The sequence below is a fragment of the Pseudozobellia thermophila genome, from assembly GCF_900141855.1.
GTDB lineage: Bacteria > Bacteroidota > Bacteroidia > Flavobacteriales > Flavobacteriaceae > Pseudozobellia > Pseudozobellia thermophila.
This window is the reverse complement of the sequence record NZ_FQYU01000010.1, coordinates 69,204-122,019: the sequence shown is the minus strand read 5'-3', so window position 1 is coordinate 122,019 and position 52,816 is coordinate 69,204. Positions and strand designations below refer to the sequence as shown.

50 protein-coding genes and 1 pseudogene are annotated in these 52,816 nt (G+C 47.6%); 31 read left to right on the top strand and 20 right to left on the bottom strand.

What is annotated here, in order from left to right; all coding sequences use genetic code 11:
- From BUB37_RS21705 to BUB37_RS18340, 8 genes and pseudogenes are all read left to right on the top strand, one after another.
- A pseudogene (locus tag BUB37_RS21705) lies at positions 1 to 1,806 on the top strand (hypothetical protein); the annotation flags it as partial.
- 21 nt (positions 1,807 to 1,827) lie between these two features.
- The gene (locus BUB37_RS18370) at positions 1,828 to 3,855 is read left to right on the top strand and encodes a T9SS type B sorting domain-containing protein (protein WP_072995289.1); all 2,028 of its coding nucleotides are present in this window, start codon (positions 1,828 to 1,830) and stop codon (positions 3,853 to 3,855) included.
- 29 nt (positions 3,856 to 3,884) lie between these two features.
- Positions 3,885 to 4,811, top strand: a complete 927-nt coding sequence (locus BUB37_RS18365; protein ID WP_450088425.1) for a PorP/SprF family type IX secretion system membrane protein — start codon at positions 3,885 to 3,887, stop codon at positions 4,809 to 4,811.
- A gap of 483 nt (positions 4,812 to 5,294) precedes the next feature.
- On the top strand, positions 5,295 to 5,819 hold the full coding sequence (gene idi, locus BUB37_RS18360; protein WP_072995287.1) for an isopentenyl-diphosphate Delta-isomerase: 525 nt from the start codon (positions 5,295 to 5,297) through the stop codon (positions 5,817 to 5,819).
- A gap of 4 nt (positions 5,820 to 5,823) precedes the next feature.
- Positions 5,824 to 6,231: a 6-pyruvoyl trahydropterin synthase family protein gene (locus tag BUB37_RS18355; RefSeq protein WP_072995286.1), complete on the top strand. Its 408-nt coding sequence runs from the start codon at positions 5,824 to 5,826 to the stop codon at positions 6,229 to 6,231.
- Positions 6,232 to 6,233: 2 nt separating this feature from the next.
- Entirely contained in the window at positions 6,234 to 6,689 is a 456-nt protein-coding gene (locus BUB37_RS18350; RefSeq protein ID WP_072995285.1) for a peroxiredoxin, read from the top strand.
- A gap of 6 nt (positions 6,690 to 6,695) precedes the next feature.
- The gene (locus BUB37_RS18345; protein WP_072995284.1) at positions 6,696 to 7,664 is read left to right on the top strand and encodes a type I phosphomannose isomerase catalytic subunit; all 969 of its coding nucleotides are present in this window, start codon (positions 6,696 to 6,698) and stop codon (positions 7,662 to 7,664) included.
- Between the two features lie 65 nt (positions 7,665 to 7,729).
- Entirely contained in the window at positions 7,730 to 7,999 is a 270-nt protein-coding gene (locus BUB37_RS18340) for a hypothetical protein (RefSeq protein WP_072995283.1), read from the top strand.
- Between the two features lie 49 nt (positions 8,000 to 8,048).
- On the opposite strand, the gene BUB37_RS18335 is transcribed toward BUB37_RS18340, so the two are convergent.
- The 4 genes from BUB37_RS18335 to BUB37_RS18320 all read right to left on the bottom strand — a co-directional run bounded on the left by BUB37_RS18335 (position 8,049) and on the right by BUB37_RS18320 (position 13,214).
- Positions 8,049 to 8,753 (bottom strand): DUF4369 domain-containing protein, encoded by a 705-nt coding sequence (locus BUB37_RS18335; RefSeq protein ID WP_072995299.1) that lies wholly within the window; start codon positions 8,751 to 8,753, stop codon positions 8,049 to 8,051.
- A 66-nt stretch (positions 8,754 to 8,819) separates the two neighbouring features.
- Positions 8,820 to 10,082, bottom strand: a complete 1,263-nt coding sequence (locus tag BUB37_RS18330) for a DUF819 family protein (protein ID WP_072995282.1) — start codon at positions 10,080 to 10,082, stop codon at positions 8,820 to 8,822.
- Positions 10,083 to 10,110: 28 nt separating this feature from the next.
- Positions 10,111 to 10,914 carry a Cof-type HAD-IIB family hydrolase gene (locus tag BUB37_RS18325; protein WP_072995281.1) on the bottom strand — a complete coding sequence of 268 codons (804 nt, stop codon included), beginning with the start codon at positions 10,912 to 10,914 and terminating at the stop codon, positions 10,111 to 10,113.
- A 65-nt stretch (positions 10,915 to 10,979) separates the two neighbouring features.
- A complete protein-coding gene (locus BUB37_RS18320; protein WP_170863190.1) occupies positions 10,980 to 13,214 on the bottom strand; it encodes a penicillin-binding protein 1A in 2,235 nt (744 codons plus the stop codon).
- Positions 13,215 to 13,334: 120 nt separating this feature from the next.
- Between BUB37_RS18320 and BUB37_RS18315 the strand changes: the two genes are divergently transcribed.
- Positions 13,335 to 14,108, top strand: coding sequence for a S1/P1 nuclease (locus tag BUB37_RS18315; protein WP_072995279.1), 774 nt, complete (start codon positions 13,335 to 13,337; stop codon positions 14,106 to 14,108).
- A 254-nt stretch (positions 14,109 to 14,362) separates the two neighbouring features.
- Here BUB37_RS18315 and BUB37_RS18310 read toward each other — a convergent pair whose 3' ends face one another.
- Together BUB37_RS18310 and BUB37_RS18305 are read right to left on the bottom strand one after the other, a co-directional pair.
- A complete protein-coding gene (locus BUB37_RS18310) occupies positions 14,363 to 14,962 on the bottom strand; it encodes an alpha-ketoglutarate-dependent dioxygenase AlkB family protein (RefSeq protein ID WP_072995278.1) in 600 nt (199 codons plus the stop codon).
- Entirely contained in the window at positions 14,962 to 15,849 is an 888-nt protein-coding gene (locus BUB37_RS18305) for an AraC family transcriptional regulator (RefSeq protein ID WP_072995277.1), read from the bottom strand. The genes BUB37_RS18310 and BUB37_RS18305 overlap by 1 nt, the downstream gene beginning before the upstream one ends.
- Before the next feature lie 214 nt (positions 15,850 to 16,063).
- Here BUB37_RS18305 and BUB37_RS18300 point away from each other — a divergent pair, with 214 nt between their 5' ends.
- On the top strand, positions 16,064 to 16,648 hold the full coding sequence (locus tag BUB37_RS18300) for a hypothetical protein (RefSeq protein WP_072995276.1): 585 nt from the start codon (positions 16,064 to 16,066) through the stop codon (positions 16,646 to 16,648).
- Positions 16,649 to 16,755: 107 nt separating this feature from the next.
- Here the strand turns inward: BUB37_RS18300 and BUB37_RS18295 are convergent, their stop codons facing one another.
- The 4 genes from BUB37_RS18295 to BUB37_RS18280 form a co-directional block, all read right to left on the bottom strand.
- Positions 16,756 to 17,118 carry a DoxX family protein gene (locus BUB37_RS18295; RefSeq protein WP_072995275.1) on the bottom strand — a complete coding sequence of 121 codons (363 nt, stop codon included), beginning with the start codon at positions 17,116 to 17,118 and terminating at the stop codon, positions 16,756 to 16,758.
- Positions 17,119 to 17,151: 33 nt separating this feature from the next.
- Entirely contained in the window at positions 17,152 to 17,790 is a 639-nt protein-coding gene (locus BUB37_RS18290; protein WP_072995274.1) for an MOSC domain-containing protein, read from the bottom strand.
- A gap of 64 nt (positions 17,791 to 17,854) precedes the next feature.
- The gene (locus BUB37_RS18285) at positions 17,855 to 18,274 is read right to left on the bottom strand and encodes a hypothetical protein (protein ID WP_139278139.1); all 420 of its coding nucleotides are present in this window, start codon (positions 18,272 to 18,274) and stop codon (positions 17,855 to 17,857) included.
- A gap of 241 nt (positions 18,275 to 18,515) precedes the next feature.
- A complete protein-coding gene (locus BUB37_RS18280; RefSeq protein ID WP_072995272.1) occupies positions 18,516 to 19,622 on the bottom strand; it encodes a helix-turn-helix domain-containing protein in 1,107 nt (368 codons plus the stop codon).
- 299 nt (positions 19,623 to 19,921) lie between these two features.
- On the opposite strand from BUB37_RS18280, the gene BUB37_RS18275 reads away from it, so the two are divergent.
- Both BUB37_RS18275 and BUB37_RS18270 read left to right on the top strand, forming a co-directional pair.
- Complete coding sequence (locus tag BUB37_RS18275) at positions 19,922 to 21,520, top strand: solute:sodium symporter family transporter (protein ID WP_072995271.1); 1,599 nt, start codon at positions 19,922 to 19,924, stop codon at positions 21,518 to 21,520.
- 75 nt (positions 21,521 to 21,595) lie between these two features.
- Entirely contained in the window at positions 21,596 to 22,405 is an 810-nt protein-coding gene (locus BUB37_RS18270) for an inositol oxygenase family protein (protein ID WP_072995270.1), read from the top strand.
- Positions 22,406 to 22,479: 74 nt separating this feature from the next.
- Here the strand turns inward: BUB37_RS18270 and htpG are convergent, their stop codons facing one another.
- The gene (gene htpG / locus BUB37_RS18265; protein WP_072995269.1) at positions 22,480 to 24,369 is read right to left on the bottom strand and encodes a molecular chaperone HtpG; all 1,890 of its coding nucleotides are present in this window, start codon (positions 24,367 to 24,369) and stop codon (positions 22,480 to 22,482) included.
- A gap of 590 nt (positions 24,370 to 24,959) precedes the next feature.
- Between htpG and BUB37_RS18260 the strand changes: the two genes are divergently transcribed.
- Positions 24,960 to 25,967, top strand: a complete 1,008-nt coding sequence (locus BUB37_RS18260) for a 3-oxoacyl-ACP synthase III family protein (RefSeq protein WP_072995268.1) — start codon at positions 24,960 to 24,962, stop codon at positions 25,965 to 25,967.
- A gap of 209 nt (positions 25,968 to 26,176) precedes the next feature.
- Positions 26,177 to 26,536 carry a CoA-binding protein gene (locus tag BUB37_RS18255; RefSeq protein ID WP_072995267.1) on the top strand — a complete coding sequence of 120 codons (360 nt, stop codon included), beginning with the start codon at positions 26,177 to 26,179 and terminating at the stop codon, positions 26,534 to 26,536.
- A 75-nt stretch (positions 26,537 to 26,611) separates the two neighbouring features.
- Here the strand turns inward: BUB37_RS18255 and BUB37_RS18250 are convergent, their stop codons facing one another.
- The gene (locus tag BUB37_RS18250) at positions 26,612 to 28,087 is read right to left on the bottom strand and encodes a sodium:solute symporter (RefSeq protein ID WP_072995266.1); all 1,476 of its coding nucleotides are present in this window, start codon (positions 28,085 to 28,087) and stop codon (positions 26,612 to 26,614) included.
- A gap of 244 nt (positions 28,088 to 28,331) precedes the next feature.
- On the opposite strand from BUB37_RS18250, the gene BUB37_RS18245 reads away from it, so the two are divergent.
- From BUB37_RS18245 to ftsY, 12 genes are all read left to right on the top strand, one after another.
- On the top strand, positions 28,332 to 31,478 hold the full coding sequence (locus BUB37_RS18245) for a SusC/RagA family TonB-linked outer membrane protein (RefSeq protein ID WP_072995265.1): 3,147 nt from the start codon (positions 28,332 to 28,334) through the stop codon (positions 31,476 to 31,478).
- A 26-nt stretch (positions 31,479 to 31,504) separates the two neighbouring features.
- Positions 31,505 to 33,040 carry a RagB/SusD family nutrient uptake outer membrane protein gene (locus BUB37_RS18240; RefSeq protein ID WP_072995298.1) on the top strand — a complete coding sequence of 512 codons (1,536 nt, stop codon included), beginning with the start codon at positions 31,505 to 31,507 and terminating at the stop codon, positions 33,038 to 33,040.
- A gap of 165 nt (positions 33,041 to 33,205) precedes the next feature.
- Positions 33,206 to 33,826, top strand: coding sequence for a recombination mediator RecR (gene recR, locus BUB37_RS18235; RefSeq protein WP_072995264.1), 621 nt, complete (start codon positions 33,206 to 33,208; stop codon positions 33,824 to 33,826).
- 82 nt (positions 33,827 to 33,908) lie between these two features.
- On the top strand, positions 33,909 to 35,279 hold the full coding sequence (locus BUB37_RS18230; protein ID WP_072995263.1) for a dihydrolipoamide acetyltransferase family protein: 1,371 nt from the start codon (positions 33,909 to 33,911) through the stop codon (positions 35,277 to 35,279).
- Between the two features lie 196 nt (positions 35,280 to 35,475).
- Positions 35,476 to 36,252, top strand: coding sequence for a 3'-5' exonuclease (locus BUB37_RS18225; protein ID WP_072995262.1), 777 nt, complete (start codon positions 35,476 to 35,478; stop codon positions 36,250 to 36,252).
- Positions 36,253 to 36,318: 66 nt separating this feature from the next.
- Positions 36,319 to 36,930 (top strand): fumarylacetoacetate hydrolase family protein, encoded by a 612-nt coding sequence (locus BUB37_RS18220; RefSeq protein ID WP_072995261.1) that lies wholly within the window; start codon positions 36,319 to 36,321, stop codon positions 36,928 to 36,930.
- Complete coding sequence (locus BUB37_RS18215; protein WP_072995260.1) at positions 36,930 to 37,268, top strand: Hpt domain-containing protein; 339 nt, start codon at positions 36,930 to 36,932, stop codon at positions 37,266 to 37,268. Before BUB37_RS18220 ends, BUB37_RS18215 begins: the two co-directional genes overlap by 1 nt.
- A gap of 30 nt (positions 37,269 to 37,298) precedes the next feature.
- Complete coding sequence (locus BUB37_RS18210) at positions 37,299 to 38,558, top strand: competence/damage-inducible protein A (RefSeq protein ID WP_072995259.1); 1,260 nt, start codon at positions 37,299 to 37,301, stop codon at positions 38,556 to 38,558.
- 67 nt (positions 38,559 to 38,625) lie between these two features.
- The gene (gene rpmB, locus BUB37_RS18205) at positions 38,626 to 38,862 is read left to right on the top strand and encodes a 50S ribosomal protein L28 (RefSeq protein WP_072995258.1); all 237 of its coding nucleotides are present in this window, start codon (positions 38,626 to 38,628) and stop codon (positions 38,860 to 38,862) included.
- 15 nt (positions 38,863 to 38,877) lie between these two features.
- Entirely contained in the window at positions 38,878 to 39,060 is a 183-nt protein-coding gene (gene rpmG, locus BUB37_RS18200) for a 50S ribosomal protein L33 (RefSeq protein ID WP_072995257.1), read from the top strand.
- 40 nt (positions 39,061 to 39,100) lie between these two features.
- Entirely contained in the window at positions 39,101 to 39,253 is a 153-nt protein-coding gene (locus tag BUB37_RS18195) for a DUF4295 domain-containing protein (RefSeq protein ID WP_072995256.1), read from the top strand.
- A 139-nt stretch (positions 39,254 to 39,392) separates the two neighbouring features.
- Positions 39,393 to 40,346 (top strand): signal recognition particle-docking protein FtsY, encoded by a 954-nt coding sequence (gene ftsY / locus BUB37_RS18190; RefSeq protein WP_072995255.1) that lies wholly within the window; start codon positions 39,393 to 39,395, stop codon positions 40,344 to 40,346.
- A gap of 98 nt (positions 40,347 to 40,444) precedes the next feature.
- Here ftsY and BUB37_RS18185 read toward each other — a convergent pair whose 3' ends face one another.
- The 6 genes from BUB37_RS18185 to BUB37_RS18160 all read right to left on the bottom strand — a co-directional run bounded on the left by BUB37_RS18185 (position 40,445) and on the right by BUB37_RS18160 (position 45,348).
- A complete protein-coding gene (locus BUB37_RS18185; protein WP_072995297.1) occupies positions 40,445 to 41,857 on the bottom strand; it encodes an alkaline phosphatase in 1,413 nt (470 codons plus the stop codon).
- 29 nt (positions 41,858 to 41,886) lie between these two features.
- On the bottom strand, positions 41,887 to 42,324 hold the full coding sequence (locus BUB37_RS18180) for a hypothetical protein (protein ID WP_072995254.1): 438 nt from the start codon (positions 42,322 to 42,324) through the stop codon (positions 41,887 to 41,889).
- Positions 42,314 to 43,600, bottom strand: a complete 1,287-nt coding sequence (locus tag BUB37_RS18175; protein ID WP_072995253.1) for an ABC transporter permease — start codon at positions 43,598 to 43,600, stop codon at positions 42,314 to 42,316. Before BUB37_RS18175 ends, BUB37_RS18180 begins: the two co-directional genes overlap by 11 nt.
- A complete protein-coding gene (locus BUB37_RS18170) occupies positions 43,597 to 44,226 on the bottom strand; it encodes an ABC transporter ATP-binding protein (RefSeq protein ID WP_072995252.1) in 630 nt (209 codons plus the stop codon). The genes BUB37_RS18175 and BUB37_RS18170 overlap by 4 nt, the downstream gene beginning before the upstream one ends.
- A gap of 71 nt (positions 44,227 to 44,297) precedes the next feature.
- Positions 44,298 to 44,954: a GTP cyclohydrolase I FolE gene (gene folE, locus BUB37_RS18165; protein ID WP_072995296.1), complete on the bottom strand. Its 657-nt coding sequence runs from the start codon at positions 44,952 to 44,954 to the stop codon at positions 44,298 to 44,300.
- Positions 44,947 to 45,348 carry a MerC domain-containing protein gene (locus BUB37_RS18160; protein ID WP_072995251.1) on the bottom strand — a complete coding sequence of 134 codons (402 nt, stop codon included), beginning with the start codon at positions 45,346 to 45,348 and terminating at the stop codon, positions 44,947 to 44,949. Before BUB37_RS18160 ends, folE begins: the two co-directional genes overlap by 8 nt.
- Before the next feature lie 106 nt (positions 45,349 to 45,454).
- Between BUB37_RS18160 and BUB37_RS18155 the strand changes: the two genes are divergently transcribed.
- The 5 genes from BUB37_RS18155 to BUB37_RS18135 all read left to right on the top strand — a co-directional run bounded on the left by BUB37_RS18155 (position 45,455) and on the right by BUB37_RS18135 (position 51,121).
- Positions 45,455 to 45,808: a Fur family transcriptional regulator gene (locus BUB37_RS18155; RefSeq protein WP_244526891.1), complete on the top strand. Its 354-nt coding sequence runs from the start codon at positions 45,455 to 45,457 to the stop codon at positions 45,806 to 45,808.
- Between the two features lie 203 nt (positions 45,809 to 46,011).
- Positions 46,012 to 47,313, top strand: coding sequence for a 30S ribosomal protein S12 methylthiotransferase RimO (gene rimO / locus BUB37_RS18150; protein ID WP_072995249.1), 1,302 nt, complete (start codon positions 46,012 to 46,014; stop codon positions 47,311 to 47,313).
- A gap of 149 nt (positions 47,314 to 47,462) precedes the next feature.
- The gene (dgoD, locus tag BUB37_RS18145) at positions 47,463 to 48,641 is read left to right on the top strand and encodes a galactonate dehydratase (protein WP_244526886.1); all 1,179 of its coding nucleotides are present in this window, start codon (positions 47,463 to 47,465) and stop codon (positions 48,639 to 48,641) included.
- 85 nt (positions 48,642 to 48,726) lie between these two features.
- Complete coding sequence (locus BUB37_RS18140) at positions 48,727 to 50,049, top strand: GntP family permease (RefSeq protein WP_072995248.1); 1,323 nt, start codon at positions 48,727 to 48,729, stop codon at positions 50,047 to 50,049.
- 73 nt (positions 50,050 to 50,122) lie between these two features.
- The gene (locus BUB37_RS18135; protein WP_094766791.1) at positions 50,123 to 51,121 is read left to right on the top strand and encodes an SMP-30/gluconolactonase/LRE family protein; all 999 of its coding nucleotides are present in this window, start codon (positions 50,123 to 50,125) and stop codon (positions 51,119 to 51,121) included.
- Positions 51,122 to 51,133: 12 nt separating this feature from the next.
- On the opposite strand, the gene BUB37_RS18130 is transcribed toward BUB37_RS18135, so the two are convergent.
- On the bottom strand, positions 51,134 to 52,105 hold the full coding sequence (locus BUB37_RS18130) for an NAD(P)-dependent alcohol dehydrogenase (protein WP_072995247.1): 972 nt from the start codon (positions 52,103 to 52,105) through the stop codon (positions 51,134 to 51,136).
- 49 nt (positions 52,106 to 52,154) lie between these two features.
- Positions 52,155 to 52,816: PKD domain-containing protein (locus BUB37_RS21700; protein WP_170863189.1), on the bottom strand; the 662-nt coding region annotated here is incomplete at its 5' end.

The window sequence follows — 52,816 nt, the reverse complement described above, 5'->3', positions numbered from 1 at the left end:
GCCACGGCCAACGAAACGGTTGACATCGCCTTGGAGCGTGGCGGATCGACGACGATCAATATCGAGGATGCGGATGCGGACCCGAACAACGAGAACCAAACGGTTTCAGCGGGAACCGGTATAACGGTAAACCAGAGCGGGCAAAACTTTGAAGTGGTGAACGCGGCACCGGACCAGGTCGTGACCATCACGGACGGCGGTAGCGGAAATGTCTCTGTAGGCGGGACGTACCCCAACCTGACCGTTGACGTACCTTCCTTGGACGATGCGGACGCGGACCCGAACAACGAGATACAAACCTTGACTTCTGCGGATGGCTCGGTGACCTTGAGCGAGAGCGATGGTGACTATGATCTAGAGGTGAATTTTCCGGCCAACAACGATAATAGTGCGACCAACGAACTTACCGATTTGAACCTGGCAAGCAATATCCTGACCTTGACCAACCCTGCCACTCCTGGCAATCAAGTCGATTTAAGTCCTTATTTGGACAATACCGATAATCAGAATATTGAAGGTCTTGCTATCAATACAAGTTCGAACATACTCACTGTCGGTATTGAAAACGGCAATGCCCAAACGGTCGATTTATCACATTTGGACAATCCGGGTACCGACAATCAAAATATTGAAAATTTGACCTTTTCGGGTACTACTTTAACCGTGGGTATAGAAAACGGTAGTTCCCAAACGGTGAGTTTACTTCCTTTGGCCGACAATCAAAGTATACAAGGTTCAAGTTTGTCAGGAACCACATTGACCATTGGAATAGAAGACGGTAGTTCTGAAACGGTAGACCTATCGAGTTTGGCGAACACCGATAACCAACAGATAAGCCTGTCGGGAAACATCATCACCTTGGCCAATGGTACGGGTCCGGATACAACGGTCGATCTTACCGATTTTAGGGATGACCAGACCTTGACCTTAACGGGTAGCTCATTGGCAATTTCCGAAGGGAACTCGGTCGATCTATCAACGTTATCCGACCATGATTGGTACGAAGTGGGCGGAACATCCGCTCCTGACGCCATAACCGATAATATTTTTACCGAAGGTAATGTTGGTATAGGTACCAGCTCGATAACAAGTGGTAGGGCTTTGGACGTAGAAGGAAATATCGAACTTAATGATTATTTATATATGAACGGTAAGGAGGTCTTAAGGGACTCCGGTACTTGGTTGCGTATTAACCATAATAGCGGGTTCACCAATGGGATACTTACCAACTCCTATTTTAGGGTAGACAATAGGGTGACGATTAATGAAGCGGGCGATAATTATGATTTTAGGGTAGAAGGCGATGCGGATACCCATTTGCTATTTACCGATGCCTCGGCTGATGAAGTAGGTATAGGAACAAGCTCCCCGGATGCAAAATTGGATGTTGAAGGCGGTACGGTGCGTTTTTCCGACTATGGCTCCAACGCCATAACCGGTAATGCCACCTCCCTGGTCGGGGTCGAGGCCGATGGAGACCTTGTTGAAGTTAACTCCTTAAAGGCTTCAAAGGTTTTCTATCCACCTTCCATTGAGGTAGATGCCTCTACCAATGGTACGGGCAGGACAATAAACTTATACGATCAATATATCGCCCAGTTCGGGTCGCCCATGGTGGCCAGTACTTCGGCACCTGCGGCTATTCCAACCTATGCGAACAACGAATTGTACTACTATGTCACCTATTACGATACGGCTGTTTTTGCCAATGTTTCCGTCGATGAATTTGGAGTCATGACCTACGATGTCATTGCCCAGCCAACAAGCTATAATTCCTTGATAAACGTGGTTTTTGTAGTCAAATAATTTAAATGATAGACCGTCGATTTGAAGGTAAGACCTACATATAAGAAGCTTGTTGTCAGTATAGTATTTACCCTATTGGGATTTGCGGTATCCAACGCCCAGTACCTATTGAGGGCCCCGGCCGATACGGCAGAGGAGACCCGGACCAATTTTCGTTGGTACGAGGCGCAAGATACGGGTACGGTGCTGAGTACCGATCCGTTTTTGGAAGTCACCGACCAAGGGGTTTACTTTGCGGTCTATGACGGTACCTTATGTGGCAAGAACGCAACCAGTTATTTTATCGTAACCAATTGCAATTCGCCCTACAACGAGGTTACCCTTGATATTAGTGATAATACCGATCACCTTTCGCCAGGGGCCACTGTCAGTTGGAGTCCGCCATTACCTGGCGATCAAAGTGCGCCCACGGTTATAGCCACCCAAAATGTGGAACGCTACATGGCCACGATCCATAAGGCCGGTAATGCCAAGAACCTACCTAGTTTTACCGTCGTATGTATCGATGAGTCGGCGGTACTGGTCGACGATGTGGTCTCCGTCGATGAAGACGATTCGGTAATTGTCGACATTTTTGCCAACGATAGCGAACTTCCCAGTGAAGGTATGCTCTCGACGACCAATCCGGCAAACGGTACGGTAAATGTAGATGACAGTGGAACTCCCAACGACCCCACCGACGATATCGTAACCTATGTTCCCGATCCGGATTTTAATGGTCAAGATTCATTTAACTATTCGCTTTGCAATGTTTTTGGCGATTGTAGTACGGCCACCGTCACGGTAGACGTACTGCCGATCCTCGATACCATGGACGACTCTTTTGCCACCGCCGAGGACACTCCCGTCCTCTTAAATATACTTGATAACGACAATGATATTCCGTCCTCGGGCAGTTTGACAACGACCGATCCATCCAACGGAACCATTACCCTTGATGATAGGGGTACGCCAAACGATCCGTCCGACGATACGCTTACCTATACACCCAACGAAAATTTTGACGGTACGGACGCCTTTACCTACACCCTTTGTGATACGGTAGGGAACTGCGATACGGCCACGGTGACCGTTATCGTTAGCGACGCCATAGACCTCGATACCGATAACGATGGGATTCTTGACAGTTTTGAAGACCTGAATCTGGATGCCGACAATGATCCGTCGACCAATGCGACCGATACCGATGGCGACGGTATCCCCGATTATCTCGATATCGATAGTGACAATGATGGCATACCCGACAACGTCGAGGCACAGTCGACCATCGACTATACTCCTCCAAGCGGATTGGACGCAAATGGCAACGGTGTAGACGATGCCTATGAAAACAACGGAATGTTGGGTATTGTTCCCGAGGATACCGATGGGGATGGTTTGCCCGACTATGTTGACGAAGACAGCGATAACGACAACATTCCCGATAGCATAGAAGGACATGACCATGATCAAGATGGAATTCCTGAAGTTACCCTTATCGGTTCCGATAAGGATCGCGATGGCCTTGACGACGGCTATGAAGGGGAAACGGCCATTGATAGGGACGTTAACGACGAGATAGACGATCCTTACAACGACTTGCCGAACACAGATGGAGATGGGGAATCGAATTACCGCGATACCGACGACGACGACGACGGTATAGAAAGTAAGAATGAAGATGTAAATGTCGATGGCAATTATGCAAATGACGATACCGATGGCGATGGCATACCTGAATATCTGGAGCCCAATGAAGAGGAAGAACCTATAGAGGTCTTTAACGTGGTTACCCCAAATAACGATGGTGCGCACGATGTGCTGACCATTACGGGCCTCGAAAATTATCCCGATAATTCGATACGGATCTATAACCGATGGGGCGTTCTGGTATACCAAACAAGGGCCTATAATACCGAAGGCAATGTTTTTGACGGTACTTCCCAAGGTAGGGTGACCGTCGACGCCGATAGAAAACTACCGGTAGGTACCTACTTCTATATTTTGGATTACAAAGATGCCACCGGGGAACAGCAAACCCTTTCAGGGTACATATATATTAATAGATAGCAATTACTATGATTCCATATCAAAGCACAATAGCTTATAAAATCGGTGTACTATTCGCCCTGTTGTTTATGGCTGCACTCCCGAAAGGTATGGCTCAACAAGATTCCCAATACACACAGTACATGTATAATACGGTGACTGTCAACCCGGCCTATGCCGGTTCACGGGGCCATATCAGTACGGCCCTCCTGTACCGCTCGCAATGGGTGGGACTCGATGGGGCACCTACCACCCAGACCTTCAATTTGCACTCGCCCATAGGGTATAGGGGGGTAGGACTCGGCCTTTCCATTGTAAACGACCAGATCGGACCGACCTCGGAAACTTATTTCGATGTCGATTTTTCGTATACCGTATATACTTCGACCGAGGGGAGGCTGAGTTTTGGACTTAAGGCGAGTGCCCATTTATTGGACGTGCGTTTTTCCGAACTCAACCAGTATACCACCGACGCCAGCCTTCAGAACGATATCGAAAACAAATTTTCGCCCAATATCGGTGCCGGGGTCTATTACCACAACGAGCGGTTCTATGCCGGCCTATCGGTACCCCGGATCCTGGAGACCCGACATTTTGATGAAACTAGCCTATCTACGGCCAAGGAACAAATGAATTTCTATTTGATCACCGGATATGTCTGGGACCTGAACGACAACACAAAATTCAAGCCGGCCCTCTTGACCAAACTGGTTACCGGGGCACCTTTACAGGTAGACGTTTCGGCCAACTTTATGTTCAGCGAAAAGTTCATCTTGGGAGCGGCCTATCGTTGGGATGCCGCATTCAGCGGAATGGTCGGTTTCAATATTTCGGAAAAGTTCTTGATCGGCCTTGCCTATGATCGAGAAGTTACCGAACTGGGTGAGGCCATATACAATTCCGGTTCGTTTGAGGCCATCCTGCGCTACGACTTTATCAGTACCAAGGGCAACTTGAAATCCCCGCGTTTCTTTTGACCCGATCTCGAGGTCGAAGTGCCTGAATTCGGGTCCATGTCCCCAACCCGAAATTTGCCCGGCTTCCCTACAGGTAAAGAGGCCAATAATACCATCGGTGATAGGGGTAATGCCACTCCCTCCTTCCTTAAAAAACCTGCTCGGGCGATATACTACATGGGGCCCCTTTTGATAAAAATGGGGTATCGTGATGTCCCGACCTGGTCTACCACGGCCGCTGGTTCGGCCTAGTACCCATTTAAGATGGCCGATGTGGATAATGGCGGGCAACAAGACACTTTCGGGTTATAGCTATATGGACTGATATTTTTTCATTGTCCCACCGCAAACAGGTGCAGGGGCGCTTTCAATTTCTCGGTCAGTCTTTTGGGAATGTGCTAACTATAATTTAGGAGGCTCTTGGCACGATACTGGCCGAAAGATACTATTTTTGTAGTTGAACCCGTTTGGGGGCCATAATCCCTACCGACTAAAATAGTGCTATTGAAAGAAGAAGAGGTAATATTAGTAGACCCGGACAATAACCCCATAGGCACCATGCCCAAGATGGAGGCGCACGAGAAGGCGGTGCTCCATCGGGCATTTTCCGTTTTTGTGATGAACGATAGGGGCGAGACCATGTTACAGCAAAGGGCAGCACACAAATACCACTCCCCACTATTGTGGACGAACACCTGCTGCAGCCACCAACGCGTGGGCGAAAGCAATATTGAAGCGGGCAAACGGAGGCTTCAGGAAGAGATGGGCTTTGTAACCGAACTCAAGGAGTTGTTTTCGTTTATATACAAGGCTCCCTTCGACAACGGACTTACCGAACATGAGTTGGATCACGTAATGATGGGCAGGTATGACGGAGAGCCACAGATCAACCCAAATGAGGTGGCCGATTGGAAATGGATGAAGCCCGAAGCGGTAAGGTCGGATATCGAACGGAACCCCGATAGGTATACCGAGTGGTTCAAGATCATTTTTGAAAAATTCTATAGCCATATCTCCCAAAAACCCTAGAGCCATGAAGGTTAAAGTCAGCAGAAAGGCACATTTTAACGCGGCCCATCGATTGTATTGTCCGGAATGGGACGATGAAAAAAACCAAGCTGTTTTTGGCAAGTGCAACAATCCCAATTATCACGGGCACAACTACGAGTTGATTGTGAGCGTTACCGGTGAAATCGATCCGAAGACAGGGTTTGTAATGGATATGAAGGTTTTAAAGGAATTGATTGCCGACAAGGTCGAGGATGCGCTCGACCATAAGAACCTCAATCTCGAGGTACCCGAGTTCAAGGCGCTTAACCCCACGGCCGAAAACATAGCGGTGGTTATATGGAACAAGCTTCGCCCCCATATTCACGATGACAACGAACTTGAGGTAACCCTGTTCGAAACCCCCCGTAATTTTGTAACTTTTTCCGGTTAGCCATGGGCTTGAAAGTAGGTGACGAAATTCCTGATTTTACCCTGCCAGACCAATATGGCAAGGTCTTTTCGAGTGCCGATCTAAAGGGGAAAAAACCAATGGTGATCTATTTTTATCCGAAAGACGACACCCCGGGCTGTACAAAGGAGGCCTGTGGCTTTAGGGATGGTTATGAACAGTTTCAAGAGCTGGGTGCGGAAGTAATCGGGATCAGCTCCGATTCTTCGGAAAAGCATAGGAACTTTGCTGAAAAACATAGGCTGCCCTTTACGTTGCTGGCCGATACCGATAAAAAGGTAAGAAAGGCCTTTAAGGTAGAAAAGCATTTGTTAATATTGCCGGGCAGGGAGACCTATGTGGTCGACCGGAAAGGAAAAGTAGCCATGGTCTTTAACAGCATGGGGGCTTCACGACATATTCAAGAGGCCTTAAAGGCCTTGAAATCCATCAAATTATAATCGATTATGAACTTTTATCCATTGAAATTTCAGCCCATACTAAAAGAACGCCTATGGGGCGGGACCAAACTTAGGGATGTATTGGGCAAACCCATTGAAAGCGATATTACCGGCGAAAGTTGGGAGCTTTCGGCGGTAAAGGGCGACGTTTCCATTGTCGAAAATGGGGCGCTTGCCGGAAGATCCTTACAGCAACTGATCGATCAGGCACCTGGGCAATTGCTGGGGAAATCGGTCTATGAACGCTTTGGAACGGATTTTCCCATCCTTATCAAGTTTATCGATGCCAAGCAAGACCTGTCGATCCAATTGCACCCGAACGACGAACTGGCCAAAAAACGGCACAATTCCTTCGGCAAGACAGAGATGTGGTACGTTATGGATGCCGACCAGGATGCCCGGCTCATCGTAGGCTTTAACAAGGATGTTACCAAGGAGGAATACGCCAAAAGCCTGGAAGACGATAGCCTGCTAGACCTGCTCAATTACGAAAAGGTGGCCGAAGGCGACACCTTTTTTATCAATACGGGAAAGATACATGCCATTGGGGCTGGGGTTTTGCTGGCCGAGATCCAGCAGACTTCCGACATCACCTACAGGGTCTTCGACTTTAACAGGAGGGACAAGAACGGCAACCTTCGCGAACTGCATACCGACTTGGCGTTGGATGCCATCGACTACACCAAGAAGGACGACTTTAAGGTCGCGTACGGCAACCAAAAGGATGCGGTGAACCCGATGGTGGATTGCCCCTATTTTACCACCAACTATTTGGACTTGTCGAAAGACCTCGAACAAGACCTGGGGGACAGGGACTCGTTTACCATTTATATGTGCGTAGGTGGTGCGGCTACCATTGCGAACGAATTCGGATCGGTCGAAATCGAAAAGGGACAGACAACCTTGCTCGCGGCATCGACGGAGGCGGTAAAGATATCTACCGATGGGGCCCGGCTGTTGGAAGTCAGCATTTAGTGCGATTTACAAATTATAATCAAGTTGAGATAAAAAGGGCTATTTTTGCCAAAAATAAATGTATTATGGCAAGTGTAAGAGAATTGAAAAAGGATATCAATAATGTGCTGGGCGATATCATCGAAGCGGTTTATATCGTCGATGGGGCAAATAACGATCAAGACTCCAAAGAGGGCGGCAAAATTATTGATGAGGCCATCGAAACCTTTGATGACCTAATCGAAAAAGTGAACGACCGAAAGGTTGAAAATAGAAAGGCGCACCTAAGAAAGGTACGTGCCGAACTGGAGAAAAAGGCCGTCGAATTGGCCGAAAAAGTGAACAAACTGGGTTAATGGATACCCTAGGCAATAAAAAAAATCCCGTCATGGCGACGGGATTTTTTTATTTCTTGACCTTTTCCAAGTGCTTTTTTAAAAGTCGCCCGTATTTCGATGCCGCTATCTCCGGCGACAAGGCCTTGTAAACCGAATCGAGATAGATGACGTTCGCATCGGCTACGTCGTTCAAGGCGATGTAAGGGGCGATGTAGGAGTTTTTATTGTTGAGCGCATAGTTTAGCGCGTAGGCATAGCTTCGCTTGAGGTTCTTGTCGCTCAGGGCCTGAAGCGAATCGAGTTGTACCGAATCCAAATTGGCGCCTGCTTGGGTCACCATTTGAAGGATCTCGAGGTTCTTCATGTTGAAACGCGACATGGTCTTTTGGTATTCCTCCAGTTTCTTTTGCGTTTCGGAGCCTTCGATTTTTGGGTTTTTGTCAAAGGCGTTCCAAGTGGTATTGATCGTTATCGTGCCCGGCTCGGCAAAAAAGGTTATCCGGTCGTTGATGTCGTTGGCGTCCTTTTTCTTGAGGTAGAGGTAGAAGATTTCAGGACTCTCCAATTCGGTTTTGAAATTGAAGGAGCCATCACCATCTACCTGTAAGGAATCGACGGTGGTCAACACGGAATCGGGTACATGCTGCAAATAAAGCGTGCCCTTTTTCAGTCCCTTGACGGTTCCGGTAACCTGCATGGTATTCGAAGTAGTGCTTTCTCCGCAGGAAAGAACCAAAAAACAAATGGTGCTTAGGAAAAATAGATTTTTCATGTCTTTAATTTGGTCGGGCAAATATCAATAAAAAAATTGATTTGGTTCAAGCCTTCGGGGGTATGCTTACACTTTTGAGGCGATTTCCATCAGGTAGGCGCAAAGCAGGGCACCTCCGGTACCGACCACATAGCCGAACACCGAAAGCAATACCCCTACCGAAGTCAGCGAAGGGTGGAACTCCGCAGCGACCACGGGTGCCGAGGCGGCCCCGCCCACGTTGGCCTGGCTGCCTACCGCCAAAAAGAAGTAGGGGGCCTTGATCAGTTTGGCCACCAAAACCAGCAAACCTGCATGAATACTTATCCATATAAATCCGATGGCTATCAATCCCGGGTTTTCGAGTACTTTCCCCAAATCCATCTTCATGCCTATAGTGGCAACAAGAATGTAGATGAACATCCCTCCAATTTTGCTGGCACCGGCACCTTCGTAATTTTTTGCCTTGGTAAACGATAGACCGATGCCCACAGTCGTTGCAATGACTACCATCCAAAAGAAACCGGAACCCAAAAACGACAGAAAGCTTTTTTTGTCACTGACGCTTTCATAGGTCGAAGTAAGGAAAGAACTGATGTGGTTACCGAAAAAATGGGCTATTCCTGTAGCGGTAAAGGCGAAGAAAAGCATCATCATATAATCTTTCAAGGTAGGAACCCGGGTAATTTTTTCGGAAAAAGCGGTCACCTTTACCTTAAGTGATTCAATGGCACTGGTATCGGCCTTGAGCCAATTGTCTATCTGTTTGGTCTTGCCGACACCCAGTAATATAACGGCCATCCATACATTGGCGACGACAATATCGACAAGTACCATACCGCCGTATTTTTCTGGATTGTATTGAAATATCTCGAGCATGGCCGCTTGATTGGCACCGCCACCGATCCAACTGCCCGCTATGGTCGACAAGCCTCGCCAAATGGCATCAAAATCGTTGCCGCCCACTGTTTCCGGGGAGAAAATGGAAACGATCAAGATGGCTATGGGGCCTCCTATAACTATGCCGGCGCTACCCGTTAAGAACATGATCAAAGCCTTCGACCCCAAGTTTGATATGGCCTTGAGGTCTATACTCAAGGTCATCAACACCAGTGCGGCAGGCAAGAGGTACCTGCTCGCCATAAAGTACAGGTTCGAGGTGGAATCGGAAACAAGGCCCGTACTCGCTAAAATGGCAGGTAAAAGGTAGGCCATGAGTACCGCGGGAACCACGGAGTAGAACTTCTTCCAAAACCCCGTACTGATCGACGAGGTGTAGAAGATAAAGCCAAGGCATAAGGTGAGCAAACCAAATACTACGGTATCGTCTGTAATTAAGGGTTCTGTCATTTGATAGGGTCGCTTTTGCCAAATATACTTAAAATACCAGATGCTGTTTGATAAAGCTGGCCACCCCGTCCTCGGTGTTGGGCAGGGTAACATGGTCCGCAATGGCCTTTACCTCGTCGCGGGCATTGCCTACGGCCACGCCTAGGCCTGAATGCCGCAACATTTCCATATCGTTGTAATTGTCGCCAAATGAGATGACATCGGCCATTGTCTCCCCCTCTTGGAGCAACAATTGTATCGCGGTCAGTTTTGAAACCGTTTTTGGCGCGATCTCGATCAAGGTGTCGTTCGACCGATAGAGGTTCAGTTCCGTTCCCCATTTCTCGGTAAGGACGGGGAAAATGGCATCGGCGGTACTTTTAGTGCCCATCAGCATAATTTTATGGGGGCCAATCCCCCGCTTTTCCCAATCGGCCAAGCTTTCGGAGGTGGGCCTGAACAGGGGAGTGGTCTGGGTATACCTGATCTCTTTGCGCACGCGTTCGGTATTTTCTTCTACGTACCATTCGTTGTGGTGGTATAGTCCCAGCTTTATAAAATGCCGCGATGCCAGGTCGGAAATCTTGGATAGGAGGGCCATGGGGATTTCCGTTGATGAGACCTGTTGTCCGCCATTGAGTACGAGGGCACCGTTGTAACAGACCATGGGTTGGTCTTCTATGCCCAAATGGCGCTGCAGATAGGTCATGGCGCGGGGCATTCTGGCCGAGACCAGTATAATGCGGAGCCTGTCTTTGATTCGTTGGATTTCCGATATAGTGAAATCCGATACATCGCTTTTCGTGGAAAGAAGGGTTCCGTCCAAGTCGGAACAGAGTATTTTGTATTTCAAGAAGCTAAAGGTTTGATTTCGGATGCAAAAATAACAATTGAGCGGTGTCCGGCCTATTTCTTCGCCTAATAACCGCCCCTGAATTTTTTCTTTCGCTTTTTGTTCGGGTTCTTGAAAAGGCGTTTGAGAAAACCATCGCGTTTTACGGGCTCACAGTCCAACATCTGTAGGACTACCGGATCGGGTTTTGAAAATTGGGCCCTGGTGATGGGGTTGTACGAAGCGTGCTTGTTCATTTTTTGCATGAATTTCGCAAAAATGGGAAGGGCGGCACTCGCCCCTTGACCCAAGCTCGTGCTTTTGAAACCTATTTCGTGGTTGTCGAGTCCGACCCAGGTTACGTGTACCAGTTTCGGGGTAAGGGCAACAAACCAGGCGTCTTTGTTGTTTTGGGTGGTCCCCGTCTTTCCGGCTATGTCGTTGTTCAGTTTATAGGTACTTCGCAAGCGAGAGGCCGTACCGCTGTTTACGGTCGATTTCATCATCTCGACCATGATTTGCCGGGTTTGCTCCGAAAAGGCCGGTTGCGTAGCCCTTTTGGGTTCGAATTTTACGAGTAGGGAGTCGTTTTTATCGGCAATGGCGTTGATGAGGTAAGGCAGTACGGCCCTTCCCTCGTTCATATAGCTGGCATAGGCACCCGCCAGTTCGTTCAGGTAGATTTCCCCGGTACCCAAGGCCAATGAGGGTTGCTTGGGCAATTCGGTAAATATGCCCATGTTCTTGGCCATGGCGATGACGTTGTCGATGCCTGTTTTTTCCATAACCTTTACCGCCACGGTATTGACCGAATTGCTGAGGGCCTCTTCCATTGAATAATTGAGATAGGCCTCATCTTTCTTGCCCGAATTTCCGGGCGACCATCCTTTTAGGTTTTCGTATTCCACTTCTTCCGCCGAAAAATAGGTACAGGGTTCGATGCCTACTTCCAAGGCCGCCGTATAGACCAAGGGTTTGAACGTCGATCCCACCTGTCTTTTGCTTTGGGCGACATGGTCGAATTTGAAATGTTCAAAATCAATACCGCCGATCCAGGTTTTTACCGCCCCGGTCTTGGGGTCCAAGGCCAATGAGCCTGTATTGAGAAATTTCATATAGTGCTTTAGGCTATCTATCGAGCTTGCCCGGACCGTTTTCTCTCCGTCCCAATCGACGAGGACCATCTTCTTTTTGCGCTTGAGCGAATCCATGATCTGTTTTTCGCCAAGTCCCGATGCCTTCAGTTTTTTGTAAATCCTTGATTGTCTGATCTGTTTGGTGATCAGTTTTTGATCGGTCAGCCAGGGAGCGTTTTTTCCATAACTCTTTTCAAACCGTCCTTGAAGGGTTTTCATATGCTCGCGCATGGCCTCTTCGGCCCAATACTGCATATTGTAATCCAAGGTGGTGTAGATTTTTAGTCCGGAGGTATAAATGTTGTATTCCTTACCGGTTTCGCCTTGCTCCTCGGCCCATTTCAACATCTTTTTTCGCACCTCTTCCCTAAAATAGGGGGCCAGCCCATCGTTATTGTCGTATTCGCGATAGTTTAGGGTTATGGGCAGGGCGATCAGGCTGTCCTTTTCGGTTTCGGGCAGCATCTTGTTTTTTGCCATGGCGGCCAAGACCAGGTTCCTCCTTTCGAGGCTCCTTTCGGGAAAGATCCTGGGGTTGTAGCTGTAGGTTGCCTTGAGCATTCCGACCAAGGTAGCGGCTTCCTCCAGCAAAAGGTCTTTGGTACGCTTGTTGAAGAATTTGAGGGCGGCACTCTCGATTCCGAAGGTATTGTCTCCAAAGGAAACCGTATTCAGATAGTGGGTAAGGATCTCGTCTTTCGTAAAGATATCCTCCATCCGTCGGGCAATGAACATTTCCTTGATCTTGTCGACGACGATATTCGTTTTTTTTCGGTCTCTTCTGGGGTATAGGTTTTTGGCCAATTGCTGCGTCAGGGTACTGCCCCCGCCCGCGGATTGGTCTTGCATCAAAATGGTCTTTAATGCAACACGGCCTAGGCTTCGGTAATCGATGCCCGAATGTTCGTAAAACCTTTCGTCCTCTATGGCCACCAAGGCATCGAGCACGTGTTCGGGAATGTCTTCAAAGACGATAGGCTGTCGATCGTAGAGGTAAAATTTACCGATAAGCACACTGTCGGCGGTATACACCTCCGAAGCCCGCTGGTATTGGAAATCGGACAAATCGTTTTTTGATGGGAGGGGTCCCCAAAGTCCCCAACCGACACTAGCTACAAAAAGTATCGATGCAAGCAGTAAGCCCAGCAATACGATGATACCTATCTTTAAGAATCTATGCTTCATTTGCTTTAATCTCAATACCTGGGATTTAAAGCACGCAATATCAAATTAAAAATTGAAAAGAGCATGGGCGTTAACATTAGATTAAAGGCTATTGCCTAATTTTGGCCCAAATTTGTTGAAATGAAAAAAGTAGTAGCCCTGGTCCTTCTGATCTCCAATATGCTTGCCGCCAACACCGGCGACTGGTCGAAGACCGGGCATAGAACGGTAGGTCAAATTGCGGAAAAGCATTTGTCTAGAAAGGCCAAGAGGGCCATTGGAAATCTATTGCAGGGCCAAAGCTTGGCCAGGGTCGCCAATTTTGGCGATGAAATCAAGTCCGATACCCTATATCGTAAGTTTAGTGCCTGGCATTACGTCAATCTTCCGGCCGATGCGAAGTATACCGATATCGAACCCAGTAAGTACGGCGATATTGTAATTGGCATTGAAAAATGCATCCAAATATTGAAAGACAAGGGCAGTAGTGCCGCCGACAAGGCGTTCTATTTGAAAATGTTGGTACATTTGATAGGCGACCTGCACCAACCGATGCATGTAGGTAGGGCCGAGGATAAGGGCGGAAATACGATCCAGTTGCAATGGTTCAATAAGGGAACCAACCTTCATCGGGTATGGGACAGCCATATGATAGACGACTATGGGATGAGCTATACCGAGCTGGCGGGTTCATTGCCCAAGTTGGACAAGGCGAAGGTCAAGGCCATTCAGCAAGGAAACATCTACGACTGGTTGGAAGAAAGCCAGGGAATTGCCAATAAAATTTACGCTTCGGTAGAGAACGGTGAAAAACTGTACTATAGGTATAGTTATGTCTGGTGGGGCACCGTAGAAAACCAGCTTCAAAAAGGGGGACTGCGCTTGGCCAAGGTGTTGAACGATGTCTTTTCTTGAATCCGGGCCGTTCGAAATTTTAATTAGCCCCTTCCTTAACCGTAAAAAGGACCTTTTGAAAATGTCGACATACCTATAAAATCGGTATTTTGAACGAACCGACGTACTTTGGAACAAGATTTGAAGTTATCTTGTTGAAGTGCTGTATGGGGACATTGGAGGTCTTGCCCACCCGCCAAAGGCAGTACGGCATTTCGCGTAAAGCATACGGGCCCCATAAAAAAAACCGACTTCGTAACGCGAGGCCGGTTTTTTTAGTTGATAAGCCTAAAGGTTAGGTTGATGCGCTTACCGAGGTCTCTTGAGGTTTTTGGTATTTGGTGCATCCAGTATTGCTGTGTCGTACCGGACATGACAAGCAAACTGCCGTGCTCCAGGAGCAGCTTATACCTTTGGGCCTTGCAGGTGCGGTGCTTCAGATGAAAGAAACGTTCTTCGCCCAAGGAAATCGAGGCAATGATCGGGTTATGGCCCAGTTCCTTTTCGTTATCGCTATGCCAACCATTGCTGTCCTTCCCGTCCCTGTACAGGTTTAACAGGCATGTGGTAAACCGGGTTTTGCATTTGAAATCGACCTTTTTCTTCATTTCGAGGAGCCCCTCGGTAAACGGATGCGGGCGCATGGTAATGTTCGAATAGGAGTATTCCTTTCCATTGTTGCCGAATAGGGCCGTGAGCCTAGGTTGGGGATATTCCTTTCCGAAAAGCTTTATGCTGTCTTGCCGCCATGGGACCGTATGCAATAGAAGGTCAAAGAATCGGTCGGCCTCCCCGCCCTTAAAAAAAAGGGGATAGTAGTGAATGGTGCTGTCGACCAGGTTCAAATTGCCATTTGTGGGAAAAAGCCGCTGCACTATTGGAGTACGTTTTTCAATTGATTTCTGTACTCCGATGGGTTTAGCCCGGTAAAGGCCTTGAACTGTTTGTTGAAATGGGAAAAATTATTGAACCCGCTTTGCATGCAGACCTCTGTAATGCTTATGGGCTGTTCGGCCAATAGCTTAGAAGCGTGTACCAACCTGTACTCGTTCACGAACTGGACAAAGGTCTTGTTCGTTATTTTTTTAAAGTACCTACAGAACGAAGGTACCGTCATGCTTACTTTACCGGCAATCTCGTCCAGGGTTATTTCTTCCTTGAAATTGGTCTTGACATAATTGAAGACAATATTGATACGGTCGTTGTCCTTTACCTCCGTTTCCATGGAGAAGCCTTCGGCATTGAGAATCTTAAAATCTTTGCTCAGGGCGAGTTCGTTCAGGATATTGAGAATGGAAAGCAGGCGCTGAAAATCGCTTTGGTATTCCAAAATCAACAATTTCTCACCCAGTTTTCTCTTCGTCTTTCCCGAAAAGGCAATGCCCCCCTTGGCGATTTCGAACAAGTTTTGGATGTTCTTCATTTCCGGGATCTTAAAAAAGTCGTTTCCCAAAAAGTCTTGTTTCATCTGAATGACCGTTTCAGAATCGTTTCCGGTCAATTTATCGGTAAACCCGCAATGGGGCAGGTTGCTGCCTATAAGTATAAGGTCTCCGTCGGAATAGTACGATACGTGGCTACCGATCTGCCTTTTGCCGGAGCCTCCGTGCACGTGTACCAATTCGATTTCAGGATGGTAATGCCAAATACTTTGTTTGTTGTTTTTCGAGGCATCGAACTTTTGATAGGTATACGAATGGCCAAAACTAGGCTCGATCGCTTCAAAAGCAGGTTTTTGGGATAGGGGATTTTTCTTTTCCATAATGCAAATTTACAACAGCCATAAAACGCTATTCTTTGCAAAATTAACCAAAAAATGTTCAAAATTACCTTTTGGGTATAAATCATGTGGTTACCATGTTAAAATAGCATATAAATTGGAAAAATGTGTAGTAGTGGGGTAAAGACATCGGCCTTAAGTTTGTACCAGATTATTAACCTACCCTGTCGCAAGATGGGCTCTAAAACAAAATGTCATGAAAAAAGTATTAAGAACAACAGCAATGATTGCCCTCATGTTCGGAACAATGACAGCTTCGGCCAACGAAGGGAAACTAAGTCTAGTTACTACCGAGAATACCAAAAGCGTAGTTTTTGAACTGGATGCCGATGCCGGTAAGACAACCATCAAACTCTTGGATAAAGACAGTAATGTAATCTATTTCGAAAATGTCGAGAAAGAAGCTTACGTCAAAAAGTTCGACCTTCAGAACCTTAAAGACGGTCAGTACTACTTCTTGACCGATGATGCCTTGAGGACTACCACTTATGTCATAAACGTAAAGGGTTCAAAAGTAGCGATCCTCGATAAGAAGGAAGATACCAAGCCGGTTTACAGAAGTAAGGACGGTGTTATTTATCTAAACCATTTGAACCTTGATAAAAGCAAGGTGAACGTAAATGTTTTTGATAGCAGTGACCGTTTGGTTTTCTCGCAAGAATGGAAAGATACCATGGTCGTTGAAAAGGTTTTCAATTTCAAGAACGCCTTCAAAGACACGTATACCCTCGTTTTGTCCGACGGTGATAAATCGTATTACGAGACTATTAATGTAAAGTAGTTGTTATAAAAATAGTAGTTTAAGTTGAGTTGAGTTAAAAGCCCTGTAGATCATAGACTGCAGGGTTTTTTAATTTTCGGAAATGACCTTCTTGATGGCCAAAAGACTTAGCCCAAATAAGTGTAAGCCCAGTACATAAGTACAAACTGGAGCAGTATACGCAAAACCAGCGACCATTTGGGCAGGCCCATGGATGCCTTCGGGGCGTGGAGCATATAAAAGTGGACCGGTAGAAAGGCGATAAGCATAAAAACGATACCGTAAAGAGCAGGTTTTTTAAGGGGTTCGAATAATAGGGCCATGCCGAGGAAGACCTCTGCCGCACCACTGGCATATACCAGCAATGTGGCCTTGGGCAGGTAGGGAGGAATTATTCTTTTGTAGATCTTGGGCCTGATGAAATGGTTCAGTCCGGCAACTACATACAATGTGGCCATAAGGTAATAATGCCAAGGTTCACTCAAATGCATAGCGATGCTTAAAGTAGGGCTGGGGCAAAGCGCCTAAACCCTAAGGTATTTTCTTAGTCTGTCTTTCTTGTACTGGGGTACCGAAGGGTTTTCCATAAATAAGGCAAGTATATCTTGGGGCTTTTCCTTAAGATATAGTAAGCGATAGAACTGTGCAACGGTAAGTTCGTTCCCAGAGGCTTCGACGAGCTCCAGGCGATCGCCTTTTTCGACCCATCCCTCTTCCAAAATACGAACGTAGGTACCTGGGCGGCCATATTCGATGAATTTTTTAAGAATGCCCTGGTCATTGAAACGGACCCCTAATTTGTAGCAGGGTTCCCGAGGTTGGGTGACCTGAACCATGGCCGTACCAATTCGGTATATATTGCCTACCCTTACCAAGGTTTCGTCAAGGCCTTCCACGGTCAGGTTTTCGCCGAACATGCCCCAGTCCCATTTGAGATCGGGATATTCTTTTTTCCAATGGGGGTAGTGCAAGGAAGAGAATAGGTAGCAGGCCTTGTTCGTACCCCCGTGGTGCACCCTGTCGATGATAGTGTCTTGGGAGACGTCTTCTTTTTGAAGTTGTATGGCCTCGGGTACGGGATATTTGAAGATTCCCGTCTTTTCTTCCTTGCCGTTCCAGGTAAAACTTACGGCTTGTCCTATATTGGTGGAAATTACATGCATTCCCAAAGATAAGAAAACATCTATTGCCTGTCGTTCAAATGAAGGGCGAACCCCTTTTTTGTTTTTAAAGGAAATCGGTTTTTATGTCCACATCACTGGTAAGGACTACGGGTAAAAATTCCATTACATGGATAAAAAGGGGACCTTCGCCAATGTTTTCCAGGTCGCGAACGGTGTCGTCGCCCAAGCAGGGAATATAACCGGTATCGCCCTTGGCGATCTTTATAAGTGAAATACACCCGTCGGAAGAACGGGTTACCGCCAGTCCGTCGGCCATGGCAACAAAGCTGTAATCGCGGTTTGTTTTGCGAAAACCCAATCTGTCGCCGGGTTGCAGAAATATTTCCCAGACCTTTATGGTATCATTTTCAAAAAGCAGAAGCTGGCCTAGGTTTTCCGATACCTTGTTTTTCCTTAATTCCAATAACCGAGAAGCTTCCCAAGGGTCAAAATTCCCGGCGGGGTTGAGTTCCTGATATATCATTTTCTTCTATTCTTAGGCGGGTGGGTATATTTACTTTGCTTGCATGTAAGTAAATTATGACTATCTATGTTGCAAATATGTATTAATAAAGAGCGGTAATCCCTTGTCGTTAAGGTCGAATTAGTCCTAATTTCCGATTTCAGAACCGATTGGGAATCTTCAAACGTTTTCGTTATGCCAAATAGGGCAAGGCTTGTGTGGAATTGAGGGGCTTGGCCCGCGACACTACCCCAAAGGTGGCCTATCTTAGGCCCTTGTATTTAAGTGGAGTGGTACCGGTCACTTTCTTGAACGCGGAGTAAAATGCGCTCTTACTGTGAAAGCCTACCTCTTGGCCGATGCCTTCGATACTCAATCGGTCCAGGTCTTTGTTTTTCAACAGGCCTTCGGCCTTTTGTACCCTTAATAGGTTGATGTAGGCATTAAAATTTTGGTTGCGTACCTTGTTGATGGCCGAAGAAATTCTTTTGGGATGGGAGTCGAGGTTTTCGGCCAGGTCGACCACGGTCAGTTCCTTATTGGTAAAACTCTCCGTTCGGATCAAGTACTCGTGTATCCTGTTCATTAACGTGATGAGTTTTTTTTCGGAAGGAAGGGCCATGGTGTTGAAGGCAAGTGCGGCATCATTGGCGAGTTCCGGGTCTTTCTTTAAGCTAATGACCGCCCTCACATTTTGTTGTTCGAAACCATGAAGTGCCGTCCAATAGATAAAGAGAAGGTCGAATGCCATAAAATAGGTCCGGGCAAAAAGACTATGGGGTACCGTTCTTGCCAATAGCGCATAAAGTATAAAGCCTATAATGGTATACACCAAGTAAGAGCGGGCCCTGGCCAGTTCCTTCAGGGCGACATAGGGCAAATTGCGATGAGCGATTACCTTGGGATTTCTCAGTATGTTCAGGGTGTACACGCCTACCCCAAGGCCGAACAGCCATAAAATTGTTCGGGAAGCTTCGTAAAGGGGCAAGGCCTCGAGCTCCACTTTCCTTTCATAAGGCAGGATATAGATAAGGCTTTGTGCGCCAAAGGCCACCAGACCGGGCAGGAGCAGCCACAATTTCCTTTTTCCCGATGAAAGCAAACCGGTATGTTGGATATAGAGGTAGAAAAGGGGAAAATAGAGGGAAAAAAATACAAAGGGCAAGAGATAGAGTTGGGGGTAGGGGTTGAAGGCCCCGAAGCCATCGAGAATGCGGGGGAGCATTGCCAACGAAAAAAGGATCAGCAATACGCTTAAAAATAAGGTGCTCTTGTATTTTGGCTTGTTGAGAATGATCAATAGTACACCTAGGGTCATTGCCTGTACAAAACCGATGGCCTCAAAAGCGGTGTAGATATCGAACTTCATTCGTTCCGGGATAATGGATGGTACGTACAAGTTAGGGATTATAGGACAGATTTTTCGATATGACAAAAATGGGGTGGTATTTTTATCGTTATAACAATAATTGTCGATAATGTTTTAAATAGTTGTAATAAATAGTTCAATTTCTTGGGTGTGTGGCAATTTGTAAGGCCTAAATTTTTAAGCTTCAATTGTTTAAGCAGGTATTTATGGCGATTGACGGAATGCTAGTTATGGGCGGGATGTTTTTATGAAAAAAGCAATAGCGCCACTATTTCAAAAAAATATTTACATTTATCGCTATGGCTTTATTCACTTTTATACTATTTACGGGATTTGTTGCATTTTACGCAACTTGGAAACTGAGGCGCGATAAACTCGATACCCAAGACGGATATTTTTTGGGAGGAAGGTCCTTGACCGGTATCGTCATTGCCGGCTCGCTGTTGCTTACCAATATCTCGACCGAACACTTGGTAGGGCTCAACGGTTCGGCCTATAGGAACGGGGCCATTATTATTGCCTGGGAGGTAACCTCGGCCATAGCCTTGGTGGTCGCCGCCCTTTACTTTGCCCCGCGATATTTGAAGATGGGCCTAACTACCATACCCCAGTTTTTGGAAAAAAGGTTTGACGGACTCACCCGTACCTTGATCGCCGTACTCTTGATATTCTCTTTTGTGGCCACCCTATTGCCCATCGTGCTCTATACGGGCGCCCTGAATATCGAAGCCATTTTTGAGATTTCGGATCTTCTGGGTGTAACCCAACAAGAAGGAATTTGGGTAACCATCTTGATCGTAGGTTCCATTGGCGCCGTGTACGCCATTTTTGGAGGGTTGAAAATGGTGGCCTATACCGATACCATCAACGGGTTTGGATTACTGGTCGCGGGTTTGCTGGTGCCTATTCTGGCTTTGTTGAGCATAGGGGACGGCAACCTTTTCGAGGGATTCGGCAAGGTTTTTCAGAACAGTCCGGAAAAATTTAACGTGGTCAGCAAGGAGTCGGGGGTGGGCGAGGGTGCCCGTACCGCCATCCTGCCTTTCGAGGTACTGTTCACGGGCTTTATGCTCAACCAAATCTACTTCTGGTGTATGCACCAGTCGATCATTCAAAGGGTACTTGGCGCGGTAAACCTCAAAGAGGCCCAAAAGGGACTTTTGTTTACGGGGCTGTTGAAAATTCTGGTGCCCCTCGTTGTGGTTTTGCCCGGGCTGATCGGCTATTATTATTTCGGGGAGAGTCTTTACGACAATCCGGACAGCGTCTATCCCCTTTTGGTCAAGAAGGTTTTGCCCCTATGGTTGACGGGTTTTTTTGTCGCCGTTATGATGGGGGCCATATTGAGTACCTTCAATAGTGCCCTTAACAGCGCCGCCACGCTTTTTAGTTTGGGCATCTACAAGCGGTATATCAATAAAAATACGAGTGACGGGAAATTGGTTGCCATGGGCAAATGGACCTCAGCCGTATTGGCGGTATTCGCCATAGGTATTGCCCCCTTCGTTGCCAGTGCCCCTGAAGGACTCTATCAGCTCTTGCAGCAGTTGAACGGTATATTCTTTATTCCGATCGCGAGCGTCATCATCGCGGGGTTCCTGTTTCCAAAGGTATCGGCCTCCGGTGCCAAGGCCGGCTTGTTGTTCGGATTGGTTTTTTATGTAGTGGCCGATTATGTGGTCAAGGTGCCCCTACATTTTGTCCATATCTGGGGAATCGAGTTTGTCTTGAACATAATAGTGATGCATATCGTTTCGGCCCTCATGAAAAAGGACGAAAAATTTGTAATGACCGACGCCGGCGTATTGGATCTAAAGCCTTGGAAGTACGCCCGTCACTTTAGCGTAGTATTGATTATGTGTGCAATTATTTTGTACATTGTACTGGGAAATGTTTGATAATTAGAGGGTGTTGGTCTTATCTAGGGCCTTTTTTAGCGTAAGACAATCCTGCTTTAACTTGAAACTTAAACAATGGAAAAGACATTTAGAAACTATGAGGCCGTCGATGTTTCGGCAGCGGTTAAGGAACATTATCGTAAAATGAGAACAAAGCAAACGGTCGATTACGTGCAGCGTATGCACAAAAAGTACCTGACCTTTGACAAGCCAATGCCCTTGTTCGAGGCCATGGCCCATCTTAACAAGCTGATAGACGTTAGCGATCCCGATCTCGATTTGCCCAATGTACAGCACTTGATACAAAGCGCTGAGGCGTTAAGGGCCGATAATAGGCCCGATTGGATGCAGTTAACGGGACTTATCCACGACCTGGGGAAGGTCATGTTCCTATGGGGAAGCGACGAGGACGGTACCAGCCAAGATGAACAATGGGGTACGGTAGGCGATGTCTTTGTAGTCGGATGCGCCTTGCCGGATACCTGTGTATACCCTGAGTTTAATGCGCTGAACCCCGATATGGCCGATCCCCGTTACAACACCCCGACAGGTATGTATGAAGAGGGGTGCGGACTGGATAATTTGACATTGGCCTGGGGGCACGATGAGTACTTGTACCGAGTGCTTGCCAATCATAAGGAAAACACCCTGCCCGAAGAGGCGATGGTAATGATCCGATATCATTCTTTCTACCCCTGGCATACGGGAGGTAGTTATAAGGAACTGTTGTGCGACAAAGACGAAAAGTACCTTGAGATCATCAAAGACTTCAACAAATACGATTTGTATACCAAGAGCCAAAAAGTGTACGATCTTGATGAGGTAATCGACTACTATAGGCCGATAGCCGAGAAATATTTGGGCACAGGGCCCATTTATTGGTAATGATCAATAAAATAAGGCAATAAAAAAGCTCCGGATTTCCGGAGCTTTTTTGTTTTGACTTCCTCGATAACAAGCTATTTTACCATTTCATAGCTTCTTTTGATAAACTCGGTGAGTTCTTGCCCTTTGAGCAGGCCTTTTGACAGTTTGGCCAAATCGATGGACTGGTTGATCAAACGTTCCCGTTTTTTGGCGGTCTTGGTGTTAAGGATCTCGCCCACCAGCTCGTGGTTGGTGTTTACGACGATGTTGTACATGTCGGGCATGTTCCCCATGCCGAACATTCCGCCGCCGCCCGTTTGCTGCATTTCCTTCATCCTTCTCATGAATTCGGGCTCGGTGATGATGAACGGTGAGGCATCACTGTCCATGGCCTCCAGTTGTACGGTATAGTTTTTATCGTCGATGACTTCCTCCAAATTGGCCTTGAGTTTCTCTTTTTCCTCGTCCGATAATTTGGAGATTTGCGTGTCCTCCTTTTTGATCAGGTTGTCTATGTGGTCGGCATCCACACGGGCAAAGGAAATTTTTTCCTTCGAAGTTTCGAGCTTTTGCATCAAATGGCTGATAATGGGCGAGTCTAAGAGTAGAACTTCGTAGCCCTTGGCCTTGGCCGCCTCAATGTAACTGTGCTGGGCCTCTTTGTCGGATGCGTAAAGAATAACCAATTTATCGTCTTTGTCGGTCTGCTTGTCCTTTATTTTTTCCTGTAGTTCTTCGAATGTAAAGTAGTCGCCGTCTACCGTGGGATACAATGCAAATTTGTCAGCTTTTTCGAAGAATTTTTCTTCGGACAGCATTCCGTATTCGATGACGATTTTAATGTCGTTCCATTTTTTCTCAAAATCTTCGCGGTTGTTCTTGAACAAAGAGTTGAGCTTGTCGGCCACTTTTCTGGTGATGTAGGAAGATATTTTCTTTACCGCACCATCGGCCTGCAAATACGAACGGGAAACGTTCAAGGGGATGTCGGGCGAATCGATGACCCCCCGGAGCATGGTAAGGAACTCGGGTACGATGCCCTCGACGTTGTCGGTTACGAAAACCTGGTTTTGGTAAAGTTGGATCTTGTCTTTCTGAATGTTGAGGTCGTTGGTCAGCTTGGGGAAATACAGGATTCCCGTAAGGTTGAATGGGTAGTCGACATTCAAGTGAATATGAAAAAGAGGCTCTTCGAACTGCATGGGGTACAGTTCCCTGTAGAACTCCTTGTAATCCTTGTCCTCTAGGTCTGTGGGCTGCTTGGTCCACGCAGGGTTGGGGTTGTTGATGATGTTGTCGACCTCTTTTGTGGGGGCGGGATCGTCTTCCTTGGCACCTTCGGGCTTTGGAAGCGTTTCGGTTCTTGTGCCGAATTTGATCGGTATGGGCATAAACTTGTTGTACTTGCGCAACAGTTCGCTTATGCGGTTCTCTTCGAGAAATTCGGTGGAGTCTTCGGCTATGTGGAGTACAATTTCCGTACCCCGGTCCTTTTTATCGGCCTTGCCCAAGGTGAACTCGGGAGAACCGTCGCAGGTCCAGTGAACCGCCTCGGCATCTTCCTTAAAGCTCTTGGTGAAGATTTCCACTTTGTGGGCCACCATAAAGGCCGAGTAAAAACCAAGGCCGAAATGACCGATGATTCCGGCATCCTTGGCACCGTCCTCGTATTTGTTCAAAAATTCCTCGGCTCCCGAAAATGCCACTTCGTTGATATACTTCTCCACTTCGTCTTGGGTCATACCTATACCTTGGTCGATAATGTGAAGTTTTTTGCCCTCTTTGTCGACTTTGACCTCGATTATGGGGTTTCCGTAATCTACCTTGGCTTCGCCTATGGAGGTCAAATGTTTTAGTTTCAAGGTCGCATCCGTTGCATTGGATATCAATTCCCTGAGAAAAATTTCGTGGTCACTGTACAAAAATTTCTTGATCAGCGGAAAAATGTTGTCTACCGAAACATTGATTTTACCTGTAGCCATAAGTTGTTGTTTTTATGTCCCTCTTCGGAACCCTATGCAAATTTGTTCTGTTTATTTAATTCCCGTTAAGGCATACTTCGCCTTGTTTGGTAATTGCCTAGGTCAAAAAAAATACCAGAGAGTAAGATAGTGACAAACTGACACCTTGGAAGCCGCATATAGCCTTGATTTCTAAATTGTTTAATTTTTATTTAAAAAAGTTAAACAAAAATTGTATATTTGATTGTGGTGATATAAAAATGGCTATGAAAAAGTAAATAGGTATTACCATGTGCTGATTATTTATTGGTTAGGTTGTTTGCAAACGTGCCTCCTTATGCAGGGGGCACGTTTTTATTTTGGTCCATTAAGGCGTTTATCGGTTGAAGGGGCGTCGGAAGTCTACTGGTAGGTAGCAGGGTGTCGGAGTGCCGCCAAGCATATAGGTAAAGTCGTTCAATTATTGTTTATCTTACTTGTCGGTATTTGTGGAATTAGTAAAAATATACCCCTACTTTTGCTTTTCAAGATCTAATGTTGTTTTTTAAGGCAATATTTTAACAAAGGGACTGTGTGGCCCTTACTACTGATAACCATTTGATAACTTAATTATGTACAATTCAAAAATAACCGGTCTAGGTTATTATGTTCCCGACAACGTAGTTACCAACAATGATTTGGCGCAAGTTATGGATACCAGCGACGAGTGGATCCAAGAGCGAACCGGTATAAAGGAAAGAAGGCACGTAGTGCCCGAAAAGGACACGACCACCACTATGGGGGTCAAGGCGGCCAAGGTGGCTATCGAAAGGGCGGGAATCGACAAGGATGAAATCGATTTTATCGTATTCGCCACCCTGAGTCCCGATTACTATTTTCCCGGCCCGGGGGTCTTGGTGCAACGCGACCTGGGCATCAAGACCGTAGGGGCACTCGATGTGAGAAACCAATGTTCGGGTTTTGTTTATGCTTTGTCCGTGGCCGATCAGTATATCAAAAGTGGCATGTACAAAAATGTTTTGGTCATCGGTTCCGAACTTCACTCCAGGGGGCTGGATATGACCACAAGGGGCAGGGCGGTATCGGTAATTTTTGGTGATGGTGCCGGGGCGGCCGTCTTGAGTAGGGAAGAGGATACCGCCAAGGGTGTCTTGTCTACCCACCTGCATTCCGAAGGGCAGCACGCCGAGGAGCTGTCGCTTATCGCCCCTGGTATGGGGAAACGATGGGTGACCGATATCTTAAGGGACAATGATCCCGATGACGAATCGTATTACCCGCACATGAACGGACAGTTTGTCTTTAAAAATGCGGTGGTGCGCTTTAGCGAGGTTATCGTGGAAGGACTTAAGGCAAATGGGCTTCAAGCCTCCGATATCGATCTATTGGTTCCCCATCAAGCCAATCTGCGTATCTCGCAGTTCATACAAAAACAGTTTAAGTTGGGCGATGACCAGGTCTACAACAACATTATGAAGTACGGTAACACGACCGCGGCGTCGATACCTATCGCCCTTACCGAAGCCTGGGAAGCAGGGCGGGTCAACGAGGGGGATCTAGTGGTCTTGGCGGCCTTCGGAAGTGGATTCACCTGGGGAAGCGCCATAATTAGGTGGTAATGGGTCTGTGCGTACAAAAAAACGAAACCCCGATGTCTCCATCGGGGTTTCTGTCATTGACTCCGCTATACTAAACACTAACCATTAACTATAAATTACAGCTTCATCAACGACCTATATTGTCAATCGGTAATTGGTCACTTATAAATAGACGGTCCGATGTTATAAAAGTTACAGACTTTAGTAAACTTTAACACTCATAACCCACGATGAAAAAAACATTAGTACTTGGTGCTTCAATCAAACCAAACCGTTACAGCCATATTGCGGTCAATCGCCTTTTAGACCATCAAATCGATACCGTAGCCTTTGGTTTGCAGCAAGGGAAAATTAGAAAGGTACAAATAAAGACCAATTTTGATGATTTTCAAAATGTTCATACCATTACTTTGTATATTTCGCCAAAACACCAATCGGGGTATATCGATAAAATCTTACACTTAGCTCCGAAACGGGTTATTTTTAATCCGGGCACCGAAAATCCTGAATTGTACGAAATACTTGATAATAAGGGGGTTGAAGTGTTGGAGGCCTGCACTTTGGTACTTTTGGCAACCGGACAGTACTGATTTTTTGGCCAAAAACCACGTGCGATTTTTCGGATGCAAATTTAACATTGCAAGGGCAGTGCGAAACCGGGGGTGTTAGATCGCCTCCACTTGCCCTTTATCGCGTATGAACCAAAGGCCGATAAAGGTAAGTAGCCCGTTTATGGGCAGTAGTTCGTAACCGATCTGGTAACCTCCCAAGGAGCTGGCCGGTATCGAGGCGATTGCATAAATAATTCCGACAACCGAAACGGCCACGATCCATACGTATTTGTCCTTTAACCTGTACTTGGTAAAAATGCCAAAGGTAAAGAGGCCCAACAAGGGGCCGTAGGTATAGGTGGCCACTTGCAGCAATCCGTCGATGACGTTGGTGTCGAGAATATGTTTGAACAAAATTACGACCAATATGAGCAATAGGCTCATAACGACATGGGTGGTTTTTCGTATCTTTTTTTGTTGGTCTTGCGGCTTTTTGTCGATGTTCAAAAAATCGACGCAGAACGAGGTGGTCAGGGAGGTCAGGGCACTATCGGCACTGCTATAGGCGGCGGCGATCAGGCCCAGGATAAAGGTTACGGCCACCACGATTCCCAAACCGCTGTTCAGGGCGATCTCGGGAAAGAGCAGGTCCGATTTTGCCTGGCCGTTCATCATGGGGGTGGCGATTCCGAAGCGGTCGGCGTAAATGAACAAGAGGGCTCCCAGCAATAAGAAGATAAAGTTCACGACGATGAGCACCAAGCTGAGCGATACCACATTCTTTTGGGCATCCTTTAAGGAGCGGCAGGTAAGGTTTTTTTGCATCATGTCCTGGTCGAGTCCGGTCATACAAATAGTGATGAACATTCCCCCTAGAAAAGACTTTATAAAGTGGTTTTTTTCAAATAGGTCATCAAAGAACAACATCTTGCTGTAGGTTTTCAATTCGTCGGAAGCCAAAAATTCGGGCAGGGTCCAATCGAGCTTTTGGTTGATGAAGTAAATGGACAGTCCTACGGACAACAACATAAATGTTGTCTGCAGGGTGTCGGTCCACACAATAGTCTTTATTCCCCCCCTAAAGGTATAGACCCAAATAAGCAAAATGGAGAGGATTACGGTTACTTCGAACCGGACCCCTAGGTCGTCAAAAACAAATTGTTGCAGTACGATGGCTACCAAAAACAAGCGGAAGGAGGCCCCGAGTACCCGGGAAATGAAAAAGGAAACGGCGCCCACCTTGTAACTGATGGTGCCAAAGCGTTTTTCGAGGTATTCGTAGATCGAGGTGACGTTCAGGTTGTAGTATATGGGCAAAAGAATATAGGCGATGACCAAGTACCCCGCCAAATACCCGAACACGACCTGCATATAGCTGAACTCCGAACTGGCTACCCATCCGGGTACCGAAATAAAGGTGACTCCCGAAAGGGAGGCCCCCACCATACCAAAGGCTACGAGATACCAGGGGGAGGACTTCCCGGCCTTAAAAAAATCGATGTTTGAATCGTTCTTGCCCGTAAAGTAGGAAATGGACAGGAGCAATAAAAAATAGGCCCCGATAAGAAATAGAATATGGATGGCGGTCATAAAACTGAAATTTCGGCGAAAAGTACAAAAAGTTGATTTGTGGTCATGGTAAAGCTTTTGAGTAATTTGTAAAATTTGCTTTTCAAATTTTCAATTTTTTTAATAAGATGTTTATATCAAAATATTGTTTATAATTCATAGTGTTTTAACAATTATTTAACTTTAACTCGTAACCTTCAGCAGTTAGAAACCCTATTTTCACGTGTTAATTTATGTTAACGCTAAACTATAATGAAACTAAATTATGAGGGGAACATTTTTTAAAAGTCTTTTACTGGCCGTTGCTTTTTTGTGCTACGGTCTTGGTAGGGCGCAAACGATCAGTGGCAACGTTTCGGATGAAACAGGTCCCTTGGCGGGGGCTAACGTTGTAGTGAAGGGTACCACAAACGGTACGCAAACCGATTTCGACGGTAATTTTACCATTGGCAATGTAAGTGAAGACGCTACATTGGTAATCAGCTATATCGGTTATAAGTCTTCTGAAATCAAAATTAACGGGAGATCCGCAATCGATGTAGTTCTTGAACAGGATGCGGCAGAATTGGAAGAGGTGGTGCTTATCGGCTATGGTAGCCAAAGAAAGTCCGACCTAACGGGGGCCGTCGGTCAAGTCGATGCCGAGGAACTTCAAGAACGGCCGGTACAGTCCTTAAACCAGTCCTTGGCCGGTAGAATAGCCGGTGTGCAGGTCAATACCAACTCAGGTCGACCAGGGGGAAAGACCAATGTAAGAATCAGGGGGTTTAGTTCCATCAATTCCTCGAACAACCCGCTATACGTGGTCGATGGGGTGCAATTGCCCCAGGGCAACCTGGATCAATATAGTTCGGCAATAGATTTCTTGAACCCCAACGATGTCGTGTCGATCGAGGTGCTCAAAGATGCCTCTTCGACGGCAATCTATGGGGCAAGGGGAGCCAATGGGGTGATATTGGTGACCACAAAGCGAGGCAGGGCCGGCCAGGGCAGGATCAGCTATAACGTCGAATACAACGTCAAGGAATTTGGCCCTAACAAAGCGGAGGTGCTCAATGCCGAAGAATACCTGATGGTCGAACAACTATCATGGGAAAACTCGGCCAAGTTCGATCCCGAGGGTTGGGCTGCGGGCAACTATGCCCAGTACGAGCCCAGGTTAAAAAGGGCCGACCCCTTGATAGCACCTTTGTTCGACAGCGACGGCAATCCGCTCTACGACACCGACTGGTCTAAGGAGGTTCGGCAACACAGGCTTTCGCAAAACCACCAACTGGGCTTTTCGGGGGGCAACGAAAGAACGACCTATGCACTTTCGCTAGGTATAAACGACGAGCAAGGCCTCCTTAAGAATACCTATTTGAAACGCTACTCCGGAAGGTTTTCCATTGACGACCAGATAAAGGACTGGGTGAAGATCGGGGGGACCCTTAGTTACAACTACCAAACGGAAAACTTGGCCGATACCAATGACCAAGTGCCGCGTAGAATGGTGGAGGATTTTCCTTTTTTGCCCGTTAGGTACCCGGCAGGGCACCCTAAGGAAGGGATTTTTGCAGATAATAGGGATTATCCCTTTGCCGAAGGAACCTTTAGTTCGGTGCATCGCCTCGATGGACAGCAATACATATTGAATACCCAAACGGCATCGGGCAGCGCCTATACGAACATCAATTTTACCGATGAACTACAGATGCGTACCGTGGTAGGGGCAAACGTTATTACACAGGAGAATCCCGAATTTCGTGATGCTACCTTGGCCGGCAATAGCCAGGCCTATGCTTCGTCGAGCAGCAATAAGGAAATCTTCTGGTCGGTCGAAAATTACCTTACTTATGATAAACAGATCAATGAAAACAATTCGTTGACGGCTTTATTGGGACTCTCATGGCAGCAGTCGAACTCGTACTTTTTCAGCGCCGAGGCCAATAATTTTCCTACCGATTATTTTGGGTATAATAACCTTGGTGCCGGTTCCAATAACATTCGTGTGGGGTCAAACTCGCAAAGGGAGGCCTTGAACTCGTATTTCGGTAGGGTCAATTACAACCTCTACGGCAAGTATCTTTTTACCGTTACCGGTAGGGCCGACGGTTCTTCAAAATTCGGGGACAACAACAAATTTTCCTTCTTTCCTTCGGCCGCAGTGGCATGGCGGGTCTCCGATGAGGACTTTTTAAAGGACAGTGAAACGATCTCGAACCTGAAGCTGCGAACCAGTTATGGGGTTACGGGTAACTCCGAAATTCCACCCTATTCCTCTTTGTCGCTGTTGAGTTCAAACTATCAGACCATTTGGGGAGGCAACCTGGTCGGGGGTACGGGCTTGAACCGACTCGAGAACCCTGATCTAAAATGGGAAAAAACGGCACAATACGATTTGGGCCTCGAAGTGGGCTTGTTCAACAACCGTATCGCCATAGAGGCCGATGTGTATTACAGAAAGACCACCGACATGCTATTGGATGCCCCTGTTCCCCAGTCCAGCGGCTATACCACCATTCGAAGAAACGTGGGGTCAATGGAAAACAAGGGCTTGGAGATTTCGCTGAATACCGTTAACGTGGCTCTTGAAGATTTCAATTGGAACACCAATTTCAATATCTCGATGAACCGTAACAAGGTGCTTTCACTGGCTACGCCATCCGATATTTTCGGAGTGGGAGGCCCGGGAATCACCAATGAGACCAATATCATCCGAGTAGGGGAGCCGGTCGGGTCCTTCTGGGGGCTAACGCGATTGGGCGTTTGGGGAACCGATGAGGCCGATGAGGCCGCGAGCTTTGTAAGTTATCGAAACGGACTCACCTTGTTGCCGGGTGATATCAAGTACAAGGATTTTAACGGGGACAAGATCATAAACGATGAGGATAGGAGTATCATCGGCAACGGATATCCCACCGCTTCGGGCAGTCTTATCAACAACTTTACCTATAAGGGGCTCGACCTGACCATAGACCTTCAGTATTCCTGGGGCAACGATGTAATGGATATGAACCTGCACTCAAGTGAAGATCGGCAGGCATTGGCCAATAGCTATAGAACGGTCTTGAATGCGTGGACCCCTGATAACCAAAACACCATGATCGCCCAAGTGCGCGACACACGCGCCGGTTATGTTACGAACGTCGATTCGCACTGGATCAAGGATGGCTCTTTTTTAAGGGGGAGAAACCTGATCTTGGGCTATTCCTTTCGGCCCGACTTGTTGGAGAGGCTGTACCTGAACAAGTTAAGGGTGTACGCATCGACCCAGAACTTCTTTTTGTGGGTCAACGACGAACTGATCGGGGATCCCGAAGTATCCCCTATTCGAGGAGGAGAGGGCAATAACGTATTTTCACAGGGCATGAAATGGCACGAGTACCCAAGGGCGACCACCTTTGTACTCGGTCTTCAGGTAGGGATTTAATGGTTAAAATATTTAAAGTGTATATCATGAAAATAAATATAAAATATAATACAGGTAAGATCATCGGGTTTGCCGTTTTGTTGTTGGGGGCCATGGGCTGCTCTGACTTTTTAGAGGAGCAAGACCCTTCAAATTTACAGCCCGAAAGCTTTTATACTACGGCCACCCATGCAGAGTCGGCAATAGCTGCGGTATATGCCGATGCAAGGTTTGTCGGTAATGGGGCGGGTATTTTTTCGTCGAACTGGCAATTTTTGTTGGCGCCTACCGGTACCACGACCACCGAAACGGCCCAGAATTCCGATTTGAACAACCTCTATTCGCTGTCGTACGATGCCAATACGCTTCATGTAAGAAACTGGTGGAGGGGAATTTACAAGGTAATCGCAAATGCCAATTTGGTGCTTGAGAACGTTCCTGGTATCGATATGGACGAGGCCCAAAGGGACAAAATTTTGGGAGAGGCAAGGTTTTTAAGGGCCTGGGCCTACTTTTATGCCGTGCGCATTTGGGGCGATGTGCCTTTGATTACCCTGCCGCAAAGTGCCACTTCGGAGGATTTCTTTCCCGAAAGGTCTTCGCAACAAGAAGTGTACTCCTTGATCGTAACCGATCTTACGGAGGCGGAAGGGGCAGGATTGCCATGGACGGATGAGTCCGGAAGGGTATCCCAGGCGGCCGTAAAGACCTTATTGGCAAAAGTGTATTTGACCATGGCGGGGGAGCCATTGAACGAAACTGCCCGTTATGCGGATGCAGCGGCCAAGGCCAAGGAAGTTATAGACAATGCAGGGCCCATTCGCTTGTTCGATAGCTATTTGGAGGTGCATGATGAAACCTTGAACAACATGGGGGAGCATATCTTTAGCCTGCAGTACAACGATTTGGTGGCAAGCAATCCCATGGGGAACATGTTTCCCAATTTTCAGCCCGTAACCTATCGCGGGCCCTCAGGTACGGGGAGCACCATTCCGCAGATCGATTTTTATGATTCTTTCGACGATACCGACCTGAGAAAGCAAAACCGGGAAGGATGGTTCTATACCAGTTATTTTGAAAACGGAAGCGGGGAACTCTTTGATTTGGGCAAACCCTATATCTTTAAGCACTTTAACGTCATTGCTAACGGTACCCAAGGGGTGGAGGGTACTGCGAAGGATAACCTGAACCTGCCTATTTTTAGGTATGCCGAAGTGCTTTTGATCTATGCCGAGGCCGAAAACGAGGCCAATGGCCCCGGTCAGGCGGCCTATGACGCCCTTAAGGCCATTAGGGACCGCGCACAGTTGGATACGCCCGCCCTTGCTTCGTTCGACAAGCAAACCTTTAGGGAGGCGGTATGGACCGAACGATGGCACGAGCTTTGCTTTGAATTGAAAATCTGGTTCGATATGGTGCGCCTTAAAAAAGTGTACAATAGTACGACGGGGGCCTTCGACGATTTTGTGGGGCATGTAAACCTCAATTCCGATCAGGCGCTCCAAGAAAAGCACCTCTTGTTTCCCTTGCCCGAACAAGAAATCATTAACAATCCCGGCCTGACCCAAAACCCAGGGTACTAACGACTTGGGGCTTTATTGCCGGTGCAAGGTTTCTGTACGGGCAAGTAAAAAGCGGGGCCTAGCCCCGCTTTTTTATGTATTGACCGCTTGGGAGACAGGTCAAAATACGGCCAACCCATGCCAGAACACGCATAAAGTTGTAATTTTGTCTCGAAAATTGATCAAATGGATTTTTCCTCAAAGCTTCTGGAAAATGCGGTATACGAGATGTCGCAACTACCGGGTATCGGCAAACGCACGGCCTTGCGGCTGGTACTGCATTTGCTCAAACAGCCTGAAGACCAAACAAGTAGGTTGGCCTTGGCCCTGGAAAATTTAAGGAAGGAAATCAAATTTTGCGAGAATTGCCACAATATCTCCGATGTCGCCCTATGCGAAATCTGCTCGAATCCGCGGCGTGACAAAAGCATGGTCTGTGTAGTCGAAGATATCAGGGATGTCATGGCCATAGAAAATACAAGCCAATATAAAGGCCTGTACCACGTTTTAGGGGGGAAGATTTCCCCGATGGAAGGGGTAGGGCCACAGGACCTGACCATCGCTTCCCTGGTAAAGAAGGTCAAGCTAGGCGAGATCAAAGAGCTTATTTTTGCACTGAGTTCGACCATGGAGGGCGATACCACCAATTTTTACATTTATAAACAGTTGGAGGGGGTGCCGGTGAAAACCTCCACTATAGCTAGGGGGATAGCGGTAGGCGATGAATTGGAATATGCCGATGAGGTTACCTTGGGGAGGAGTATCTTGAATCGCATTCCCTTCGAAAATTCCTTAAAGGCGAACTAGTAAATATGGTAAGTATAATTTTTGGCCGTATTTTTTGGTATTTTTGCATAAAATTTAAATAATTCAAGTACAAAATAGGAATATGTCAAAGTTTGAATTGAAATTGCCACGCATGGGAGAGAGTGTTGCCGAAGCGACTTTAACCACATGGCTTAAAGAGGTTGGTGATACTGTTGAATTGGATGAGCCTATTTTTGAGATAGCTACGGATAAGGTAGATTCAGAGGTGCCCAGCGAAGTGGAGGGCGTGTTGGTGGAAAAGCTTTTTGAGGTCGACGATGTGGTCAAGGTAGGCCAGACTGTGGCCATTATAGAGGTTGAGGGCGATGTGGATATGCCCCAGCTTGACGGGGAGGCCCAAACGATAGGTGAGGATGGCACGGCAGTGGCCGAAGCCGCGGTGGCCGTCGCCAAAAGTGTCGAAGTGGCCAAGGAAACCGTTTCGTCCCCCGTACAGGTAGGGACTGCTTCAGGTTCTTCGGAACGGTTTTATTCGCCCTTGGTCAAGAATATAGCCAAGCAAGAGGGCATTTCCATGGCCGAGCTTGACACCATCGAAGGTACGGGCAAAGAGGGCAGGGTCACTAAAAACGATATCTTGGCCTATGTCGGGAAGAGAAAGCAAGGAACGCCCGAGGTCAAGGTACAGCCCGTAGTGGCGCCCAAAGTGAAGCAGGCTGTCGATCGGGAAAGCTCACCGAAAGGGACGGATCGTTTTGCCACAACGCCTCCTACCAGTACCGATCAAGGTGAAATAATAGAAATGAGCCGCATGGGCAAGCTCATTGCCAAGCATATGACCGAAAGTGTGGCCACTTCTGCGCACGTACAGAGCTTTATCGAGGTCGATGTGACCAAGGTGGTCAATTGGCGCAACTCCGTTAAGGAGGGCTTTGAAAAGCGGGAAGGGGAGAAGCTTACCTTTACCCCGATCTTTATGGAGGCCGTGGCCATAGCCCTGAAAAAATATCCGATGATGAATATTTCTGTCGATGGCGACAGGGTGATCAAAAAGAAAAATATCAATATTGGAATGGCCACTGCCTTGCCCGATGGCAATTTGATCGTTCCGGTCATTAAAAATGCCGATCAGTTGAATTTGGTGGGCATGGCGAAAGTGGTCAACGACTTGGCCGTTAGGGCCCGAGAGAACAGGTTGAAGCCCGACGAGGTGAAAGACGGTACCTATACCGTTACCAATGTCGGTACCTTTGGCAGTGTCTTCGGTACGCCGATCATCAACCAACCGCAGGTGGGCATCCTGGCCTTGGGGGCCATTCGTAAGATGCCTTCGGTCATCGAGACGGAAGAAGGTGATTTTATCGGTATTCGCAGTAAAATGTATTTGTCCCATAGCTACGACCATAGGGTGGTAAACGGTGCCCTGGGCAGCATGTTCATCAAATCCGTGGCCGATTATCTCGAGGCTTGGGATGTCGAAAGGGAAATCTAAAAAAACAAAGACGACCTGTTGGGCGTCGTAGCGATTGGGGGCGGCCGTGCCTTATGCCTCCGGTCGAGGTGCCCTCGATCTCGTGTCCTTGTACCCTATTTGGGGCAGCGGCCCAACTTGTGTCCGGATAATTAAAAAAGGTTTGTTTTTCCCTGATCTGCCTTAAAGGTTATCTTTGCGTAAAACCATCTTTGCTATGCAACTTAAACTGACGAGACCTATTTGCTTTTTTGATTTGGAAACCACGGGAACCAACGTGGCAAAAGACCGAATTGTCGAAATATCCATATTGAAAATCTTTCCCAACGGAAACAAGGAAAGCCGAACGTGGCTGGTAAACCCTGGGGTGAAGATCCCCGACGAGGTGGTGGCCATCCATGGCATATCCAATGAAAAGGTGGCCAACGAGCCTACCTTTAAGGAGCTGTCAAAGGAAATCTACCAAATGATCAAGGATTGCGATTTGGGTGGTTTTAATTCCGACCGTTTCGATATTCCGCTGCTGGCCGAAGAATTGCTCCGGGCAGAGGTCGATTTTGATATGAAACGGATGGTTTCGGTGGATGTACAGACCATATTCCACAAAATGGAAAAACGCACCTTGGCCGCTGCGTACAAGTTTTATTGCGATAAGGAATTGGTAGATGCGCATAGCGCGGAAGCCGATACGCACGCCACCTACGAGGTGTTGTTGGCCCAATTGGAAAGGTATCCGAATTTGGAAAACGATATTAAGAAATTGGCCGAGTTTTCCACGCATAGGCAATTTGCCGATTTTGCCGGTTTTTTGGGCTATGATGAGGATGGCGATGAAACCTTTGCCTTTGGTAAGCACAAGGGGAAAAAAGTGTTGGAGGTGCTGGATAAGGAACCCGGTTATTTCGGTTGGATATTGAACGCCGACTTTCCCTTGTATACCAAAAAAGTACTTACCCAAATAAAATTGAGCCAGCTTAACAACAAGTTGGGTTGATGGCCTTCGGTCGCTGTCAAGGGCGTGCCGAACCCTTTTTTTGTACATCAAATTAAACAATCGAACATGAAGCTTATTTGTATTGGCCGCAATTACACGGAGCATATCGATGAACTTAACAACGAACGCCCCGATGAACCGGTCGTCTTTATCAAACCCGATTCGGCGATCTTGCCCAATGAACAGGACTTTTATATTCCCGAATTTTCGAACGATATCCATTACGAGGTAGAGGTTTTGGTAAGGATCAAAAAGGTAGGCAAGCACATCGAGGAGCGGTTCGCCCACAAATATTACGACGAGATCGGCCTGGGAATCGACTTTACGGCGCGCGACCTCCAGAAAAAGCTAAAGGAAAAAGGCCTGCCCTGGGAGAAGGCCAAGGGTTTCGACGGTTCGGCCGTAGTCGGCAAATGGCTCCCCAAGGGGAAATTCGACAATGTCGACGATTTGAACTTTTCCCTTCTGAAGAACGGTGAAGTGGTCCAAAAGGCGACTACCAAGCTTATGCTGTGGAAGATAGACGAGCTCATATCCTATGTCTCCAAGTTCTTTATGTTAAAAAAGGGGGATGTGATTTTTACAGGAACACCGGCCGGTGTTGGTAGAATAAGTACAAATGATTATCTTTCGGGTATTCTGGAAGGACACGAACTCTTTCATATAAACGTGAAATAATGATTTACAATCTTGATAAAATCAATGAAATGGCAGAAGGGGATGATGATTTCATCAATTCTGTAATCTCTGTGTTTTTGGAGGAAGTGCCACAAGACCTTGAGGAACTCGAAACGGCTTTGGAACAGCAAAACCACGATCGGGTTTACAAATTGGCCCATAAGATAAAGCCGAATGTCGATCTGTTGGGAATGGAGCAGACCCGGGCCGTAGCCCTGCAGATGGAAACCTTGGGCAAGGACAGGGCGAGCATGTCCGAAATTAAAAGGGTCTTCCCCCTACTCAAAAAGGATATTCACCAAGTTGTGGCCGAGCTTCAAAAGGATTTTGGCCTCTAACCGATTCCCATCGTTATAAACAAAGCCTGAATGAACCCGTTTCTTGCCGAAATCATCACCATTGGCGATGAGATCCTCATTGGTCAAATTACCGATACCAACTCCGCCTTTATTGCCAAGGAACTCAACAAAATTGGGGTGTCGGTCTATCAAATTACCTCTGTCCAAGACGACAGGGACCACATGTTAAAAGCTTTTGAGGAGGCCCGTAAACGTGTGCAATTGGTAATTGTAACCGGAGGTTTGGGCCCTACCAAAGACGATATCACCAAAGATACCTTCTGTGAGTTTTTTAACGATACCTTGGTTCAAGACGACGAAGTACTGAAAAACGTAGAGAACCTTTTCAGAAAGCACATAAGCAATACCCCAATTTCGGATATTAACCGAAAACAGGCCCTAGTGCCTTCCAAGGCCCAGGTGCTTCAAAATGTATACGGTACCGCCCCGGGTATGTGGATGGAGCATGGGGGCGTGGTATTCGTATCGCTTCCGGGCGTTCCTTTTGAAATGAAGAATTTAATGGTGGACAAGGTGCTGCCCAAGATCATGGCCGAGTTCAAGCGTCCGTATATCATACACAAGACCTTGGTTACCTACGGCATGGGCGAGAGTGCCATAGCCGATAGGATCGAGTCGTGGGAAGATAGTTTGCCGGGCCATATGAAGTTGGCCTATTTGCCCAGCTTGGGCAAGGTAAGGTTGCGGTTGACGGCCAAGGGTCCGGACCGCGAACTGCTTGAAAGGAGCATGGAAAGGGAATCGGAAAAATTACATGCGCTCGTACACGACATTCTCTACGGGGTGGAAGACGAGGAAACCCTGGAGGAAGTCGTGGCAAAATTACTGACCCAAAGAAAAATGACCTTGGCCACGGCCGAGAGCTGTACCGGAGGCCGCATTGCCAGCCAAATTACGGCCCTGCCCGGGGCTTCGGCCTATTATAAGGGTACGGTGGTAAGCTATGCCACCGAAGCCAAGATCGGGCTGCTCGGGGTACGGCGCGATACCATAGACGAATTTTCGGTGGTCAGCGAACAGGTGGCCAGGGAAATGGCCGAAAATGTCAAGCAGTTGATGAAGACCGATTTTGCCATCGCCACGACGGGCAATGCGGGGCCAACCAAAGGCGATTCGGATGCCGAGATCGGTACGGTGTTTATCGGCATAGCTACCCCAAGGGATGTGATTGTCGAAAAATTCAACATGGGCAACCATAGGGAAAGAATAGTTCAGAAGACCGTGCACAAGGCCTTGGAGCTATTGCAAAAAGAAATTTTAAAATTCTGAAATATTCATTTGTGTGTCCCGTAAAAATGATATAAATTTGCACCCTGTTTAAAGAAAAATCAGCGCAATGTCAAAAGTTTGTGAAATTACGGGTAAGAGGGCGATGTTCGGAAACAACGTTTCGTTTTCCATCAACAAGACCAAAAGAAGGTTCAACGTTAATTTATCTAAGAAGCGTTTTTACATTCCCGAAGAGGATCGTTGGGTTACGCTGAAGGTTTCTGCAAAAGCGTTGAAGATAATCAATAAGAAAGGTGTTTCGGCTGTTTTGAAAGAGGCCAGGGCACAAGGGTTGGTAAAATAAGTAAGCTAGACTACAATGGCAAAGAAAGGAAATAGGATTCAGGTTATTTTAGAGTGTACGGAGCATAAAGACTCCGGTATGCCGGGTACTTCAAGGTATATCACTACCAAGAACAAAAAGAATACCCCTGAAAGGATGGAAATCAAGAAATTCAACCCCATTCTTAAGAGAATGACGGTTCACAAAGAAATTAAGTAAAACGCTTTTTCGAAGAAAAAAGCTATAAAAGATATTAGTCATGGCAAAGAAGACGGTAGCAAGTTTACAAACAAGTTCAAAACGATTGACCAAGGCCATTAAAATGGTAAAATCGCCCAAAAGCGGTGCTTATACGTTTGTAGAGTCCGTTATGGCTCCTGAAGTGGTCAATGAGTGGTTGGCCAAGAAGTAAGCTTTTTGATAAAATATAAAGCCTCTTTCGAAAGAAAGGGGCTTTTTTTATGCCAAAAGCTTGACAAGACCAGTTGCCAAGTCTTTATGAACTTGGCACTTACTTTCTTATATTTACACCTATTCAATTAAAGAACACCATGAGCTTATTCAAAAACATATTCTCTTCAAAAAAGAAGGAAACCTTGGACAAGGGACTCGAAAAGACCAAAACTTCCTTTTTCTCAAAGTTGGGAAAGGCTGTTGTAGGAAAATCGAAGGTCGATGACGATGTGCTCGACAATCTGGAAGAGGTTTTGGTCACCTCCGATGTTGGGGTAAATACGACCTTAAAGATCATCGAACGCATAGAGGCCCGGGTGGCAAGGGATAAATATTTGGGTACCGATGAACTTAATGTTATCCTTCGTGAGGAAATTGCCGGACTCTTGTCGGAAACCAATGTTGGCGAGGAAACCGATTTTACCGTCCCGGTAGACAAAAAACCGTATGTGATCATGGTGGTGGGCGTTAATGGTGTGGGCAAGACCACGACCATTGGCAAGTTGGCCCATCAGTATAAAAAACAGGGGCTTAAGGTGGTTTTGGGTGCGGCCGATACCTTCAGGGCGGCGGCGATTGACCAATTACAGGTATGGGCCGACCGCGTCGATGTGCCCATTGTCAAGCAAAAAATGGGCAGCGACCCTGCATCCGTGGCCTTTGATACCCTTAGTTCCGCCGTTAAACAAGGGGCCGATGTGGTGATCATCGATACGGCCGGACGCCTTCACAACAAGGTCAACCTGATGAACGAGCTGACCAAGGTAAAAAGGGTAATGCGGAAAGTGGTCGAAGATACCCCGCACGATGTGCTGTTGGTCTTGGACGGGTCTACCGGCCAAAATGCCTTTGAGCAGGCCAAGCAATTTACCAAGGCCACCGAAGTTACCTCCCTGGCCATTACCAAATTGGACGGGACCGCCAAGGGCGGGGTGGTCATCGGCATCTCGGACCAGTTTCAGATACCCGTAAAGTACATTGGAGTGGGCGAGGGAATCGAAGACCTTCAGGTATTTAACAAACACGAGTTCGTCGATTCTTTCTTTGGATAACCGCCTTACGGCCATCGCCCTACTTTACCCCCTGATCGACCCGAATATCGGTGTCGCGCTACGGCGGGCAAAGGGCCTCACGCCCTTCCTAAGCCTTTTTAAAACTGGTTTTCGACCTCCGCGGCCTTCAGCATGAGATAATGCAGGTCCGTATTTTTGACAAAGGGCTTTAGGTATTCGCTTCCAGGGCCGTACATGGCCAATTCTACATAGTCTGCCGAGTGCTGCATGCTTATCCAGCCCACCGAATTGTGCTTCTTTTGAATTTCGGATAAGGGCTTAAAGGGCAGCTTTTTGGGATTGTACCATCCATTCTCGGCTTCCAGGTTCCGGTAATAGGACAAAATCAATTGGGCCTCCTCCTCATCGGGAGCGAATCCGTTGGCGTATGCTATACGCTCCCTGACGGTCTTTATCGATGACTCCCTGCCCAGTCCGTTCAAAATCCACGCATTGGTGTGTTTATACGATTGAATCGAGTCAAAGTTGGCATTCGCACTTGTGCCGTATATAAGGCCGGGATTGGCATTTCCGTGATCGGTGGTTATGATGACCAGGGTTTCGCCGTCTTTTTCGGCAAAGTCCATCGCACACTTAACCGCCTCGTCAAAGGCGATTTGGTCGTACAAAAGACCGGCTATATCATTGGCATGGGCGGCCCAGTCTACCTTTCCGGCTTCCACCTGTAGCACAAATCCGTTGGTAGGACCCTTGAGGCATTCGATGGCCTTTTGGGTCATTTCGGCCAAGGTGGGCACGGATTGTGAAAGCTCCCTGTCGCTGTCCCTGTCCTTGGTGTACGGAAGCCCGCTATCCGTAAAGACGCCCAGAATCGGCTTGTCGGATGTGGCGGACAACATTTGCTTCCGGTCTTGAACCACCTGATACCCTTTTTGCCTGTATCCTTGGTACAGGTCTTGGCCGTCCTTTCTTTTTTCAGCGGCAAAGTATTCGTTTCCTCCGCCCATCATTACGTCAAAACCGAGGGACTGGTATTTTTCGGCTATGGATTCTTGGTCGTTCCTTGATTTTTGGGCAACGCAAAAACCGGCCGGGGTGGCATGGGTTATGGGTACCGTGGTTACACAACCCGCCTTTTTGCCCACTGCCTTGAACTTCTGCCAAATGGGTTGGTGTTCCTGTCCGTTCGCGTCTATGTTCAACCTGCCGTTGGGCACCCTATGTCCACCGCCCCATGAAGAACTTGCGGCGGCCGAATCAGTGACGATCGAACTTGCCGAGGCGGTGTCCATAAGGGCCCTTTTAACCTTATCTTCCCTGTAGAGATCGAGCCAGGCACTGCCCCTGCCCTTTTTGCGGGAGAGGTATAGATCGGCCATGTTCAAGGTGCCGATACTCATACCATCGCTTACCAATAGGATGATGTTTTTGGCCTTTTTGTTTTTGAAGGCCCTTGCCGTTTCTATGGCCCCAAAGGAGTTGAAAGGTGTCAGTACGGCGGTACCAAGGGCTCCAATGGAAGTGTTTCTGAAAAAATTTCTTCTGTTCATTTGGTCGGGTTTAATGGTGCTTTGATGTTTTATTTGATTCGGAAACCGGAACAATCGGTTAGTATATAATTAAAATGTTCTACATCGTCCTTGTTGAGCTTTAGCTTGCCGGTAATCAGTACAATGTCGTCCGTCTTAAAGTCGGGCCTTGTTTTGAACTGTAGTTCGACCGCGGTCTCGGGCCCTCCGTTTCCACAGAAGAAGCAAGAGGCCAAAGGGTTTTTTGACAAAATGAAGAGCTGGCCATTGGGGTCCATATCCAAAAAATAACCCGAGATCGAAACTTCCTTCCCTTCCAAATTGGAAATTTCGTCACTAAACCGGGGATAAAGAAAATTGGAGTCGTAGGCGGCAAAATACTTTTCCGTATAACTTATATTGGCCAAGTCTTTCCAGGTCAGGTCTACCTGCGCCATTGCACGTATTGAAAAAAGCATCAATAACAGAAAAAACAGTCTATTTTTCATCGCTTAAAACTTTTGATATATTCATACGCAACAGGGGTAATAGAGCCATCAGAACCGATAAAACGGATATGCTAAAAACGACCAAAAGGGTCCGTATGGTCTGCTCGGCGGAAAAGACCAGGGCAATTCCTTGTTGAATTTGCGATTTAAAAAGGGATAGGAGCAATTGCAGGCCGACCTGGGAAAAGATTAGGCCCAAAACGACCGATGCGAGAACCATTAGGAGTCCTTCGAAACCTACAATACAGGCTAGCTGAAAATTACCGGCGCCATAGGTACGCATTAGGGCCAGGTCAAAGGCGCGTTCCCTGACCATTTTATAAAGGCCGATAAAAATGGTCATGCACGAAATGACCAGGATGATATAGGCGATCCACGAAATGGCCTTGACCCCGATTCCCGTAAACCGAAACAGCCTTTCCAATTCGTATTTGGGGAGGGCGGCCTGCAGGTTGGTGTCTTTGTTGATCGTTCTGGGCAAGGTCAATAACCCCATCGGGTTTCTAAATGTCAATAGGATGGACGTTACCTCCTTGTCCTCCAATTCATGTCCGTGCATTGGGTCTTCCGGGACATGGGCGTGGGTTTCGTGGCTTTCATCGTGCCCTTCTGGGTGATGCCCATTTTCTTCGCGGTCCCGTGCTTCCTCATTACCCTTGCCATGGTCGTGCACGTCCCAAATGCTCTTTAGGTTCGAACAGATAAGCCTATCGATGACCTTATAGGTGGGCTTGTAGATGCCTACTACCGTAAAGGCTTGGTCGTGCTCTTCGAGGGCATTTTCCGCAAAGCCGTGCGAACTTAAGAAGGTATCTCCCAATCGCAGGCCCAATTCTTGGGCCACCTCATTGCCGATTATAACTTCCATGGCCTCTTTTACCGCCCTTCCCTCCAAAAGTTCGGCCCCGTACAAGGTGGCAAAACCGGGGGTAGACCCCACAATGCGATACCCCTTGTAATTATCACCGTACGAAATGGGCACCGCAGCCTTTACCAAAGGGTTCTTGGCCAACCTTTCCACTTCGGGATAGGGGATGTTCCCTGTGGGCTGGTCTATATGAAGCACGGAGGAAAGAACCAATTGCAAGGGGCTGCCCTTCGCGCCCACGACCAGTTCTACATTCCCAAGTCCGTTCTCAAATTGGTTCCGGATCGACCCGTCCAACTGTTGTATGCCTAAGAGAAGTCCGATACTGATCGATAGGGAAACTATGGCCAAAACGGCATAAAGGGGCCTGTGAAGGAGGTTCTTAAGACTTATTTTCCAGATGTTCATAGCGTAATCACATTTTTAAATGCGGATTTGATACGCTTGTCGTGCGTAATGACAACGAGGTTGGCCTTGTTCTTCTCGGCTTGCTGTTTTAGCAGCTGTAATACGGTGGCACAGTTTAGATCGTCCAGGCTAGAGGTAGGTTCATCGGCCAATAACAGGCGCGGTCGGTGCACAAAGGCCATGGCAATGCCCAGGCGTTGCAATTGCCCTACGCTCAATTCGTTGATTTTTTGGTTTTTGCAATCGCCGATCTGTAGCTGACCCAATAAGGTCTCGATGTCCTTGTCAACCATGGACTTTCCGGAAAAAAAGAGGCGGGCCTTTATGTTTTCGAGAACGGTCAGCGAGCGGAGGGCGTGGTTGTTCTGGAAGACCATGCCGATATGCCGGCCCCTGAATCTGTCCAAGGCCCGGTCGGACAAGGTGTTGATATCGACGTCCCCGATCTTTACCAGGCCTTCCTTGGGGGTAAGCAAGCCGGCCATGAGGTGCAATAAGGTGGTTTTGCCTACGCCTGATCGCCCAAGGATAAGCAGCCGCTCCTTTTCTTTTAGGTGGATGTCGGGAAACCGAAGAACCGGGGTGTGGCTTGCGTATTGAAAGGATAGGTTCCGAATTTCGACCATGTTCGCTCAACTAAATGGTTATGGGCAAATTAATGAAATACTCCCTATTTTTATTTGGATCGACGAATAATCTAAACATGGTCGATCAGTTTTAAGAATTCGTTCCGTTTGGTAGCTTGGTTAAAGCAGCCCCCATACTCCAAGGTCGTGGTAAAGCTGTCCTTGTCCTTTATCCCCCGGGAAGAGACACAAAGATGCTTGGCCGAAATCATAACGATAACATCGTCGGTTTCAAGAATGTGCTGTAGGTCCCTTAATATCTGCAACGACAACCTTTCCTGTACCTGCGGGCGGTGGGCGTAATAGTCGACCAACCTATTGATTTTTGAGAGCCCTATGACCTTGTTCTTGGGGATGTAGGCAATGTGGGCGTGGCCTGTAATCGGTAAAAAATGATGCTCGCAAGAGGAATCGATGGTAATGTTTTGCTCTACCAACATTTTTTGGTAACGGTATTTGTTCTCAAAAACGGACAACCTTGGCTTGTTTTTGGGGTTGAGCCCGTAAAAAAGCTCCTTTACGTACATTTTGGCAAAGCGGTACGGCGTGCCCGATAGGCTATCGTCGTTTAGATCGAGTCCGAGTTCCTTCATGATCTCTCCAAAAAGATGTTGGATACGCTCTATTTTTTGATCGTCCGATTTCTCGAAGGCATTTTTAAGGATCGGTGTTTCGACGCTTGTCGAAATGTGGTTGTCACCAACGATTTCAACTGTTTCCTTATCTATTTTTCGCACAACAACTATCGGTTTTACAGGTACAGTATTTTTTATTGTAGAGATGGAGGCCTACCAAGACAAAGGCCGAGAGATAGGTCATTGCCTCCGGTAATGGAAAGGCTTCGAGCTTTTCGTTCACCAAGAGAAGGGTCAAGGTGGCCCACCCTGCCCACATGGCGGGTTTGATAAAATTCAAACGGGTGGTTTTGGTAGACCGGTATACGGCCCAAAAAGACAGTACCAAAAAAAAGGAATCGATTTGCTTCCACCAGTCCGGTGCGGCATGATCACAGCCGGAACATGCCTGGGCCAGAAAAAGAAAAGGGGTGGCCACACAATGCACCAGGCACAAGCTGCCGGCCCATGCGCCCAAGGTATCCGGTTTCTTTAAAAGAGCATTCATAGTATCGTTTTATTGCGACTGAGTTGCAAAAATAAAATATTAAGTTGTTATTGCAACCATATTGCATTAATTTTGTGCCATGGGAATTGTCAGGAATACAAAATCCGTGAGTTTGGTCACCGACTTTTTTCGTCAAATGGACGGGGCGGTCGGAGTCGTGGAGTTGGTGGAAAAATTTAAGGGACAAATGAACAAGTCGACCATCTATCGCATTCTGGACAGACTGGAAGATGAGGGGAGGGTCCACTCCTTTTTGGGCGGCAATGGCTTGAAGCATTATGCCAAGTGCCATAATTGTACCAGCGGCCATCATTCTGACATCCATCCCCACTTTCAATGCACGAGTTGTGGCAAGGTAGAATGTGTTTCGTGCGAGATAGCGATTCCCGAATTGCCCAATAAACGCATTCAGCAGGTGCAATTGTTCTTGACGGGAACCTGCGAGGGGTGCAGTTCCTAGGCTTCAATTGGTCCGTTGAAATAAATTTTGGGATTCGTGTCGGCCCGACTGCCTTTCAGGTCACGGTCAAGGCCCTCTTTCCGTTCTGGCCCTTATGGCAAAAGCCCTTTCTTTTTTAAGTTGGACCCTAAAAACCAAGAAATCGTCTTATTTGTGCCTCGATACTCCGTTCAAGTCGTATTTTTGCATCCCAATTATATCAAATGCGCACAAAATCGCTTAAGACAAACCGGATCAATGTGGTAACCTTGGGTTGCTCAAAGAACCTTTACGATTCGGAGGTGCTCATGGGGCAGCTTCGGGCCAATGACAAAGAGGTCGTTCATGAGGAAGAAGGCAACGTGGTGGTAATCAATACCTGCGGATTTATCGCCAATGCCAAGGAAGAGAGCGTAAATACGATATTGGAATACGTTCAAAAGAAGGAGGCCGGGGAGGTCGACAAGGTGTTTGTGACCGGCTGCCTGAGCGAACGCTACAAGCCCGACCTTCAAAAAGAGATCCCAAATGTCGACGAATATTTTGGCACCAGTGAACTGCCCAATCTATTGAAGGCCCTAGGGGCCGACTACAAGCACGAACTGATCGGCGAGCGCCTGACCACTACGCCCAAGAACTATGCCTATCTAAAGATCGCCGAGGGCTGTGACCGCCCCTGTTCCTTTTGTGCCATACCCTTGATGCGGGGCAAGCACAAAAGTACACCGATCGAGGAACTGGTTACGGAGGCCGAAAAATTGGCCGCCAAAGGGGTAAAGGAGTTGATCTTGATCGCGCAAGACCTTACTTACTACGGACTCGACCTTTACAAAAAAAGGAACTTGGCCGAATTACTCGAGAACTTGGCCAAGGTCGAGGGAATCGAATGGATAAGGCTCCACTACGCCTTTCCAACGGGCTTTCCGATGGATGTCCTCGATGTGATGAAAAGGGAGCCAAAGATCTGTAATTACCTCGATATCCCCTTGCAGCATATTTCCGACCGGATCTTAAAGAGCATGCGAAGGGGAACTACACAGGAGAAGACCACCAACTTGTTAAAGCAGTTCAGGGCGGCCGTACCCGGAATGACCATTAGGACTACCCTTATCGTGGGCTATCCGGGCGAAACAGAGGAGGACTTTCAGACCTTGAAACAGTGGGTGGCCGATATGCGCTTTGAGCGCTTGGGCTGCTTTACCTACAGCCATGAAGAAAATACCCATGCCTATTCCTTGGTAGACGATGTGCCCGAAGCGGTGAAGCAAGAACGGGCCAATGAGATCATGGAACTGCAATCGCAAATTTCATGGGAGCTCAACCAAGAAAAGATCGGCAAGACCTTTCGTTGCATGATCGATAGAAAAGAGGGCAATTACTTTGTCGGCCGTACCGAGTTCGATTCGCCCGATGTAGACAATGAGGTGCTGATCGATGCTACCAAACACTACTTAAAACAGGGCGATTTTGCCGACATACGCATTTTTGAGGCGGCGGATTTCGACCTTTACGGTGAGCCCGTCTAGGGCCGAATGCACATCTGCCGGTCTATGGCCCGGCCATTTTCCGATTTGTTCCAAGGGTAAGTAGTTGTAATTCTTACACTTCAAAATTATTCCTTACTTTAGGGGAAACCAACTTGTGCTTTTCCACAGGATGCCAGTATCCCGTGGAAATGAAAAACTACTATACTTCAATGAACGACCTGTTGATCGAAAAAATTGAACTTTTCAAGGTTCCGCCCAGGTGGCTATTTCTAAAAATTACAACCAAAAACGGACTCGTCGGTTGGGGCGAACCGGTAGTTGAGGGTAAGGCATCGACCGTTGAGGCCTGTGTCCGCGAACTCTCAAAATTCGTTATCGGCCGTTCCGCAAACGATATAGAGGATATTTGGCAGACCCTTTATGCCGGCGGCTTTTATAGGGGAGGGCCCATTTTGATGAGTGCACTTTCCGGTATCGACCAGGCCCTTTGGGACCTTAAGGGAAAATATTTGAACGTCCCGGTCTATGAACTCTTGGGCGGGCCGGTACGCAAAAAAATGAAAATGTACTGCTGGATCGGCGGAGACGACCCCGAAGTGGTGCTCGAACAGGCACGGGAAAAAGTTTCCCAAGGGTACAAGGCCGTAAAAATGAATGCCACCGGGGCATTCGCCTGGATAGATTCCCTCGAAAAAACGAAAACGGTCGCAAACAATATAAAAAGGCTTCGGGAAGAATTCGGCGATGCCTTGGACATCGGCCTCGATTTTCACGGACGTATCCATAAGGGTATGGTAAAAAGACTCATCGACGAGGTGGCGCCCTACCGTCCTATGTTCATCGAAGAACCGGTTCTAAGCAGCAATAACGAGGCCTTGGACCACATTTATCCCTATACTTCCATCCCTATAGCCACAGGCGAACGCATGTTCTCGCGATGGGACTTTAAGGAGCTGCTCCATAAGGGCACCGTTGATATTATTCAGCCCGATCTGAGCCATGCCGGCGGAATTTCGGAAGTGCGGCGGATCGCCTCCATGGCAGAGGCCTATGATGTGGCCCTGGCACCCCATTGTCCCCTAGGGCCGGTGGCGCTGGCCTCGTGCCTCCATGTCGATTTTACGTCGATCAACGCCGTTATCCAAGAAAGCAGTTTGGGCATCCATTACAACCAAGGGTTTGACCTGTTGGATTATATGGAAAACCCTGAGATTTTTGACCTGAAGGATGGCTATATCGAATTATGGGACAAACCGGGCCTCGGGGTAGTGCTCAATGAGGAAAAATTGAAGGAAGGGGCAAGCTTAGGGCATGATTGGAACAATCCGATTTGGAGAAGTGAAGACGGCAGCTTTGCGGAGTGGTAGGGGTTCGACGGAACTAACGAGGGTAGGGGTTTGGTGATTTTGGCATAGCCCCTACTATCAAATAATGGCAAACTCAACTTAAGATATGATTTACGTAGTAGCGCTTGTTTTGGCCTTGGCCTTTATTGTGGTCGGTATTGTCCGGTTAAAAATCCATCCCTTCTTTGTCCTCTTATTGTCGGCTGTCGGTTATGGATTTATAACCGGGATGGACGTGGAGTTGATCATTTCCAGCATAAACGATGGCTTTGGGAGTATTATGGGGAAGATCGGCCTCATAATTTTTTTCGGGGTGGCCATCGGTACCATCCTCGAAAAGTCAGGTGGAGCCATGGTGATAGCCAATCGTATGATCAAATTGATCGGGGAGAAATCCATTCATTTGGCCATGATGCTCACGGGCTACTTGTTGTCGATTCCCGTCTTTGCCGATAGTGCCTTTATCATTATGAACTCATTGAACAAGGCCTTGTCCGATAAGGCCAAGGTATCGTACGCCGGCACTACGGCCGCCCTGGCCCTGGGCTTGACCGCTACCCATGTCATGGTGCCGCCCACCCCTGGTCCTATTGCGGCGGCCGGAATTTTGAACGCCGATTTGGGAAGCGTTATTCTCTGGGGGTTGATCATAAGCTCGCTGTCATTGGTCAGTTGTTATTTCTTTGCGACCAAAATTGCGGCGCGGGTACATGTTCCCATCCATATGGAAACCGCGTCCGATGCCTTGCACAAACCTAAACTAAGGTTGTCGCTGTTGTGTATTGCCGTTCCGATCGTGCTGATCGTTCTGAAATCGGTTTTCGATTATCCTGAGCTGAAGCTGGGCGCTTCGCCCGTGTATCCCGTCATCGCCTTTGTGGGCAGTCCCGTCATCGCTCTTTTGATTGGCGTGGCCCTTGCCTTGTTGTTACCGGAAAAGCTCGATGAAAAGGTCTATTCGGCAACGGGCTGGTTGGGCGATGCCGTTCGTATAGCCGCTCCCATTATATTGATTACGGGGGCAGGGGGTATTTTTGGGGCAATGCTTCAAAATTCGGGAATCGCCGATTTGATAACGGAAAGCTTTTCGGGCCTGTCGATAGGTCTCTTTTTTCCTTTTTTATTGGCCGCATGCCTAAAGACGACCCAGGGTTCGTCTACGGTGGCCCTAATAACGACGGCATCCATAGTTGCCCCCATGATGCCCGCATTGGGCCTTGAGGATGCTTTTATGAAAACCATGACCGTTTTGGCCATAGGGGCCGGTTCTACGGTGGTTTCGCATGCCAATGATAGTTTTTTCTGGGTCTTGACCCAGTTGACGGGAATGGATGTCAAGCAGGGCAACCAAGTTCAGACGGTAGGTACCTTGGTTTTGGGAACTACGGCAATGACCATAATTTTTGTTGTTTCGCTGGTCGTGAATTGAACCGGATGATTCCGTAAACGGGTCGTTATTCACCGGATCAAAACGCTATGGCCAGCTCTTAAAACTTTTTATTATGAAAAATTTAGTGGTGTGTTTGGGAGCCCTGTTGTGTGGTTTGCAACTGAGTTCCCAAAAGGTAAAACCAGATGCAAGGATCGAAATACTGAATGGGGAAGCGCTAAGGGTATTGGACCCCGATGCCGAAATTGAAATAGTGGCAAACGGATTCGAATGGACGGAGGGCCCTTTGTATGTAAACGAGGGAAAGTATCTCTTGTTTTCGGATATACCGAACAATGCGGTCTTCAAGATCGATATGGATGGCAAGGTATCCGAGTACCTAAGGCCTTCGGGGTACTCCAGTGGTAAAGACTATGGCGATGAGCCGGGATCGAACGGCCTATTGTTAAGTCCGCAAGGGGAACTTGTACTGATGCAACACGGTAATCGGCAGGTGGCCAAGATGAAAAGTTCGCTGGATGGGCCGAAAGCGGAGTACGAAGTACTGGTGGACCAATACGAGGGCAAACGCTTGAACAGCCCCAACGATGGGGTTTTTGATAAGGAAGGAAACCTGTATTTTACCGATCCGCCATACGGACTTCCCGGAAAGATGGACGACCCGAACAAGGAACTCGATTTTCAGGGACTGTATTGTTTGACAAAGGAAGGGAAGACCATTTTGGTGGACAAGCTTTCAAGGCCTAACGGGGTAGCGCTTTCAACCGACGGTGCGAAGTTGTATGTGGCCGTCTCGAACCCCGAGCATGCCGTATGGTACGAATACGACATCCTAGATGTGGGCAAAGCCGTTAACAAGCGCATCTTTTACAATGTCACCGAACTTGTAGGCCAAAAGGGCCAACAAGGGCTTCCCGACGGCATGAAAATGCACAGTAAGGGTTTTCTGTTTGCTACCGGTCCTGGCGGGGTTTGGGTGTTTACTACGGAAGGCCGACCCGTGGCCCGTATCCACACGGGCGAGAAAACCTCAAATTGCGCTTTTGATGCCACCGAAACAAGGTTGTTCATGACAGCGGACGACTATATATTGAGTGTACGTCTCAGGTAAGCCCCGCCCCCTTTATGGGCTGGCCATTTCAATGACTACACTTCCGGTTTTTTGTCCCAAGGCCACATATTCATAAGCCTCGATGATATCGTCTAAAGAATAGGTGCGGTCGATGACTGCGGAGAACTGGTCGTTCTCCATTAACTTTTTGATGGTCAGAAGGCTCTCCCTAACTTTTACGGGGACCGGAAATATCACTTTTTTCCCTCCAATGATCGGGGTGAAAAGTGCCCAAAACAGGTTGGATCCATAAGGGCCCAGTTCAGATGATATATACACTCCCCTTGGCTTTAAAAGGGGCTTGCACCGTAAAAAGGTACTTTTGCCCACGGCGTCGAAAATAAAATCGTACTTGACTGTTTGTCGGGTAAAATCTTCCTTGGTAAAATCGATGACCGTAGTGGCGCCCAAGGTCTTTACCAATTCCCTATTTTTTGTGTTCGCGGTAGCGGTTACCTCGACACCTTTGTGGTACAACAACTGGACGACGGCGGTTCCGATGGCTCCTGTTGCCCCGTTGACAAGTACTTTTTGTCCCGCGGATATGCTTGTCTTATTTATGAAATTAAGGGCGTAGTGGGCGCCTTCGCAACAAGCGGTAGCCGATTTGTACCCTGCATTTTCGGGCATGGGCAGTACGGCCCCATCTTCTTTGATGACCAAGTATTCTGCATGGGAACTTAGAATTTCATCGTTAAATCCAAAAACGCGATCTCCAACCTTGAAATTTTTTACTTTTTCGCCTGTTTTTTCAATTCGCCCTGCAAAATCGGTACCCGGTATTTGTTTTTTCGGACGGAAAAGACCGGTAAAAACCCGGCTTACAAAATAGCGCGCCGTGACCAGACCTTCGTCGGTCCTGTTTACGGTCGAGGCGTAAACTTTGACGAGCAGTTCGTCTTCCCTCGGCTCGGGCGTGTTGACATGCTTTACTTCAAAAATTGCCGAAGGTTTCCCATAGCGCGAATAGGTCAAGGCTTTCATACTGTCTAGGTTTATAGGTATGACGCGAAACCTTGGTAAATGTTACGCCCTATTGCCGTATGACCAAAGGAAGGGTTTCCGTGTCGCCGGTGTTCGTTTTTAAACCGAGGTAATAGAGGCCGTTGCTTAAGGTAGCCACCGGTATTTCATAATCCTCATCTCCCGTATGGCCGAATTCAAAAGTCTTGAGTAGTCGGCCCGAGTAGTCGTGCAACCGTACTTCCGAGAGGTAGGTCGAAGAAGATTGGTCGATCAGCACTATCCGGGCGGTTCCATTTTGCGCCGGGTTTACCTCAAGCCTAATCTCGGGTTCGCCCTGGGTTTCGTTGGGTGGGTCGGTTTCGGAAACGGTAATGGTAATTTCGGTGCTGTCCGAAAGATTTTCCGCATCCGTCACGGTCAAGGAAACTTGATAGGTGCCAGGGGAGGTATACGTATAGGTGGGGCTTATATCGGTGGAAGTGTCTCCATTTCCAAAATCCCATATATAATCCCTTACAGCCGAATCGTCGGTCGAATTGGAGGCATCAAAATTGACCTCCAGGGGTGCCGGGCCGTTAAGGTTATCGGCCGTTGCATTGGCCACGGGAGCTTGGTTGACTGTTGTTGGGGGATGTACGGTTACGCTTACCTCGTCGGTGGCCGTATCGTTCTCGTCGTCGGTTACGGTCAACCTAAAGACATAGCCGCCCTCGACGAGTGCGCTTGCCA

What these genes read in the sequence shown, in the direction of transcription:
- BUB37_RS18355 (WP_072995286.1), top strand. Translation starts at nt 5,824, where the DNA reads ATGAAGGTTAAAGTCAGCAGAAAGGCACATTTTAACGCGGCCCATCGA.
- BUB37_RS18350 (WP_072995285.1), top strand. Translation starts at nt 6,234, where the DNA reads ATGGGCTTGAAAGTAGGTGACGAAATTCCTGATTTTACCCTGCCAGAC.
- BUB37_RS18345 (WP_072995284.1), top strand. Translation starts at nt 6,696, where the DNA reads ATGAACTTTTATCCATTGAAATTTCAGCCCATACTAAAAGAACGCCTA.
- BUB37_RS18340 (WP_072995283.1), top strand. Translation starts at nt 7,730, where the DNA reads ATGGCAAGTGTAAGAGAATTGAAAAAGGATATCAATAATGTGCTGGGC.
- BUB37_RS18335 (WP_072995299.1), bottom strand. Translation starts at nt 8,753, where the DNA reads ATGAAAAATCTATTTTTCCTAAGCACCATTTGTTTTTTGGTTCTTTCC.
- BUB37_RS18330 (WP_072995282.1), bottom strand. Translation starts at nt 10,082, where the DNA reads ATGACAGAACCCTTAATTACAGACGATACCGTAGTATTTGGTTTGCTC.
- BUB37_RS18320 (WP_170863190.1), bottom strand. Translation starts at nt 13,214, where the DNA reads ATGAAGCATAGATTCTTAAAGATAGGTATCATCGTATTGCTGGGCTTA.
- BUB37_RS18315 (WP_072995279.1), top strand. Translation starts at nt 13,335, where the DNA reads ATGAAAAAAGTAGTAGCCCTGGTCCTTCTGATCTCCAATATGCTTGCC.
- BUB37_RS18305 (WP_072995277.1), bottom strand. Translation starts at nt 15,849, where the DNA reads ATGGAAAAGAAAAATCCCCTATCCCAAAAACCTGCTTTTGAAGCGATC.
- BUB37_RS18300 (WP_072995276.1), top strand. Translation starts at nt 16,064, where the DNA reads ATGAAAAAAGTATTAAGAACAACAGCAATGATTGCCCTCATGTTCGGA.
- BUB37_RS18295 (WP_072995275.1), bottom strand. Translation starts at nt 17,118, where the DNA reads ATGCATTTGAGTGAACCTTGGCATTATTACCTTATGGCCACATTGTAT.
- BUB37_RS18290 (WP_072995274.1), bottom strand. Translation starts at nt 17,790, where the DNA reads ATGCATGTAATTTCCACCAATATAGGACAAGCCGTAAGTTTTACCTGG.
- BUB37_RS18285 (WP_139278139.1), bottom strand. Translation starts at nt 18,274, where the DNA reads ATGATATATCAGGAACTCAACCCCGCCGGGAATTTTGACCCTTGGGAA.
- BUB37_RS18280 (WP_072995272.1), bottom strand. Translation starts at nt 19,622, where the DNA reads ATGAAGTTCGATATCTACACCGCTTTTGAGGCCATCGGTTTTGTACAG.
- BUB37_RS18275 (WP_072995271.1), top strand. Translation starts at nt 19,922, where the DNA reads ATGGCTTTATTCACTTTTATACTATTTACGGGATTTGTTGCATTTTAC.
- BUB37_RS18270 (WP_072995270.1), top strand. Translation starts at nt 21,596, where the DNA reads ATGGAAAAGACATTTAGAAACTATGAGGCCGTCGATGTTTCGGCAGCG.
- htpG (WP_072995269.1), bottom strand. Translation starts at nt 24,369, where the DNA reads ATGGCTACAGGTAAAATCAATGTTTCGGTAGACAACATTTTTCCGCTG.
- BUB37_RS18260 (WP_072995268.1), top strand. Translation starts at nt 24,960, where the DNA reads ATGTACAATTCAAAAATAACCGGTCTAGGTTATTATGTTCCCGACAAC.
- BUB37_RS18255 (WP_072995267.1), top strand. Translation starts at nt 26,177, where the DNA reads ATGAAAAAAACATTAGTACTTGGTGCTTCAATCAAACCAAACCGTTAC.
- BUB37_RS18250 (WP_072995266.1), bottom strand. Translation starts at nt 28,087, where the DNA reads ATGACCGCCATCCATATTCTATTTCTTATCGGGGCCTATTTTTTATTG.
- BUB37_RS18245 (WP_072995265.1), top strand. Translation starts at nt 28,332, where the DNA reads ATGAGGGGAACATTTTTTAAAAGTCTTTTACTGGCCGTTGCTTTTTTG.
- BUB37_RS18240 (WP_072995298.1), top strand. Translation starts at nt 31,505, where the DNA reads ATGAAAATAAATATAAAATATAATACAGGTAAGATCATCGGGTTTGCC.
- recR (WP_072995264.1), top strand. Translation starts at nt 33,206, where the DNA reads ATGGATTTTTCCTCAAAGCTTCTGGAAAATGCGGTATACGAGATGTCG.
- BUB37_RS18230 (WP_072995263.1), top strand. Translation starts at nt 33,909, where the DNA reads ATGTCAAAGTTTGAATTGAAATTGCCACGCATGGGAGAGAGTGTTGCC.
- BUB37_RS18225 (WP_072995262.1), top strand. Translation starts at nt 35,476, where the DNA reads ATGCAACTTAAACTGACGAGACCTATTTGCTTTTTTGATTTGGAAACC.
- BUB37_RS18220 (WP_072995261.1), top strand. Translation starts at nt 36,319, where the DNA reads ATGAAGCTTATTTGTATTGGCCGCAATTACACGGAGCATATCGATGAA.
- BUB37_RS18215 (WP_072995260.1), top strand. Translation starts at nt 36,930, where the DNA reads ATGATTTACAATCTTGATAAAATCAATGAAATGGCAGAAGGGGATGAT.
- BUB37_RS18210 (WP_072995259.1), top strand. Translation starts at nt 37,299, where the DNA reads ATGAACCCGTTTCTTGCCGAAATCATCACCATTGGCGATGAGATCCTC.
- rpmB (WP_072995258.1), top strand. Translation starts at nt 38,626, where the DNA reads ATGTCAAAAGTTTGTGAAATTACGGGTAAGAGGGCGATGTTCGGAAAC.
- rpmG (WP_072995257.1), top strand. Translation starts at nt 38,878, where the DNA reads ATGGCAAAGAAAGGAAATAGGATTCAGGTTATTTTAGAGTGTACGGAG.
- BUB37_RS18195 (WP_072995256.1), top strand. Translation starts at nt 39,101, where the DNA reads ATGGCAAAGAAGACGGTAGCAAGTTTACAAACAAGTTCAAAACGATTG.
- ftsY (WP_072995255.1), top strand. Translation starts at nt 39,393, where the DNA reads ATGAGCTTATTCAAAAACATATTCTCTTCAAAAAAGAAGGAAACCTTG.
- BUB37_RS18185 (WP_072995297.1), bottom strand. Translation starts at nt 41,857, where the DNA reads ATGAACAGAAGAAATTTTTTCAGAAACACTTCCATTGGAGCCCTTGGT.
- BUB37_RS18180 (WP_072995254.1), bottom strand. Translation starts at nt 42,324, where the DNA reads ATGAAAAATAGACTGTTTTTTCTGTTATTGATGCTTTTTTCAATACGT.
- BUB37_RS18175 (WP_072995253.1), bottom strand. Translation starts at nt 43,600, where the DNA reads ATGAACATCTGGAAAATAAGTCTTAAGAACCTCCTTCACAGGCCCCTT.
- BUB37_RS18170 (WP_072995252.1), bottom strand. Translation starts at nt 44,226, where the DNA reads ATGGTCGAAATTCGGAACCTATCCTTTCAATACGCAAGCCACACCCCG.
- BUB37_RS18160 (WP_072995251.1), bottom strand. Translation starts at nt 45,348, where the DNA reads ATGAATGCTCTTTTAAAGAAACCGGATACCTTGGGCGCATGGGCCGGC.
- rimO (WP_072995249.1), top strand. Translation starts at nt 46,012, where the DNA reads ATGCGCACAAAATCGCTTAAGACAAACCGGATCAATGTGGTAACCTTG.
- dgoD (WP_244526886.1), top strand. Translation starts at nt 47,463, where the DNA reads ATGAAAAACTACTATACTTCAATGAACGACCTGTTGATCGAAAAAATT.
- BUB37_RS18140 (WP_072995248.1), top strand. Translation starts at nt 48,727, where the DNA reads ATGATTTACGTAGTAGCGCTTGTTTTGGCCTTGGCCTTTATTGTGGTC.
- BUB37_RS18135 (WP_094766791.1), top strand. Translation starts at nt 50,123, where the DNA reads ATGAAAAATTTAGTGGTGTGTTTGGGAGCCCTGTTGTGTGGTTTGCAA.
- BUB37_RS18130 (WP_072995247.1), bottom strand. Translation starts at nt 52,105, where the DNA reads ATGAAAGCCTTGACCTATTCGCGCTATGGGAAACCTTCGGCAATTTTT.